This window comes from Roseomonas sp. KE2513, assembly GCF_016107305.1.
Taxonomy (GTDB): domain Bacteria; phylum Pseudomonadota; class Alphaproteobacteria; order Acetobacterales; family Acetobacteraceae; genus Roseomonas.
The window spans coordinates 1-54,498 of record NZ_RCVR01000025.1 but is presented as its reverse complement, the minus strand read 5'-3'; the positions used below and the strand labels follow the sequence as shown (position 1 = coordinate 54,498).

Below are 54,498 nucleotides of genomic sequence, written 5' to 3'. Positions count from 1 at the left end.
GCCGTGTCGATCCCCTCGGCCGAAAGCGCCGCGCCGAACTCGAGCGCGGCCGCAAGGCTCTCCGCGATGGCTCCGAGACGCGCCATCTCAGCGGATCCTGGGCAGGGCGAGCAGGTCCGCGTGGCCGAGCACGGCGCGCAGCCCGCCGCGTCGCGCCTGTGCCCTGCGCGCGGCCGACCAGACCTGCACCGCGGCTCGCCCGCGCGGAAGATGCTCCAGCGCGGCCGCAGCATGGCCGCCCGCGAGTTCCATCAGCATGCGTGTTTCCGCCGGCCCGATGCGCCAGGGAGAGGGAGCAGTTGTCACCGCGTATTCCTTCTCCCTGAAGGCCGCTGCCATCGCACCCACCGCATCGGGCCCGAGCGCCCGGCCGCCAAAGCCCTTGTCCCGCCCCTGGTCCCGCCGAAAGGCGCGGCCGACGAGGCCGTCCGCCGGATGCGGCGGCAGGAAGCGCGCGTCTCCGACAACGTTCAGCGCGCTGTAGAAGGGAAGCTGCAGCTCCTCCGCCATGCGCGTCACCCAGGAACGCGAGACGAGGTCGCAGAGCGCGGTGCAGACCACGGCATCCGCCCGCTCCAGCGGCAGCCCGTCGGGCGCGTCCGCGAGGTCCCGCACCAGCCCGTCCACGCGCCAGGCACCGGAGGGGGTGTGCACGAGCAGCGTCCGCTTGTTCGGCGCCGAGACCTCGAAACCGACCGACACAGCCCGGTCCGCGATGGTGTCAAAGGCAAACTCGATCAGCGTCACGTCCGCGTCCACCAGCGTCCAGGCCTGGGGGCGATTCAGGATGGGCGCGAGCCAGCGGAAAAGGCTGCCCGTCCCGGCGCCGAGGTCCAGCAGGCGCGGGCGAGCGGGCAGCGCCTCCGAGAGCGCGAGGGCGAGCGCGATGCTGCGCGCCCGCGCATCGTGCGGCTCGCGCAGCTCCAGCCAGTCTGCGTCGAAGCTCTCGGTCATGCGGGGATGCTCAAGCGACGGCTGCCTTTATCTCGGCGGCGAAGGCGGCCGCGCGGTCCTCCCAGCGGGGAAGCTCCTTGCCGGCGCGCCAGGCGGCATCTGCCATCGCTTCGCGCAGGCCCTTGTCGTAGATGGGCCGACGCATGGCGCGGGAAAGGCTGTTGTGGTCGCCGGGTGCGCAGACCACCGCGGCGTCACGCGGGGCAAGGTCGGCCAGCGCGCCACCTTCGGTGATCGCGAGCGGCAGGCCGTGCGACAGAGCCTCCGCCACCGCCATGCCATATCCCTCCCACCAGCTCGCGGAGGCGAAGAGGTCGGCGCGGTCGTAGAGCGCTTCCAGCGCCTCGCCCTCCACCTGCCCCACGAAGGCAACGCGCGGCCCGATGCCGAGATCATCGGCGAGGGCGCGAAGCTCGTCGAGAAGTCCGGGGTCGCGCGGTGCCCCTGCGATGGTGAGCGTCCACTCGATGTCCGTCAGCCGGCCGAGCGCGCGCAGCAGCACGTCGTGCCCCTTGCGGCGCGTGATGGTCGCGACCGAGAGGATGGCGCATCCAGTTCCCCCCGACCCGCGCGCGCGGGCGGCCGGCTCCGTGCCCGGCTCGACAATCCCGATGCGCGCGGGCTCGGCGCCGAAATCCGCAGGCAGTCGGGAAGCGGTGAGCCGGGAGGTGGTGACGAGTCGCGCGAGCTGCGGGAAAAGCGCCCGCTCCCGCTCGCGCAGAGCGTCGCGCTTCGCTTCGGGAAAGCCGGCCTCCAGTGCCGTGGGGTGGTGGATCAGGCCGAGGCAGCGCCGCATCCAGTCGCCTCCGGCGAGTGGCGCGAAGGCCGGAAGCCCGAGCCCGTCGAGCACGAGGGCCTCGTCCGATGACAATCGGGCGATCACTGCGCGCGCCGCGGCCTCCGCCTCCTCGTCGGGCAGCGGATGGCGGCCCGGCATCTCCTCCACTCGCACATCGTGGCCGAGCTCGCGCAGCCCCGCGATGATACGCCGGTCGTACCCATAGCCGCCGCTGACCGTGGAGAGCGGTGCCGGAACCGCGAGGACGAGCCTCATGCCTTCGAGGCTCCCGGCACCTCGGCCTCGTAGGCCGCCCAGGCGAGCGGGCTCTCGCGCAGCAGCACCTTCACCGCCCGCACCGCGCGCCCGCCCTCGCCGAGCTTGCCCTCCGCCAGCGCTGCGCAGAGCAGGGCGTGGATGTGGAAGCAGAGGAATTCGGTGGTGGTGTTCTGGCCCGCGAAGGCAGGCAGGGTGTCAAGATTGTTGTAGTCGAAGCTGTCCAGGATCCGGCGCAGTTCCACCCGCGCGGCGACGATGTCCACCAGGAGGTTGGCATCATCCAGCCGCGGGGCTCGGAACTCGGCTTCCACCACGAAGGTCGCGCCGTGCACGCGCTGGGCGGGGCCGAAGCCCTCGCCGCGGAAGGAATGGGCGACCATGACATGGTCGGCGACGGTCAGGCTGTACATGCTCTTCTCATTCATAGGTGACGACGGGCAGCAGCGGCGCAGCCCCTCCTTCGGCCGCGTCGCCCAGCAGCCCCGCCATCGCGCGCGGTAGCTCGCGGAAGGCGACCATCGGGCCGCAGAGCGCATCCAGCGCGGGATCGGAGAGCAGGCGGAGAGCGAGGGCCAGCCGCTCGGCGTGGGTGCGCCGACCGCGCATCGGCCCCGCCACCTGTCCGACCTGGCTGGAGCGGATGCTCACCCGCCCGGCATGGAAGGTTCCGCCGAGCGGCAGCGCGCATTCCTTGTCGCCGAACCAGGAGGCCTCGATAATCCGCGCCTCGAAGCCGGCGCAGCGGATGGCGGTGCGAAGCCCCTCAGGGTTGCCGCTCGCGTGCACGATCAGGTCCCGCCCGCCCGGCGCCTCCGCGGGCGCGACGAGGCGTAGGCCGAGCGCCTTCGCCACGGCGGCGCGCGAGGGGTCCGGATCGGCCACCACCAACTCCACCGCCGGGAAGCGCGAGATGAGCCAGGCGCAAAGCAGCCCGACCACGCCCGCGCCGACCACCAGCGCGCGCTCCCCGGCCATGGGCTGCGCATCCCAGGCCACGTTCAGCGCCGTCTCCATGTTCGCGGCCAGCACGGCGCGCCACTCCGGCACGTTGTCCGGCACGCGCGCGCAGAGGGAGAGCGGGGCGACGAAGCGGTCCTGGTGCGGGTGCAGGCAGAAGACGCGCGCGCCCAACCAATCCTCTGGCCCGTCCTCCACGACACCGACGGCGGCGTAGCCGTACTTCACAGGAAAGGGGAAGTCGCCGGACTGCAGGGGCGCACGCATCCTCGCCCACTCGCTCTCGGGAACGCCGCCATGGAAGACGAGTCGCTCCGTCCCGCGGCTGATGCCGCTGGCCATGGTCCGCACCAGCACCTCGCCGGGGCCGGGCACGCGCAGCGTCTCACCGTGGATTGCGCCTTGCCCGGGACCTGTCGTCCAGAAGGCGGTGGCGGTCAGTGCGCCGTTCATGCGCCGCCGCAGACGCGCGGGCGGACCCGGGCGAGGGGAATGTCGAGAAGGATGTCGCCGCCCTCCAGCGGAAAGGGGGTCCAGGTGAAGCGCAGCCCGTCCGCGATCCGCGTCGCTTCCGGCAGGGTGAAGGCCGCGCGGCCGGAGCCGAGAATGACCGGCGCCACGGTCACGTGGAGCCGGTCGAGCAGGCCCGCCGAGAGGAAGTGCGAGACCGTGACGCCACCGCCCTCCACGAAGACGCGCGATAGGCCGCGCGCACGGAGTGCCCGCAGCAGCGCCTCAAGGTCGAGTCCCGCTCCGCCGCGCGGCAGGCGCAGCACCTCTGCTTGGCCATGACGGTCCGCGCCGGGAGCGTCCTCTCGGCAAGCGAGCAGCGTCGGTGCGGCCCCGTCCTGGAACACGCGCCTGTCATCCGGCAGGCGGCGGGCAGGGTCCAGCACCACGCGCACGGGATTCGCTCCCTCCACCTCCCGCGTCGTCAGCCGCGGATCGTCCTGCTCGACAGTGCCGGCGCCGACGATGACGGCGTCGCAGAGCGCGCGGAGGCGGTGCGTATGCAGGATGTCGCCGCGTCCGCCGATCCACTGGCTGGAACCGCAGGCGGTCGCGATACGGCCGTCCAGCGTCTGCGCCAGCCGGCCGATGACGAGGCACCCATCGCCACCCGCCCCACCGCCGAGCACGGGATCGAAGAGGCGCGACGGCCGCGTGCCGTCCGAAGCTCCCGCCTTCCTGGCGAGGAGCGAGGGCCAGCTTTCCTCGGTCGTGCAGTCCTCGGCCATGGCGTCCATCCACCACGAGCTATGCCCCAGCAGGCCTCGCCGCGCCAGGGCGCATCACGCGCCGCGCCGCCGTGCAGGCTGTTCAGGCGCGCGCGGCGAGCGCCAGCGCGGGCGTCTGGCGCGCCATCGCGCGCTGGCCCATCCCGCCGTAGGTCGTCGGCCGGCTGGCGGGAATCGCCGCGCCGGCGATCGTCTCGATCACGCGGGACTGCAGCCCGATCGCGCGCTCGAGCAGCCGGCGGTTCTCGTCCGAGAGGTCGCGCAGTCGCGCGGCCAGGCGCTCGGCGGCGTAGCGCAGCTCGCCCTGCGCCTTGCCGCCCGTCTTCATCGCCGCGCCAAAGGCGGCCGCGAAGGCGTCGGAGGCCTGCAGCTTCGTGGTGGCGAGCGTCGCCGCGCGCGAGAGGTCAAGCCGCGCAAGCGCCTCGTTCTCCTCGCGCAGCGCCTCCGTCAGGCGCACGCCGGCGTTGAGCAGCGCCTGGATCATCGGCGCGTGGTTCGTGGGGCTCTGGTTCACGGGCGGGCTCCTTCCTGAGGTGTCGTCGGTAGCGCGGGTGCGGCGGAGATGGAGGTGAGGGCGCTGCGCTCGCCGCCTGCGGGTGCCTCGGCCGAGGCCTGGCCTGACTGGGCGGCGGCCTGCATCCGCAGCATCTCGGCATGCACCGCGCTCGCGATGCCGACCCCGCCGCGCTCGGCCCAGGCCTTGGCGTGCTGCTCGATGAGCATGGGCCGCCACTGCTCCTCCGCCGCGCGGCCGGAGAGCAGGCCCTTCGGCGCCTCGCCGTAGACGGGCTTCAGAAGGGCGCCGAGCGCCTGGGCTTCGAAGCGCCGCGCGGTGCGGGCGATGGCGGAGCCGTCGGTGGGGGAAAGGGCGTTCATCAGCGCACCTCCAGCTCGGCCTGCAATGCGCCGGCCGCCTTGATAGATTGCAGGATCGTGATCATGTCGCGCGGGCCGACGCCGAGGGAGTTGAGTCCGCGCACGAGGTCCTCGAGCGTGACCGAGCGGGGCAGGATGCCGAGGCGCCGGTCGCGCTGGTCGTCCACCTGGATGTTGGTGCGCGGCACCACCACCGTCTCGCCGTTCGAGAGCGGGCCCGGCTGGCTCACCTGCGGCGTCTCGGTCACGCGGATGGTCAGGTTGCCTTGGGCGATCGCGACGGTGGAGACGCGCACATTCGCGCCCATGACGATCGTGCCCGAGGCCTCCTCGATGATCACGCGGGCGGCCATGTCGGGCTCCACCCGCAGCTGCTCGATGTCGGTCAGCAGGCGCGTGACGTCGCGGCCGCCGGTGAGCAGCACGATCGTGCGCGGGTCGGTCGCCGTCGCGTTACCGTTGCCGATCGCGCGGTTGATGGCGGCCGCTACGCGCTGAGCCGTGGTGAGGTCGGGGTTGCGCAGCGAGAGGCGGATGCGGTCGCGCCCGGCGAGCTCGAAGGGCACCTCGCGCTCCACCACCGCGCCGCTGCTGATCCGGGCGGAGGTCGGTACGCCTCGCTGAACGGAGGCCGCGCTGCCCCGCGCCGCAATGGCGCCCGTGGCGACCGCGCCCTGTGCGACAGCATAGACCTCGCCGTCCGCGCCGAGCAGCGGCGTGACCAGCAGCGTGCCGCCCGTGAGGTTGGAGGCGTCGCCGAGGGAGGATACGGCGATGTCGAGCCGGCTGCCCGGCCGCGCGAATGGCGGCAGGTTCGCCGTCACCATCACGGCCGCCACGTTGCGCGTATCGAGCCGCGCCTCCTGGTCCCGCGTGTTGACGCCGAGCCGCTCGAGCATCCCGACCAGGGACTGGCGGGTAAAGATGGCGGTCCGCAGCCGGTCCCCGGTGCCGGGCAGGCCCACCACGAGGCCGTAGCCGACAATTTGATTGTCACGGACACCCTCGATGTCCGCGATGTCCTTGATCCGCACCTGCGCCGCCGCCGGCCCGCTGGCGAGAAGCACTCCACCGAAAAGGAGGGCGGCGAGGAGGAGAACAGCCCCCGCCACACGCCCCATCTTGGACTCCTCCTTCGCGGTTCGGAAACCGGTTGTGTGCAAGGTGACCTCCAGCCAGGCGCCGTCTTGGCGCGGTCTCTTTGACGGAACAGCAGCGCAACCGCTGTGCCGGGGAGATGGCGGGGGATGGCGGCAGGAAGTGCCGGGAGGAGGGTGCTTTTCACCACCGCGCCCGGCAGGATCGGACACCGGGCGCGAGCCGGGGCGGCGTGGGCAGGAGGATGGGATGGTGGGCACAGTGACAGGGATGGTCCCGGGACTTGGCGGCGCCCTGGCGGCGGGGCGGGCCGGCGCGGCGCGCGGCACCCGGGTGGGCGGCTTCCGCCTGCCCGAGTCGGCCCGGGAGGCCGTCGGCAGTGCGGCGGCGGAGGAGCTCGCACCCCTTGGCCTGATGGCCTTACAGGAGGTGGACGACGCCACCGCCCGCAACCGCCGTGGCGCCGCCCGGGCACAGGAGATGCTGCGCGACCTTTCAGCCCTTCAGGCGGCCATGCTCTCGGGGGAGGCAAACCCGGCCGCGCTCGAGCGGCTGGCCAGCCAGGCCGAGGAGGAGGTGCCGCCCGATCCGGTGCTGGCGGAGGCACTCGCCGGCATCGCGCTCCGCGCACGAATCGAGGCTGCGCGCCACGGGCTACGCCTCGCCCGCCAGGACGGAAGCTCCTCCTCCCTACGGTCGGAGGGTGCTGCGCAAAGCGGGTAAACTGATGTCAATGTTGTGAAAGCCAATCGGTTTCAGGCCTTTGGCTGGTCACCCCTCTTGTTCTGCGCACATCCTCGTCGCTATACGCGGCTGCCTGACTGGCCGGGTGACCGGCTGGCTCGGAGCCAGGCCATCAGGATGCAAGCCATGCTCATCACCCTGCCGCCGGATTACAGGCCCTCGGACGACGAGGACTTCATGAACCCGCGGCAGCTCGCCTATTTCCGCCAGAAGCTGCTTCTCTGGCGGCAGGAGCTGTTGAGGGAGGCGGGCGAGACCCTCTCCTCCATGGGCCAGGGCGGGATCGTCGAGGCAGACCTGACCGATCGCGCGAGCGTCGAGACCGACCGCGCCCTCGAACTTCGCACCCGCGACCGCGCCCGCAAGCTGGTCAGCAAGATCGACCAGGCGCTCGAGCGCGTGGACAATGGCACCTACGGCTACTGCGAGGAGACGGGCGAGCCGATCGGGCTCCGTCGCCTCGAGGCCCGACCGATCGCCACCCTATCGATCGAAGCCCAGGAGCGCCACGAGCGCATGGAGCGGGTGCACCGGGACGACTGAGCGCCCCTTCCGGCCTTCCCCGGTCAGGCCCTGAGAAGCCCGGTCTTCTCCCCGATGGCACCGCTGCCTGGGAAGGCCGCATCGACGGCGGAGGGCGAGAGGCCGAGATGCCCCCGCAGCAGGGCTTTGGTCACCGACCGCAGGTCCAGCGTCGGCATGAGGTCCCGGTTCTCGTAGAGGCGTCCCGCGCCAAGACCTGGCCAATCCGCCACCACCTGTCCACCCGCGACCGCGCCGCCCAGCAGGAAGGCGGCGCTGCCGGTGCCATGGTCGGTGCCGGCATTGCCGTTCACCCGCGCGGTTCGGCCGAATTCTGTCAGCACCAGCACCGCCGTCCGCGCCCAGGCCGCGCCCAGGTGCTCGCGCAGCGCGTCCAACCCGTCGTCGAGCTGTCCCAACACGCCGCGGAGGCGCCCGTTCTGCCCGGAATGCGTGTCCCAGCCCGAGATCTCCAGTGCAGCCACGCGCGGTCCGCCCGGGGCCGTCATCAGACGCCCCGCCGCAGCGGCCAGCTCGACGAAGCCGCCGCGCTGCTCGGCGGGCGGAACGACTCCGGCGGTGAAGCCGCGCGCCCGCAGCCCTTCCTCGATCGCGGGGCCGGTCAGCGGGTCGGCGTGGTTGATCTCCATCAGCTTCGCGTAGAGGTCTGGCGCCGGCCGGTCGGGGCGGGAGGGGGCGTACATGCCCACCGGCTCCGCCCCCCGCATGATCAGTGGCAGGTCGGTGCCGATGGCGAAGGCGGCGCGGTTCGCGCCCTCCTCATGCCCTGGCAGCCCCGCGAGCGCGCGGTTGAGCCAGCCCGAGGCGAGTCGCTCCTCGGCGCCGATCTCGAGCATGTCCTGGGCGATGAAATGGCTGCGCGAGCGGGTCGGCCCGCAGACGGCGTGCAGCGCGATCGCTTGGTTGGCCGTGAACATGGCGTGAAGCTTCGCCAGCCGCGGGTGCAGCCCGAAGAAGCCGCCGAGGTCGAGCAGCCCTCCCTCTTCGCCTGGCTGAGGCAGGGCGAGGGGGCCGCGGAGTTCGGCCATGGCCGGGTCGCCATAAGGCTGCACGGCGGATAGCCCGTCCAACGCCCCGCGCAGCAGGACGACCACGAAGCGCGAATCGCCCTCGGGTCCCGCCCCGAAAGCCACCCGCGAGCTGCCGAGCATCGCGCCCGCGCTCAGCCCGAGGAGGAACCCGCGCCGGCCGACGGCGGGGAGATGGCGTTTCATCGCCGCTGGAACTCCGGGCTGCCGAGCAGAAGGGTGAGCGCCTCGCGGTTGGAGCCGGCGCGCAGCACCGCCTCCCGCGTCGCGTCTGAGGCCAGGGGGCCGAGCGTCAGCTCCAGCGCCTCCTTCGCGTCGCGCCGCATGAAGCGGCCGCTGACGGCGTGCATCCGGTCTAAGCGGAGCAGCATGCCCTCGGGATGGATCCAGGCGGCAGCCACGTCGGGCCAGCCGTTCGGGGCGACGGGGAACCAGATCTGCTGGCCAAGCGCGAACTCGGCGCTTCCGGCGAGCTGCGCCATCTCGGGCCCCGCCCCCATGGCCCGTAGCGCGGCGACGACGAGGTCGTGCGGCGAGCGAAGCTTCGAGAGCGGGGTCGACCAGGCCTCGGGCAGGGCCACCAGCTCCCGGGCGACGGCGCCGAGATCGCCTCCGGTGTCGTGCAGCACCCCGGCCAGGCGGTCCACCACGGCGGGCGGGGGGGCGTCAGCAACAAAGTGCCGCGCGAGCTTGAGCGCGAGGTGGCGGTGGGTCGCCGGATGGATGGCCAGCCAGTCGAGGGAGGCGTCGATCGACGCCTCCCCCGGCGGGAAGACCTTGCCCATGATCGTCTTCTCGCCGGGCTGGTGGCTGTCGGGCCGGAAGATGGTTCCGCGTGGGTCACGGATCCGCTCGACGGTCAGACCCGTGAGGAGGCGCGCGAACTCGGTCACGTCAGCCTGGGTGTAGCCGGCGGCGGGCGAGAGGGTGTGCAGCTCTAGCAGCTCCCGTCCAAGATTCTCGTTCAGGCCCCGCCGGCTCCGCCGCCCGAGGGTGCTGTCCGGCCCGACGGAGGAGTCCTGATTCAGATAGGTGAGCATCGCCGGATGGCGGATGGCTGCCTTCAGCAGCGTGCCGAACGGGCCGAAGACATGGGGCCGGATGGCCGTGCGGAGATAATCCCCGACGAGCGGCAGCACGCCGGAGTCCCGTGCGCTGACCGAGAGGTGGTTCGCCCAGAAGCCGACCAGCCGTTCGCGGAAGGGCATGGTCGTCGTGAGGAGCCGCCCGAGATAGGACCTGATTTCGGCGTCGTAGAGGACTGCCCCCCGCGGGCGCTGGCCCGGCGGCACTTGGTTGCGCCGGTCGAGGAGGTTGATGGCTAGCGCGTCTGCCGCCGTCGGGTCCTGCTCCCAGTCTAGGGGCGGGTCCACGACCTCCGCCGGCGCCTCGATCTGGGCGAGTAGCCAAGCCCGGGGGGCTCCGGGGGGCGGGGAGTCGGGCCGCGGTCCCAGGCCGAACCGGAGGGCGGCGATGTGGCCTTCGGGCGTCATGGCGCCCGCAGCTAGCACCTGGCGGGCGGTGTGGCTCAAGGGCGATCTGGCAACGAAACGTGACACGACTGGCTGAAACCGTCCCGGACGACCCGAGAAAGCTTGCAAAATGCCGCCCGCGAGAGCATGTGTCCGCCCGCGGCAAGGGCGCGGCAGCGGAGCCCTGGCGGCATCAGGCAGACCGGGTGGGCAACGGGCGGAGCGACAATGTCGCGAAGGCCCGTGCAGCCGCATCCGGGAGGCCTGGCCCTCGGGCCACCCAGCTGCAGCCCCAGGCGGTGCAAGCGGAATCCCGCCGCGCCGCACGAGACGACCGCACGGCATCGCCGCGCACAACCCTCGCGGCCCCCCGCCGCGGTTCAACCGCGCGGCCCGGCCGCGTACCAACGCCGCGGCAAGCCCGCGACATGACGGCGCGGCCCGGCCGCGACTGACGGAGGCCCAAGTGGCGCGCACCCCCCTCGACCGAATCCGCAACATCGGCATCACCGCGCATATCGACGCCGGCAAGACGACCACGACCGAGCGGATCCTCTACTACACCGGCAAGAACCACCGCATCGGTGAGGTCCACGAGGGCAACACCACGACGGACTACATGGAGCAGGAGCGTGAGCGCGGCATCACGATCACCTCCGCCGCCGTGACCGCCGAGTGGAAGGACCACCGGATCAACGTCATCGACACCCCGGGCCACATCGACTTCAACATCGAGGTGAACCGCTCGCTGCGCGTGCTCGACGGCGCGGTGTTCATCATCGAGGGCGTGGCCGGCGTGCAGCCGCAGTCCGAGACGAACTGGCGCTTGGCGGACCGTTACAACGTTCCCCGCATCATCTTCATCAACAAGCTCGACCGCACCGGCGCCGACTTCTACCGCGCGGCCGCGACTCTGACCGAGAAGCTCGGCATCAACTGGGTCACCCTCCAGCTGCCGATCGGGATCGAGGATACCCTCAAGGGCGTCGTCGACCTCGTCGAGATGAAGGCCCTCATCTGGGAGGGCGACGAGCTTGGCGCCAAGTACCATGAGGCCCCGATCCCGGACGACCTCAAGGACAAGGCCACTGAGTTCCGCCAGACCCTGCTCGACACCGTGCTCGGCGCCGATGACGCCGCCATGGAGGAGTATTTCGAGAAGGGCGACGTCTCCATTGAGACGCTGAAGCGCGCCATCAAGAAGGGCACGATCTCCGGCGAGTTCCGCCCGGTCTTCTGCGGCTCCGCCTTCAAGAACAAGGGCGTGCAGCCCCTGCTCGACGCCGTGATCGACTACCTGCCGAGCCCGGTGGACATCGAGGGCATCAAGGTGGCCCCCGAGGAGGGCGAGGACGAGACGGCCGAGCGCCGCATCATCCCCGCCGACGTGGACGCGCCCTTCGCGGGGCTCGCCTTCAAGATCGTCAACGACAAGTACGGCAACTTGACCTTCGTGCGCGTTTACCGCGGCGTGCTGAAGTCCGGTGATACCGTGATGAACACGACGAAGGGGAACAAGGAGCGCATCGGCCGCATGTTCCAGATGCACGCCGACAAGCGCGAGGAGATCAAGGAGGTCACGGCCGGCGACATCGCCGCCTTCGTGGGCCTGAAGGACACCGGCACGGGCGACACCCTGGCCGACTCCACCGACCCCGTCGTGCTCGAGCGCATGGCCTTCCCCGTCCCCGTGATCGACATCTCCGTCGAGCCGAAGACGAAGGAGGGCGTCGAGAAGATGACGCTCGGCCTGCAGAAGCTGGCCGGCGAGGACCCCTCGCTGCGCCTGCGCACCGACCAGGAGACCGGTCAGACCATCCTGTCCGGCATGGGCGAGCTGCACCTCGAGATCATCATCGACCGCCTGAAGCGCGAGTACGGCGTAGATGCCAACATCGGCGCCCCGCAGGTCGCCTACCGCGAGACGATCACCAAGCCGCACACCGAGACCTATACCCACAAGAAGCAGTCGGGCGGTTCGGGCCAGTACGCCGAGGTGAAGATCACCTTCGAGCCTCTGGAGCGGAACACGGGTGTCGAGTTCGTGAACGCGGTGGTCGGCGGCGCGGTGCCGAAGGAGTACATCCCGGCGGTCGACAAGGGCATCAAGGTCCAGGCCGACACCGGCGTGCTCGCCGGCTTCCCGACGGTGGACTTCAAGTTCTCCCTCGTGGACGGCAAGTACCACGACGTCGACTCGTCGGCCCTGGCCTTCGAGATCGCCGCCAAGGCGTGCTTCCGCGAGGGCATGAAGAAGGCCAGCCCGGTGATCCTGGAGCCGATCATGGACGTGGAGGTCACCACCCCCGCCGACCATGTCGGCGACGTGGTCGGCGACCTGAACCGCCGCCGCGGCGTGATCCAGTCGCAGGACATGGCCTCGACCTCCGTGATCATCCGGGCTCACGTGCCGCTGAAGGAGATGTTCGGCTACATTTCGAACCTCCGCGGCATGACGAAGGGGCGCGCCTCCTTCTCCATGCAGTTCCACCACTACGATCCGGTCCCCCGGAACGTGGCGGAGGAGATCATGAAGGCTTCGGCCTGATCACCCTCCGGCCGCGCCCAGCGCGACCGGACCGGAACAGCGAAGGGGGCGGCACCGGACCCGGTGCCGCCCCCTTCGGCATTTCTGGCGCTCCCTTCAGCGCCGCAGGTGGTGCAGCCCCGTTGCGTCCAGCACCACCACCCCGTCGGCCGTACGGGTTGCCACGTAGCGCAGGCGGGCCGAGCCCCGGTCCCGCCGGGCGCGGGAGGTCTTCACCTCCATCACCTCCACGGTCACCAGCACCTCCTCTCCCGGGCGGAGGGCGGCGGGCCAGCGGACATCCATTGCAGAGCCCGCCAGGCTGATGTCGCGGAGCAAGGGGCTGGCCATCAGCAGCCCGAAGCTGGCCGAGAGCGTGTGCAGCCCGGCCGCCACCACCGTGCCGAAGATCGAGGACCGCGCTGCTACCTCGTCGAGGTGGAAAGGCTGGGGATCGTAGCGGGAGGCGAAGTCCCGGATCTCCTCCAGCGAGAGCGTCAACCGGCCGATCTCGTAGCGGTCACCCACGTGAAGGTCGTCGAGGGAGCGGAGACGGGGGGGCGCCATCTCCCCTCCTTAACCCTTCCGAGGGGCCTCTTGAAGCACGGGCGGGCAGGGGCGACATGCGTCCCATGATCCAGGATCAACGCCGCCCGCCGGTTCTCGACATGACGCCCGATGGCGGCTTCCGCGAACCGCCGCGGCCGCCCGTTGGCGCCACCTGGCTCGACCGCGCGCTGATGAAGGTCGGCGGCGTGGCCGTGCTGGCGGCCCTCGTCGCGGGCGGGCTGGTGCTCGCGGCCTCCGCGGTCGTGATCCTCGGCCTGCTGATCCCGGTGCTGCTCGTGGCCGGGGCGGTGGGCTTCGGCTCGCTCTGGTGGCGCGTGCGGCGGGCCCGGCGCAGCGGCGGCGCCGTCTTCGTCGTCTCCCGCCGTTGATCCCCGCCTCCGCGTGGCCGGGGGCTTCGTCCCGGACCCTGCGCGGCTCTACGAGGTAGGCCGCGACGGGCTTCCCTATACCGTCGAGCCCGAGGCGCCGGGCGCCGCCGTGGCGCTGGAGACGCGGGCCCGTCGCTGGTGGGTCGGCGCGATTCTCGCCAATGCCGCCGCCATGGGCGTCGCGGCTGGGGCGGCAATGCTGGGTTCCCGCCTGCTCGCGGCCTGGTTGGGGATTCTCCCGATCCTGACGGCACCGCTGTTGCTGGTCGCGCCGCTGCTGCGCCACTTCGTGCCCCGTCGCCTTCGCCGGTTCCACCGCCGGCGTCCGGAAGACTTCCCGCCGCCTCCGTCTCCTCCGCCGCCGGTGCTCCCGTCCTGACCGATTGCGCGTAGACCAACGCCGTGGAAGCCTCCCGGGACGGCCTCAGAGCCGCAGGGGAGGATCTCCATGAAACGTCGCAGCCTCGGCGAAGGGGCGCTTGCCGCTGCCCTCATCCAGGCCATCGGGCCCGACGCCCTCGCGCAGGGCGGTCCTTCCGCGGGTGGCTGGGCGACGGCCTGGGCGGCCTCCGTCCAGGGCCCCTATCCGGTCGGCAACCCCTCCGCCCAGCCGGACCAGCGCTTCCTCTTCCCGGAGCCTGCGGAGGGCGCGCGCGACCAAACGCTGCGGCTCGTCCTGCGTCCCTCTATCTGGGGCCAGCGCGCGCGACTGCGCTTCTCCAACGCCTTCGGCACGCGACCCCTGGTGCTGGACGGGGTCTATGCCGGGCTGCATCTCGGCGGCGCGGCGGTTGTGCCCGGCACCAACCGGCCGGTCATCTTCGGCGGCAGCCCTTCCGTCACCATCCCGCCGGGCGGACAGGCCTGGTCGGACCCGGTTGATCTCCCCTTCGCTGCCGAGCCCGCCTCGCCCCTGCTGATGGGGCGCAAGCTGGCCGTCTCCTTCCACGTGGCGGGTGCCAGCGGGCCGATGACCTGGCACGCCAAGGCCCTGCAGAACTCCTTCGGTACCGCACCCGGCGCGGGCGCCAAGGGCGCGGAGGAAGGGGAGGGGTCCTTCCCTTTCTCCACCGCGTCCTGGTTCTTCCTGGACGCGCTCGACATGGCTGCGCCCGCCGGCACGCCGGTCATTGTCTGCCTCGGCGATTCGATCACGGACGGCACGGCCTCCACCATGAACGGCGACGACCGCTGGCCCGACGTGCTCGCGCGACGGCTGGATGCCCAGCAGCCCAACAGGGTAGCTGTGGTGAATGCGGGCATCGGTGGCAACCAGGTGGTGGGACCGGCGGAGTACGGGCCGGACAAGCCTTTCCCTGGCGGACCCTCCGCCCTCTCGCGCCTGGACCGCGACGTGATCTCGCTCTCGGGCGTGACAACGGTCATCTGGCTGGAGGGAACGAACGACTTCAGCCGCAACGGCAACGCGAGCCTTGAGGCGGTGCGGGGCGGCATGCAGGAGGGCGTGCGGCGCCTCCGCGCGGGCATCCCCGGCGTGCGGGTGATTGGCGCCACCGTCACTTCCGCCCTCGGCAGCACGAGCGCGGCGCACGGGCACAAGGAGCAGGACGACAACCGCCGCGCCCTGAATGCCTTCATGCGCGACGGCAATCTGTTCGACGCCGTGGTGGATTTCGACCGGCCGACGCTCGACTCCGCTAGCGGCGGGCTGAAGCCGGAGATGGTCCCGGAATCCACGACCGGCGGGCCGGGCGACAAGCTGCACCCGAACCGCGCCGGCTACCTGGCGATGGGGTCCGCGATTGACCCCGCCGCCGTCCTGCCGGCGCGCCGCTAGGGACGACTCAGGCGGCTTTGGCGCCGCCGAGATCCGCCCGGCGGTCGAAGCGCGCAACGCGGGAGAGGAGGTAGTCCACCTCCGCCCGCGCCGTCTGCGTCAGGCCCGGCCCAGGCCGCCGCTGCGCCTCGCTCGCGAGGATGCCGCGCTGCTTCAGCACGTATTTCCGTACGGCCAGGCCCACGCCCTGCTGCTGCTCGTAGCGGATCAGCGGCAGGTGAGCGTCAAACAGGTCGTGCGCGGCGTCGCGCTCGCCGGCGGCCTGCATCCGCACCACGTCCACCAGCATGTCCGGGAAGGCGTAGCCGGTCATGGCGCCGTCCGCCCCGCGCTCGCACTCGAAGTCGAGGAAGAGGCCGCCATTGCCGCAGAGGATGGAGATCGGCTTCATCGAGCCGTCCTTCTGGAAGCCGCGCAGCGCGCTGATCTTCTCGAGACCGGGCCAGTCCTCGTGCTTGAGCATCACGCAGGAGGGATTGCCCTGCACGATCCGGCGGATCACGCCCGGCGTCATGATGACGCTGAAGGAGAGGGGGTAGTCCTGGATGACGAAGGGCACGTCCGTCCCGACCGCCTCCGCCGCCTGGGCATAGTAGCTGACGATCTGATCGTCGGTCCGCAGCGTGTTCGGCGGCGCGATCATCACGCCGGCCGCGCCCGCGTCCATGACGGCGGCCGCCAGTGACTTCATGGCCGCGAAACCGGGGGCGGAGACGCCGACGATGATCGGGATACCCGCCCGCTTGATCATGCGGGAGGCGATGGAGACGCTCTCCGCCATATCCAGCTTCGGCGCCTCGCCCATCTGGCCGAGCACGGTGATCCCGGTCGCCCCGCTCTCGACGAAGAAGTCGGTAAGGCGGTCGTTGGAGGCTTCGTCCACCCGCCCGTCATCGTGGAAGGCGGTGGGGGCGATAACGTAGACGCCCTTGGCGGTGGTCAGGTCAGTCATGGAGTTCACCCCTTCTTCCAGGCCTCGTAGCGGGCCTTGTTCTCGGCATTCGGCGGGTAGAGGCCGGGGAGCGCCGCGCCTTTCTCCACCTCGCCCATAATCCAGGTTTCCTGGCGCTCCTGCTCCACCGCGGCCTCGGTCACGGCCTCTAGCAGCGCCTGAGGGATCAGCACGGCGCCGTCCTGGTCCACCACCACCACGTCATCGGGGAACACGGCCACGCCACCGCAGCCGATCGGCTGCTGCCAGGCGACGAAGGTGAGGCCGGCGACCGAGGGCGGGGCCGCAGCGCCGCTGCACCAGACGGGAAGGCCGGTGCCGAGCACCCCTGCCACGTCCCGCACCACGCCGTCCGTGATCAGGGCGGCCACCCCCTTCTTCGCCATGCGGGCGCAGAGGATGTCACCGAAGATGCCTGCGTCCTGCACCCCCATGGCGTCCACGACGGTGATGCAGCCCTCGGTCATCGCCTCGATGGCGGCGCGGGTGGAGATGGGCGAAGCCCAGCTCTCGGGCGTCGCCAGATCCTCGCGCGCAGGGACGAAGCGGAGCGTGAAGGCGCGCCCGACCAGCCGCGGCTGGCCCTCGCGGATGGGCCGGGTCCCGCGCATCCAGACATTGCGCAGCCCCTTCTTAAGCAGGACCGTCGTCAGGGTCGCTGTGGAGACGCCTTCGAGCGCCTTCTTGATCTGGGGATCGAGGTCCAAGGGGTCTTCTCCGGAAGCGGGCCGCAGTCGGCCGGCTTCGCGCGCCCCGGCGGGCGCGTCAAGCGCGTGGCGAAAGGTTGCAGGGCGTCTGCCGGCCTTCTCCTGGGCGCTGCGGCGCACCATGTCCCGCCGGCATGACCCGTCCCTTGCTCATCGGCGGCCTCGGGGCCGCAGCCTTCCTGCTGGGGCTCACCGCGCAACCCCCAGGGGCGGCGGCCCAGGAGCGGCGGGTTTTCCAGGTAATGCCCGGCCCTCGAATCGTCACCCAGGAGATGCCCTCCCTGACCGATGCCGCGGCCATTCGCCGCTGGCTCTGCCCCAATGGCGGCACGCCCATGCGGGGCCGGCCCGGTCGCTGCGACGGCCGCGGCGTCGCGCGGGTTGGAGGAGCGGCGCCGGGCGGCACCGATCCGGACGTGGCCGGCTGGTACGCCGACCTTCCGCCGCCCTCGCGCCGCCAGGTGGCCTGCCCGGCCGGGACCGTTGCCGCAGAGGCGCGCCTCAACCCCGGCACGGTTCGCTGCATTCCCGGCTGAGCCGGGCACGCAGTCAGGCCACCGCGCGGCGCCGAAGAAGCTCGCGCGCGGCCCACCAGGCCCAGGCTGCCACGAAAGTCGCAAGGCCCGCCGCCAGCACCCAGACAGCCGGCCGGATCTCGAACTCGGTGTCGAAATTGGCCAGGAAGATCATGTCCGCCGGCAGCTTCGTCGCCAGCGCGTACCAGAGGTATTCAAGCCCGGCCGCCCCCGCGGCGGCGAGAAACGACACCGGCAAGAGCGGCCAGAGACTCATCCGCCAGCGCGCCGGCACCGCCCGCCAGAACATCACGTAAAGGAAGAAGCCGGTCATCAGCACCGGCTCCGACACGTTGATCTTGGACTGCATGTAGAAGTGCAGCAGGCCGAGCGCCGTCAGCGGATAGACGAGCTTGTGGAGCGGCTTCCACTCCCGCCCGAGGCGCCGCAGCCAGCCATCCGTCGAAGTCCAGCCGAGCACCACGAAGCCGATCAGCGCCGTGAAGCCGGTCGAGAGGTAGGGCCGCTTCACGATCTCCAGCAGCACGTGCCAGAGCCGCAGGTGCTCGTTCCCCACATAGAGTAGGAGATGGAGCACGGCGTAGCCGAGGGCCGCGATCCCGAGCATCCGGCGCACCTGCAGGATCTTCGTCTCGTCGAGGATCCAGCGCAGCGGCGTCACCGCCAACCCGATCAGCAGGAAGCGCACGCACCAGTCGCCGGTATCGTGCGTCGCCCGCGTCAGCGGCTCCGGCCCGAGATTGCGCGTCCCCCAATCCCAGGCGAGCACCAGCAGCGGCATGAAGCAGCCGAGCAGCACGGCCGCCTTGAACCAGGAGAAGCGACCGCCGCGGTCGAGCCAGGGCCAGGGGCCGGGCTTCTGCGCCGGCGGCCCCTCTCGCCGCGCGCGCCGCGGCCGGGCGGGGGAGGAGAGGGCCGCGTCGCTCACATCGGCGGGACCACGCCGTCCTTCGCGACCGTGACGCGGGCGGCGTTGAGGGTGCCGTCGGCGGCCGGCGTCGCCGAGAGGAAGACCTGCGCGCCGGGCTTGAGGTCGTCGAAGGTGGCGGGGATGAGCGTCACCACGGGCACCTCGGGTGGCACCATCACCCGGATCTGCTGGCCGCGGGCGTTCAGCGTCAGGCTGCGCCCGTCATTGCCCTGCACGGCCGAATCGACGGTGGCGTTGGTCATCGAGGAGGTGGGCGTCAGGTCCCAGGCAAAGTGTCCCTCGCCCGTGCCGCGCATGGCCTCGGGGAAGACAAGCACCTCCAGCGCGCGCCAGACACCGTCCGGCCCGGGTTCCGCCGCCGTGCCGATGAAGCTGCCGGGCGTGATGTCGGAGAGGGACATCTTCCGCAGCGCGGAGACTCCGACATTCTCCGCGAGCTTCACCGTCACCTTCGTTCCCTCGCGGGTGGTGATCGCCATGTCGCGGCCGGAGACGCTGTCGATCGTTCCGCGAAGGCGCCGCGGCGCCGCCTGTGCGCGGGCGGGCAGCCCCGGCAGGGCGCCGGCCAGGGCAAGGGCGGTGGCGGTCAGCAGCAGGTTACGCCGTGTCATCAGCTTCTCCGTTCGGGCCGCGCCGCGCCCCGGCGTCGCGAGTCGTCGTGATCGCTCGGTCAGCATCACATGGTTCCAGCCCCTCTCCGGCCGGCGGCGGGACCATGGCGATCCAGATCGGGTCGAGAGACAGAACGTCCAGTGCGACGCTACGTTGGCCCCGTCACTTCACCGCGTCACTCCACCCGGATGTTTGCGGCGGCCGCGACCTCGCGCCAGCGGGCAAGGTCCGCGCGCAGGAAGGCGTCGCCCTCGGCTGCGCTGCGCGGAGTCGGCGTCGCCCCCTCGCTTTCGAGATAGCCGGCGAGCCGCCCGCCCGAGAGTGCCTCGTTCGCCGCCGCGTTCAGCCGGTCCCGGATCTCCGGTGGCGTCCCTCGGCGGGCGAGAAGGCCCCACCAAATTCCAGCCTCGTAGTCCGGCAACCCGCTCTCCCGCGGCGTCGGCGCCTGCGGGCCGCCGGGCGGGCGGTTCTCGGCGGTCCAGCCGATCGCCTTCACGCGCCCCGAATCGATGATCCCGCGCGCCGAGGGGAGTGTGGTGAAGAGAAGCTGGATCGTCCCCGCGGCGAGGTCGGTCGTCGCCGGCCCCATGCCGCGATAAGGAACATGCTGCAGCGACAGCCCGCCCGCCTTCTGCGCGAAGAGCTCTGCCGAGAGCTGGTTGATGCTGCCCGGACCGGCCGAGCCGTAATCCACCCGACCTGGATGGGCGCGGAGATAGGTGACCAGTTCGGCGAGCGTATTCGGCGGGAAGCCCGGCGCGGCAAGCACGACCAGCGGCGCCACGGCGAGCATCGCCACCGCTTCGAAATCCACCGCCGCGTCATAGGGCGTGCGCTGCACCGCCGAGCTGGTCGAGAAGGTGGAGGAGGTGACCATCAGCGTCAGCCCGTCCGCCGGCACGCGTACCAGCTCCGCCGAGCCGATGGTGCTGCCGGCGCCAGGCCGGTTCTCGACCACGAAGGGCTGTCCGAAGCGCGCCTGAAGATGCTCCGCCAAGGGCCGCGCCACCGCGTCATTGCTGCCGCCGGGCGGGAAGGGGACGATGACGCGCACCGGCCGCGAGGGCCAGGCGGCCTGGGCACGGGCGAGGCCCGGCATAGCCAGCGCCGCCGCGACCACGGCCCTCCTGCTGATGCCCATTGCTGCCGCTCCTGCCCCGTTCGACGCGCACCATGCCGCCATCCACCGGGCCCGCGCCAGTGGCCCTCGCGCCTCCTTGTTCCCGGCCGCCACTTCCCGGCGAAAGGGGTGCGTGCGAAAGCCCGGCCATGCGCATCCATGTCCAGAACCCGCCGAACGACCCGCATTTCGAGATTACCGAGGCGCAGTGGAACGCCGCCCTCGCCCGCCACCCGGACATGGGTCCGATGGCCGTCTCCTTCGCGCGCGACGACGAGGGCTTCGCCCGCGCGATCGGGGAGGCGGAGGTGCTGCTCACCTGGACCCGCCAGCTCCGCGCCCGCTTCCCGAAGGGCGCACTCCCCGGCCTTGCGCCGCGGCTGAAGGTGATCGCCACCACCTCCGCCGGCCTCGACCCCGCCGCGCCCTTCGACTGGCTGCCGGACGAGGTCGCGCTGCTGAACAATCGCGGCGCCCACGGCGACAAGGCCGGGGAGTTCGGGATCATGGCGATCCTCATGCTCCACACCCGCATGCCCGCCTTTTTCGAGCAGCAGCGCCGGGAGGAGTGGAAGCCGATCTTCACCTCGACGTTGGAGGGGCGGCGCGTGCTGATCATCGGGCTTGGTGCGCTCGGCGGCGGGATCGCGCGGCGGGCGCGGGCCTTCGGCATGCGCGTCATCGGCGTCCGCAACGGCGCCAACCCGCACCCGGACTGCGACGAGACCCACCCGGCGGAGGCGCTGGACAGCCTGCTGCCCGGCGCGGACTTCCTCGTCCTCGCCTGCCCGCTGACCGAGCGGACGCGCAACATCCTCTCCCGCGAGCGCATCGCGCTCCTGCCGCCCGGCGCGCGGCTGGTAAACATGGCCCGCGGCCCCATCTGGGATCAGGAGGCGGTGCTGGACGCCCTTGATGCTGGACACCTTGAAGGCTGCGTAACCGACGTGACGGTGCCCGAGCCGCCGCCGCCGGGGCACCGCATCTGGAAGACGCCGGGAATGGTCGTGACGCCGCATATCTCCGCGGACGACCTCGTCCGCTACAACGACCGCACCCTCGATATCCTGATGGAGAACCTTCGGGCTCTACGGGAAGGCCGACCCCTCCCGAACCGCGTGGACCCGGCCCGGGGATACTGAGGACTGCTTCGGGGACGCCAGGGCCCGCCCAGCGGCCCGTTCGAGCCGAGACGGATCCGCCAAACTGCGCCCCGACCCCCGCGTTCCCGTCCCATGCAGGTTCATTCAATAGAATGTGGATCCATGCGCCCCTACGGGGGCGGCCTCTGGGACGCGACCACGCCAGGGCTCGGCCCAGCCCATCTGGCCTGCCGCTGCCTCCTGCTCGAGAGCGAGGCGGGGCTCGTGCTGGTGGACACCGGCTTCGGCCTGGATGACGCCGCGCAACCGGTGCCGCGCCTCAGCCGCGGGTTCTACCTGGCCGACCGGCCGCACCTGGAGGCGGACGAAACGGCGGTGAGCCGCCTACGCCGCATGGGGTTGGACCCGCGCGAGGTCCGCCACATCGTCATGACCCACCTCGACTTCGACCACGCCGGCGGCCTGACTGATTTTCCGGATGCCACCGTTCATGTCTCGGCCCGCGAGATCGAGGCCGCGCGCCGCCGCGACACCCCGCGGGAGCGCGGACGCTACCGCCCGATGCAGTTGGCCCATCCGATGCGGGGGTATGACAGGACGGGCGACCCCTGGTTCGGCCTGCCCGCGCTGCGCGGGCTGGAGGGCCTGCCGCCGTCCATCTTCCTCGTGGAACTGCCGGGCCACACAGCCGGCCATTGCGGCGTGGCGATCGACACCGGCAATGGCTGGGTGCTGCACGCCGGAGACACGATCTTCATGCACTCCGAGTTGGAGCAGCCCCCGAGGATGCCGCCCCTCGCCTCGGCCTACGCGAACTTCATGCAGGTGGACCGCACCGCCCGGCTGGAGAGCCGACGCCGGCTGATGGCCCTCGCCCGCGACCACGCGGAGGAGGTGACGATCATCTGCACCCATGATCCCCACCTGCCGGAACAGGCCGGCAGGCGGGTGATCGGCTAGATCAGTCCCCCTGGAGGGCGGCGACGCCCGGAAGGGTCTTGCCTTCCAGCCACTCGAGGAAGGCGCCGCCGGCGGAGGAAACATAGGTCATCCGTTCGGCCACGCCCGCGTGGCGCAGCGCGGAGACGGTGTCGCCGCCGCCGCCAATGGACTTCAGACCGGCGGACTGGGTGAGGCCCGCCACGCTCTCCGCCACGGCGACCGTCGCGGCGTCGAAGGGCGAGGTCTCGAAGGCGCCGAGAGGGCCGTTCCACACGAGGGTGGAGGCCTTCCGCAGCCGGTCCTCGATCGCGTCCACCGTCTCCGGCCCTACATCGAGCGCCATCATGTCCGCCGGCACGGAGTCGACGGGCACCGTACGGGTGGTGGGGTTCGCCTTGAACTCCGCGGCCACCACGAGGTCGCGCGGGAGCAGGATTTCGCAATTGGCGGCCTTCGCCTCGTCGAGGATGCGCAGCGCCGTCCCGTGCATCTCGGCTTCCTGCAGGGACTTGCCCATGGAATGGCCCTGGGCCGCGAGGAAGGTATTGGCCATGGCGCCGCCGATCACCAGCACGTCCACCTTGCGCGAGAGGTTCCCCAGCAGGTCGAGCTTCGTGGAGACCTTCGCGCCGCCGACGATGGCGACCACGGGCCGGGAGGGATTGCCGAGCGCGGCCTCGAGGGCCTTCAGCTCCGCTTCCATCAGCCGCCCGGCATAGGCGGGCAACAAGCGCGCCACGCCTTCGGTCGTGGAATGGGCGCGATGGGCGGCGGAGAAGGCGTCGTTCACATAGACATCGCCGAGCTCCGCGAACTCGGCCGAGAGCGCCGGGTCGTTCTTCTCCTCGCCGGCGTGGTAGCGCGTGTTCTCCAGCAGCAGCACGTCGCCGTCCGCCATCTTCGCCACGGCGGCCTGGGCCTCCGGGCCGACGCAGTCATCGGCGAAGGCGACGGGCCGGCCGAGCACGGAGGAGAGCGCCTCCACCAGCGGACGGAGCGACATCTCCGGCACCCGCTTGCCCTTAGGGCGGTCGAAGTGGGAGAGCACGATCACCTTCGCGCCCTTCTCCGACAGCTCCTTGATCGTGGGCGAAAGCCGCTCGATCCGCGTGCGGTCGGTGATGGCGCCGTCCCGCACCGGCACGTTCAGGTCGGCGCGCAGCAGCACGCGCTTTCCCTTGGCGTCCAACTGGTCGAGCGTGCGGAACGAGGCCATCAGCGTTTCCTTCAGGGGTGCACAAAAAGGGAAGGGGGCGTCGCCGCCCCCTTCCGGGTCTCAGAGCGAGCCGAGAAGGGCGGCGGTGTCGCTCATGCGGTTCGAGAAGCCCCACTCGTTGTCGTACCAGGACATCACGCGCACGAGCCCGCCATCGACCACCTGCGTCTGCGTCGCGTCGAAGGTGGAGGAATGGGCGTCGTGGTTGAAGTCGATGGAGACGAGCGGCGCGGTGTTGTAGCCCAGAATCCCCTTCAGCGGACCGCTCTCGGAGGCCGCCTTCATCACCGCGTTGATCGCGTCCTTCGTCAGCCCCTCGGTCTTGGCCGGCACGAAGTCCAGGCTGACGAGGGAAACGTTCGGCGTCGGGATGCGGATGGCGGTGCCGTCCAGCTTGCCCTTCAGCTCCGGCATCACGAGGCCGACGGCCTTGGCCGCACCGGTCGAGGTCGGGATGGCCGAGACGGCGGCGGCGCGGGCGCGGTGCAGGTCCTTGTGCAGCGTGTCCACCGTGTTCTGGTCACCCGTATAGGCGTGAATGGTGACCATATAGCCGCGCAGGATGCCGAAGTTGTCGTGCAGCACCTTGGCAATCGGCGCCAGGCAGTTGGTGGTGCAGGAGGCGTTGGAGACGATCTTGTGGTGCGGCTTCAGAACCTGGTGGTTCACGCCATAGACGATGGTCGCCTGCGCGCTCTCGTCGGCCAGCTCCTCGCCCCAGGTCACGGGGGCGGAGACGAGCACCTTGCGAACACCGGCCTGGAGCAGCTTCGCGGCGTCGGGGGACTTGGTGAAGATGCCCGTGCACTCGGCGCCGACATCCACGCCCTGCCAGGGCAGCTTCGTCGGGTCGCGCTCGGCCGTCACCTTGATCGGCTTGTGGGTGCGGCCGGCGGCGGTGATCACCAGGCTGTCGCCCTCGACCCGAACCTCGCCGGGGAAGCGGCCGTGCACGCTGTCGTAGCGGAAGAGGTGCGCGTTCGCCTCGATGGAGCCGAGGTCGTTGATGTGCGTGAACTCGACGTCGTCCCGCCCGCTCTCCATCGCCGCGCGCAGAACCAGGCGGCCGATGCGCCCGAAGCCGTTGATCGCAACCTTGACCGCCATGCTTTCTCTTCCTTCTCTCTTACCCAATTGAGCCAGCCGTCCCGCGCGTCGCCGCAACGGGGGGCCAACCGAAGCGCGGTCTTCCCGGACGGGTGGCGTGGCCGCCAGTCCCTTCCGGAAAGCGCCGCCTCATGCGCCCGGCAGGCGCCGCCTGACCGCGGCCACCACGGCCTCGGCCGTAATGCCGAAATGCTTGAAGAGGTCATCCGCCGGCGCGCTGGCGCCGAAGCCCGCCATGCCCACGAAGATGCCGTCCGAACCGAGCCAGCGGGACCAGCCAAACTCCAGCGCCGCCTCGATGCCGACGCGCAGCCCCGAGCCGAGCACCGCCTCCTGCCAGGAGGGGTCCTGCAGCTCGAACAGCTTCCAGCAAGGGAGGGACACCACCGCGGTAGGGATGCCCTCCGCCTCCAGCGTCTCGCGTGCCGCCATGGCCAGCATCACCTCGGAGCCGGTGGCGATCAGCGTTGCCATCCGTTCGCCGCTTGCCTCCGCCAGGACGTAGCCGCCGCGCGCACTGCGGTTCTCGCCGACATCGGTGCGCAGCGTCGGCAGGTTCTGGCGGGAAAGGGCGAGCACGCTCGGCCCGTCGGCGCGCTTCAGCGCCAACTCCCAGGCCTCCGCCGTCTCGATCACGTCCGCCGGGCGGAACACGTAGAGGTTCGGGATCGCCCGCAGCGCTGCCAGGTGCTCCACCGGCTGGTGCGTCGGCCCATCCTCGCCGAGGCCGATGCTGTCATGCGTCAGCACATGCACCACCCGCTGGCGCATCAGCGCCGCGAGACGGATGGAGGGACGCATGTAGTCGCTGAAGACGAGGAAGGTGCCGGAATAGGGGATAACCCCCCCGTGCAGCGCCATCCCGTTCATCGCGGCGGCCATGCCGTGCTCGCGGATGCCCCAGTGGACGTAGCGCCCGCCAAAGTTCTCGGGGCTCAGGGCGGGAATGCCCTTCACGTTAGTATTGTTCGAGCCCGTCAGGTCGGCCGAGCCGCCGATCATCTCGGGCAGGGCCGGCACCAACGCCTCGAGCGCGCGCTGGGAGGAGATGCGCGTCGCGATCTTCGGCTTCTCCGCCGCCGCCTTCGCTTTCCACTCGCCCAGCGGCGCGTCCCAGCGCTCCGGCAGGCGCCCGGCCATGGCGCGCTCGAACTCGGCGCGGCTGGGGTGCTTCGCCAGCCGCTTGAGCCAGGAGCGGCGGGTTCCCCCGCTCCGGCGGCCGGCAGCCTCCCAGGATTCACGAATCTCCGCCGGCACCTCGAAGGGCGCGCTCTCCCAGCCGAGTGCCGCCTTGGCGGCCGCCCCTTCCTCGGGCCCCAGCGGCGCGCCGTGGCTGCCCGCCGTGCCCGCCTTCTTCGGCGCGGAGAAGCCGATGATCGTGCGGCAGGCGATCAGCGTCGGCTTGCGGGACTTCGTCGCCGCGGCCATCGCCGAGGCCAGGGCATCGTGGTCGTGCCCGTCGACGCGGCGCACCGCCCAGCCATAGGCGCGGAACCGCGCCAGCGTGTCCTCCGACACAGAGATCGACGTGTCGCCGTCGATGGAGATGTGGTTGTCGTCCCACAGCACCGTCAGCTTGCCGAGCTGGAAATGCCCGGCCAGCGAGGCCGCCTCGTGGGAGATGCCCTCCTGCAGGTCGCCGTCGCCCGCGATCACCCAGGTGCGGTGGTCCACGAGGCTCTTGCCGAAGCGCGCCGCGAGGTGGCGCTCGGCCATTGCCATGCCGACGGCGGTGGCGATGCCCTGGCCAAGCGGCCCGGTGGTCGTCTCGATCGCCGGGTGCTCACCGAATTCCGGGTGCCCGGCGGCGGGGGAGTGGAGCTGGCGGAAGCGCCGCAGCTCCTCCGTGCCCATCCCGGCGTGGCCGGTCAGGTGCAGCCAGGCATAGAGGAGCATCGATCCGTGGCCGGCGCTGAGCACAAAGCGGTCGCGGTCGGGCCAGCGGGGATCGGCGGCGTCGTATTTCAGGAACCGGCTGAACAGGACCGTCGCCGCGTCCGCCATGCCCATGGGCATGCCGGGATGGCCGGACTTCGCGGCCTCGACGCCGTCGATCGCGAGCGCACGGATCGCGTCCGCCATGCGCCGGGCCGGCGTCACCGGCCGGGCGAGGATCGCGTCCTGCGCGACAAGCGCCGGGCTTCGCTCTGGGGTTGCGGGCTGACGATCTGGTTCGGAGGTGGCCAAGAAGGGTGTCTCCCGCAGCACAGGCGGCGCGGCCCTGAGCCGGTTCCGCACATCCCCGGTGCGCCGCGGCCGCTATAGAGGCCCGCCGGCCGGATGCCAACCCTGCCGGTCGTCCCACGCAACGAGACATACTGCTGGAATTGCTGGGTCGTCGTTGCGCTTTCCGCCGGATACCGCCAACGTTACGCCGGCCGCCTCCGGGCGGGCGACGGGGCCGCAAGGGGCGTCACCGGAGGGGATGGAAGCCGAGCCTTGACGCGCTCCGACGAGGCCACACTGCGCGTTTACCGGCGCCTTGCTCTGCTGGCTGCCGCCATCGTCCTCTCGGCCGCCGCGGCGGCACTGGCGGCCGCGCTGCTGTTGCCCGCGGAATCGGCCTTACCGGCCCTCGCGGCCCTGCCGTCGGCCCTCGCGGCCTTCCTTCTCGCGCTGGGCCTCCTGGCCTGGCCCGCACTACGCCGCGCGGTCCTGCTGCGCGAGGCGATCGAGCGCGCGCCGGTCCGCTACGCCCTCCTCCGCCCGGACGGCGCCCTGCTGGACCGCGGCGCGGCCCATGACCTGCCGGACGCCGGGGTAGCCCCGGGCGAAGGCGCGGATCGCGACTACGATCTTTCCCTGTCCGATGGTCGCACCCTGCGGGTGAGCGAGCGGCGCCTTGCCGGCGGCGAGGTCGCGCGCCTGGCCTTCGATGTCACCACCGCCCGCGCCGCCGAGCGCCGCGCCCGCGTCATCGAGGAGAACGTGCCCGCTGCCATCTGGCGCCTCGATGCGGAGGGCCGCACGCTCTCGGCCAATGCGCGGCTGCTGGAGCTTTTCGGGGGAACGGCGCCCGGCACCCTCGGCGATGCCGGGCTCCACCCCTGCGGCGCTGCCGGTGGCGGGCCCTTCGGCTTCGCCGCCGGCCAGGAAGTGGAGGCGCTGCTGCCGCCCACGGGAACCCTGCCCGAGCGCCGCATCATCGTCGTCTCCTCCCCCTGGATGGATGACGAGGGCGGCGCGCGGGGGGCGGTCCTCATGCTGCAGGACATCACCCGGCGCCACCTCGCCGAGGCGCGAGCGGTGCACCTCTCGCTCCACGACCCGCTCACCGGGCTGCCCAACCGCACGCGCTTCCGCCAGGCGCTGACCGAAATGGCCGGCGAGAGCTCCGACGGCGCGCTGATCCTCGCCGAACTCTGCGAGTTCGGCGCGGTGAACGAGTCGCTCGGACTCCTCGCCGGCGACGCGATGCTGCGCGAGGCCGGGGAGCGGCTGCGGTCGGTGATCCGTCCCTCGGACATCGCCTTTCGCCTTGGCGGAGGCGAGTTCGCGGTCATCGCGCGCTGCCTGCGCGACGGCGTTGCCGCCCATGCCATCGCGGAGCGGATCGGCAGCGCCTTCGCCCGCCCGCTCGATCTCGGCGGCGGGGCGGCGCCGCTGCGGACGAGTATCGGCTTGGCGCGGATGCCGGAGGACGCGGCGGACGCAGGCTCGCTGCACCGCGCGGCGGCCCTTGCGCTCGCCGGGTCGCGGCGCGCGGGCGGGCCGGCGATCTGCACCTACGACGCCGCACTCGGCGAGAGCTTCGCGCGGCGGCGCGCGCTGCGGGAGGGCCTGCGGGCCGCGACCGCCAAGGGCGCCTTCCAGCTTGCCTGGCAGCCCCAGGTGGATGGGCGGACCGGCGCCCTCCGCGGCGCCGAGGCGCTGCTCCGCTGGCCGGGAAGTCCTAGCGGCCCCGTCGGTCCCGGGGAGTTCCTCCCCGTGGCCGAGGCAATGGGCCTGATGCCCGCGATCGATGCCTGGGTGTTAGAGGAGGCGCTGCGCCAGAAAGCGGCCTGGATGGCCGCCGGCTCAGGACCTGCGGTGGTGGGCGTCAACATCTCCCCCTCCACCCTGCGCGACCCCGGCTTCCCGGCCCGCGTATCCGCTAGCCTCGCGCGATACGGCGTCGACGCCCGCTGGCTGGAGGTGGAGATCCCGGAGGTGGTCGCCGCGAGCGACATCGACAGCATCGCTCCCGTTCTCCACCAACTCATCGCCTATGGCGTGCGCCTCTCGCTCGATGATTTCGGCGGCGGCAGCTCGGCGCTGGCCCATCTCCTCCGCCTGCCGGTGGACCAGGTGAAGCTCGACCGCTCGATCGTGGCCGGCCTGCCCGCGGGCGCGCGGGAGCGGGCGACGCTGCGCGCGGTCGCGGCGCTCGCGAAGGGCATGGAGATCCCCCTTCTCGCCGAGGGAGTGGAAACGGAGGCGCAGCGGGAAGCCCTTCTCTCGGAGGGCTGCTTCGTCATGCAGGGCTGGCTCTTCGGCCGCGCGGTGCTAGCCGGCGAACTGCCGGCCTATCCGGCCGCGCCTTAGAGCGGTCGGTTCGCGCGGGCGATCACCGCCTCCAGCAGCACCTGGCAGCCGTCCGCCGCCTCCTCTGGGAGAATGCTCTCCGCCTCGTTGTGGGAGAGGCCGTCCTTGCAAGGGGTGAAGATCATCGCAGCGGGGATGCGGCGCGCGACATAGATCGCGTCGTGCCCAGCGCCCGAGATGATCTCGCGCGCGGGAAGCCCTAGCCGCGCCGCCGCCGCCCGCACGAGGCCGACGCAATCGGGGTCGAAGGGTTGGGCGGGAATGCGGAACAGCTCGCGCAGCTCGAGGGCGAGACCTAGCTCCTCCGCGATGGCCGCCGCGCGCGCGGGGAAGTCGGTCGCTAGAGCCTCGATCTCCTCGCCCAAGGGATGGCGGAACTCAACGGAGAAGCGGACCTCGCCGGGGATGACGTTGCAGGAATTTGGGAAGACCTGCATCCGCCCGACCGTGCCGCGCCCTTCCTCGCCCCGCGTCCGCATGAGGCTGTCCACGAGCGAGATGATGCGGGCCGCGCCCAGCAGCGCGTCCCGGCGCGCGGAGGGCGGGGTGGTGCCGGCATGGGAGTCCTGGCCGGTGATCACCGCCTCGTACCAGACCTGCGCCTGCCCGCCGGTGACGATGCCGATCCGCATGCCCTCCCGCTCCAGGATCGGGCCCTGCTCGATATGCAGCTCGAAGTAGGAGTCGGCGGGGAAGGGGGCCGCGGGCTCCTCGCCCCGGTAGCCGATCCCCTCCAGCGCCTCGATCACCGAGACCCCCTCGGTGTCGCGCAGCGCGTAGGTCGCGGCTTGGTCATAGACACCGGCCCAGACGCCGCTGCCCATGAGGGAGTGGCCGAAGCGGCTGCCCTCCTCGTCCGTCCAGTTCACGAGCTCCAGCGGCGCCTCGGTCTCGATGTTGAGGTCCTGCAGCGTCCGCATGACCTCGAGCCCCGCGATGACGCCGAGGACGCCGTCGAACTTCCCGCCCGTGGGCTGGCTGTCGAGATGGCTGCCGAAGAGCACGGGCGGGCGCGATGGGTCGCGGCCGGGGCGGCGGGCGAACATGTTGCCCATGCTGTCCACCCGCACCGTCAGCCCCGCCTCCTCGCACCAGCCGGCGAAGCGCTTCCGTCCCTCCCGGTCCACCTCCGTGAGCGTGAGGCGCTTCACGCCACCCTTGGGCGTCGCGCCGACCTCCGCCATCGCCATAAGGCTGTTCCAGAGCCGCGCCGGGTCGATGCGCCAATTGCTTCCAGGGCTGGTGCCGGTGGCGGGCATAGGGTGGGACCTTTCGCGGTTCGGGCCGCCGTGATGCGGCGCTCGCGCCGATGGGGCAAGGGGAGGGACCTCAGCCCGTCAGCTCGGCCCGGACCGCCGCCAGGATCTCTTCCGAGAGCGGGTCCTCGCCCACTGCCCGGGCGATCGAGACGGCGCCGACCATGGCCGCGAGCGCCAGCAGCGCGCGCTCACGCCGCCGGCGCCGCACCGCGGCCGGCAGCAGCCGCTCCAGCACCCCGGCCAGGCCGCGAATTCCCGTGGCATAGGCATGCCGGACACTGCCGCCCGGCACGTCGCGCGCCGCCTCGGCCAGGAAGGTCGGCCCGGCGCAGCCGTTTCCCGGCGAGTCGCGATGGGCGGCGGCAAGGTAGCTGCCGAGCAGCCGGACAAAGCCCTCGCCCGCCGGATCGGCCGCGAAGGATTCCCACCGGGCGCAGGCGCGGCCAAAGGCCTGCCCGCAGGCCTCGGCCGCCAGTGCCTCCTTCGATTCGAAATGGCCGTAGAAGCCGCCATGGGTGAGGCCGGCCGCCGCCATCACTTCCGCCACGCTCACGGCCTCCACGCCCCGCTCGCGGAAGAGCCGCGCGGCGACCTCGAGCACGGCCTGCCGCCTCTCGGCCACCTCCGCCCGCGTGGATCGCGCCATGGCTCGTCTCCTTCCGGTCCGCAAAATCTCTCTTGCTGTTTATCATGACGGGCGTCATGGTCATAGATGACAATCATCATGGAAAGCGTGACCATGCCCGCCCTTTTCACAAGCCAGGCCGCGTGATGCTCGCCCAGGCCCTCAATGCCCGGCTCGCCCGGCGCGGCATCCACTACGGCTGGGTGATGGTCGCGCTCACCTTCCTTGTCTCCCTCTCCTCCGCGGGGGCGATGGGCATCCTCGGCGCGCTGCTGCTGCCTCTCCAACGCGAGACGGGGTGGGAGACGGCCACCATCTCCGGCGCGCTCGCGCTGCGCCTTCTCCTCTTCGGCCTGATGGCGCCCTTCGCCGCGGCCATCCTTGCCCGCTACGGACTGGCGCGCACCATCGCCGCGGCCCTGGCGCTCGTCGTCCTCGGGTGCCTTCTCTCGATGGGCATGACGCAGGCCTGGCAGCTCTGGCTCTTCTGGGGCGTGATGACCGGGCTGGGCACGGGTATGACGGCCCTCGTCCTCGGCGCCACCGTCGCCAACCGCTGGTTCGTGCAGCGGCGGGGTCTGGTGCTGGGGATGCTGACGGCGGCCAACGCCACCGGCCAGCTCGCCTTCCTCCCGCTCGCGGCCTGGCTGGCGACGAACCAGGGCTGGCGCGTCGCCATGGCCCCGGGGCTGACCGTCTGCGCGGTCGCGGCCGTCCTCGCGCTGCTGCTCATGCGCGACCGGCCCTCCGACCTCGGCCTCACGGCCTATGGCGAGGCGCCGGGCACCGCGCCTGCCCCAGCCGCGGCCGGAAACCCGATCCGCAACGCTCTCGGCGCCCTCGGCGGCGCCTCGCGCGAGCCGATTTTCTGGATCCTCTTCGCCAGCTTCGCGATCTGCGGCATTTCGACGGCCGGGATCATCCAGACCCACTTCATCCCGCTCTGCGCGGATTTCGGCATGGCGGAGGTGGAGGCCGCCTCGGTGCTCGCGATGATGGGCGCCTTCGACTTCGTGGGCACGATCGCCTCCGGCTGGCTCTCGGACCGCTACGACAACCGAAAGCTCCTCTTCTGGTACTACGGGCTGCGCGGCCTCTCGCTGCTCTTCCTGCCGATGAGCACCTTCTCGCTCTACGGGCTCTCGATCTTCGCGGTCTTCTACGGCCTCGACTGGATCGCGACGGTGCCGCCGACCGTGAAGCTGGCCGGTCAGGCCTTCGGGCGGGAGCGGGCGCCGATGGTCTTCGGCTGGATCTTCACCGGCCACCAGCTCGGCGCCGCCGCCGCGGCGCTCGGCGCCGGTCTCAGCCGGGACGCCTTCGCCACCTATCTGCCGGCCTTTTACATCGCGGGCGCCGCCTGCCTCGTCGCGGCCCTGCTGGTGCTCGGCGCGCGGCCCAGGCCGGCGGTGAAGCCCGCCGCGGCCTGAATCGCGGAGGGGCCGCGGGGCGATGCCTTGCGGTCCCGCCCGGCGGGCGCGACCCTGGGCGCCCTGGCGGCGGCGCGCCGCCCCTTCCGGAACCCAGCCATGGCGCAAGCGCACCCCTACGCTCCCCCGATCCTCCGCAACAGCGACCTCGACGGGCCGGAGGTGCGCGCCGCGCGGGTGGACCTCGCGGCCTGCTTCCGCATGGCCGCCCGGCTCGGCCTGCAGGAGGGGATCTGCAACCACCTCTCGGTACTGGTGCCCGGCCGCTCCGACCTTATGCTGGTGAACCCCTATGGCTGGTCCTTCGCGGAGATCACCGCTTCCCGCCTGCTGGTCTGCGACTTCGAGGGCAATGTCCTGGCCGGGCAGGGCGTGCCGGAATCGACGGCCTTCCACATCCACGCCCGCCTGCACCTGCGCCACCCGCGCGCCGTCGCCGCCTTCCACACCCACATGCCCAACGCGACCGCGCTCTCCATGCTGGAGGGGCCGCCCCTCGTCTGGGCCGGGCAGACGGCGCTTAAGTTCTACGGCCGCACGGCGGTGGACGAGGACTATAACGGCCTCGCGCTCGACAATGCCGAGGGGGACCGCATCGCGGCCGTCATGGAGGGCGCGGACATCGCCTTCCTCAAGAACCACGGCGTCATGGTCGTCGGCCCCTCCATCGCCGAGGCCTGGGACGACCTCTACTACCTCGAGCGCGCCGCGGAGGCGCAGCGCCTGGCCCTCTCCACCGGCCGCGCCCTCAAACCCGTGCCGCGCGAGGTGGCCGAGCGGACCTATGCCCAGATGCGCGAGGGTGGCGACGAGAGCGCGCGGCTCCACCTGGAGAGCATCAAGCGCATCCTCCGCCGCGAGGAACCCGACTACCTGGACTGACGTGGCGGCACGGGGGCCGTGCGCGCGGCGCCGATCCGGCCTATGCCCCCGCCATGTCCGACCTGCCCCTGATCCGCCTCCTTCCCGGCCGCGACCGCCGCGCCAAGGGCGGCCACCCCTGGATCTTCTCGAACGAGGTGGCGATGACGCCCGCCACCCGCGCCATCCCGCCCGGCAGCACTGTCCGGGTGGAGGCCGACGACGGCGCCCGTCTCGGCGTGCACCATTTCAACCCGCATTCCCTGATCGCCGCCCGCCGCCTCTCGCCCGACCCGGCGGCAATGGTGGACGATGCCTTCTGGACCGAGCGCCTCGCCGGGGCCCTCGCCCTGCGCGAGCGCCTTTTCACCACGCCGCACTATCGGCTCGTCCATGCCGAAGCGGACGGCATGCCCGGCCTCATCCTCGACCGCTACGGCGACCTTGTGGCGCTCCAGGCGAATACCGCAGGGATGGAGGAGGCCACGCCCGCCATCCTGCGCGCCCTGGACGCGCTGATCGCCCCCCGCGCCGTGGTGGCGCGGAACGAAGCCGGGGTCCGCGCCCTTGAAGGCCTACCCGAGGTCACGCAGCTGCTTCGCGGCACCGATGCGACGGGCACGGTGGAGGAAGGCAGCGTCACCTTCTCGGTCGATCCGCTCGGCGGGCAGAAGACCGGATGGTTCTTCGACCAACGGGAGAACCGCGCCCGCGTCGCGCGCCTCGCGCGCGGGGAGGCCGTGCTCGACGCCTTCTGCCACACGGGCGGCTTCGGCTTGCAGGCCGCGGCCGCCGGCGCCGCGCGCGTGACCCTGCTCGACCGCTCCGAGCACGCCCTGGCCACCGCCATGGAGACCGCCCGCCGCAACGGCCTCGCCGAGCGCGTGGAGGCCGTGCGCGGGGAGGCGATGGACACGCTGGAGCGGATGGGTCGCGAAGGCGCCCGATTCGGCGTGGTGGTGGTCGATCCCCCGGCCTTCGCGAAAAGCCGCAAGGACATCCCGGCGGCCATCCGCGCTTATAACCGGCTGGCGCGCCTCGCCGCCGCGCTGGTGGCACCGGGCGGCTTCCTCTTCATCGCTTCCTGCAGCCACCACGTGCCCAGCGGGGAGTTTGCCGACACCGTCCTCGCGGGGCTGCACCGTGCGCGGCGGGACTCACGTATCCTGGCGCTGACGGGGGCGGGGCCGGACCACCCCCTGCATCCGATGCTGCCTGAAAGTGCCTATCTTAAGGCACTGACTTTGCAGCTTTCCTAGCGGAAGACTGACGGCTTCTGGGCTGCTCGTGCCGGGGCTTGAATAGTCAGGGCAGCTGCCCAAATGCGCGGTATGTTAGCTTACTACGATAGCCTGCCGTGGCGCTGAAGGCCGAGTTCGTCCTCGCGCTCCGCCGCGTCACCCAGAAGTGGCGCACGCGGTGGGACGCGGCGTTGCGCGACAGCGGGCAGACGCTCGGCCGGGCTCGCGCACTGATGCTGCTTTCGGAAGCCGGCGGCGGTGCCATGCAGCGCGACCTTGCGGCCGGGCTCTCCGTCGAGCACCCGACCCTCGTTCGCCTGCTCGATGGGCTGGAGCGGCAGGGCCTCATTCGCCGCGAGCCCGCGCAGGGGCGGGCGAACCGCATCCGCCTGACCGAAGAAGCCTGCCCCGTGGTCGAGGCGGTGAACCGCGTCTCGGAGGCCCTGCGCGAGCGCGTGCTGGCCGGCATCCCCGAGGGCGACCTCGAGACCGCTCTGCGCGTGCTCAGCCAGATTTCCGCGAACCTGGAGGGCCTCGGCCCCGTTGAGCCGTTGCAGGACGCCGCGTCCGAGGAGGCAGGATCGTGAGCGATACCGAGCAGCCCCGTCCGGAGGCGCCCGCCGCACCTCCCGCGCCGCCCCCCGGACCGGACAGGATCGTCCCCGGGCACCTGCTGGTCTACGCCCTCGCCTCGCTCACCTTCGGGCTGACGCAGGGTTTGGGAAACAACCTCGTGGCGGCGAACCTCCAGGCGGTCCAGGCGACCTTCGGCGCCACCACGAACGAAGCAGTCTGGCTCACGGCGGCCTACAGCTCCACCAGCATCACGGCCTCCATCCTGCTCTGGAAGCTGCGGACGCAGTTTGGCCTGCGGCTGGTGGCGAAGGTAAGCCTCATCTTCATGGTGGTGCTCTCCCTCGCCCATGTGGTGGTCACGGAGCTCGGGGCCGCGGTCATCCTGCGCGCGGTCGCCGGCTTCGCGGGGGCGATGCTGAACACGCTTGCCTTCCTCTATGTGCTGGAGGCGATGCCGGCGAAGCACAAGCTGACCACGGGAATCGCGCTCGGGCTGGCGGGCTCACAGATCGCAGTGCCGCTGGCGCGGCTGGTCTCGCCGAGCCTTCTGGACATCGGTCTCTGGCCGCAGCTGAACCTACTGGAACTGGCGCTCTCCCTCCTGTCGCTGGCCTGGGTCTACATGCTGCCGATCACGCCGCCGCCGCGCGCAAAGGTCTTCGACCGGGTGGACGCAATCAGCCTGCCGCTCCTGATCGTCGGCATGGGGCTGATCGCGGTCGTGCTCAGCCTCGGCCGTTACTACTGGTGGACCGAGGCTCCCTGGCTCGGCGTCTGCCTCGCCCTCGGGATCGGCCTGCTGACCGCCCTGGTTCTGGTGGAGCTGAACCGGGAGCGGCCGCTGGTGAACCTCCGCTGGCTGTCCTCCAGGGACATGATCCTCTTCGGCGGATCGATGTTCTTCGCCCGCTTCGTCCTTTCGGAGCAGACGACGGGCACCATCGGCTTCTTCCAGAACCTCGGCCTGCTGAACGAGCACATGGCGGGGATGCTCTGGGTGGTCTTCGCCGCCACCCTCGCCGGCTTCATCCTGGTCGCACCGATCAACAAGCCCGAGAACCGCGCCGCGATCCACATGGTCGCCCTCTCACTGATCGCCATCGGCGCCTTCATGGAGAGCCGGGCCACAAACCTGACGCGCCCGCAGGACGTCCTCCTCGCCCAGGCGCTGGTCGCCTTCGGCGGCGCGATCTTCCTGCCGCCCGCGGTCGGCTGGAGCTTCGCCCACACGCTCCGCTGGGGCATCCAGCACCTGACCAGCTTCTTCGCGGTCTTCCTTGCCTCGCAGACCCTCGGCGGGCTGCTCGGCTCGGCGGCGCTCGGGACGCTCGTCACGGTGCGGGAGAAGTTCCACTCCAACCAGCTCGTGGAATCGCTGACGTTGGCCGACCCGCTCGTGGCTCAGCGCATCCAGCAATATGGCGGGACCTATTCCCGTGTGCTCGGCGACCCCGCGCTCCGCAGCGCGGAGGGATCGGCCCTGCTCGCCCAGGTCGCCACGCGGGAATCCTATGTCCTCGCCTACAACGACCTCTTCCTCGTGGTGGCCATCGTCTCGGCGCTCCTGCTCGTCGGCCTTATCATCAATCAGCTCGTCGCCCGGCACAGCCGTGAGCAGACGGCATGAAGATCAATCGGTAATCCCCTGATGTTCCCGAAATTCAGCCCTGCCCGCGCGACGATCCCTGCCTTGGTGGTGGGCCTGCTTGCGGTGCTGCTCATCCTCTACACCTGGCGGTTGCCGCCCTTCACCTCCTCGGTCCAGACGACGGACGACGCCTATGTGCGCGGCCTCGTCACGGTGGTGAGCCCACAGGTCGCAGGCTACATCGTCGATATCCCGGTGCGCGACTACGCGGAGGTGCGCGAGGGCACGCTCCTCGCCCGGATCGACGACCGCATCTTTCAGCAGCGCCTCGCCCAGGCCCGCGCGCAGCTCTCCACGGCCCAGGCGGCGCTCGCCAATCTCGACGTGCAGCGGCGGACGAAGGAGGCCAGCATCGAGGTCTCCCGCGCCGGGATCGAGAACGCCCAGGCCGTGCTCACCAAGGCGCAGGCCGATGAGCGCCGGCTCGCCCCGCTGATCGAGGCGAACATCCAGTCCCGCGCCCAGGGCGACCAAGTGCGAGCGGCCCTCCGGCAGGCCGAGGCCGGACTTGCCCAGTCTCAGGCCTCCGAAACCGTCGCCCAGCAGTCCCTCGCCGAAACCCTTGCGACGCGCCCCAGCCTTGAGGCGGCCGTGCAGAATGCCGAGGCCGCCGTTCATCTCGCGGAGATCGACCTGCAGAACACCCGCATCCTCGCGCCGGGCAATGGGCGCCTGGGCGAGGTGGGCGCCCGCGTCGGGCAGTACGTGACCGCCGGCACGCAGATCACCTCCCTTGTGCCCGAGCTGCGCTGGGTAGTGGCCAACTACAAGGAAACCCAGCTCGCGGGCATGCAGGTGGGCCAGCCCGTCACCTTTCGGGTGGACGCTCTCCAGGGCGCGCAGCTCACCGGACGGGTGGAGCGGTTTTCCCCGGCCACGGGCTCCGAATTCAGTGTCATCCGAGCCGACAACGCCACGGGCAACTTCACCAAGGTCGCCCAGCGCCTGCCCGTGCGGATCGCCATCGACGCCGGCCAGCCCCTGGCGGACCGCTTGGCACCGGGCATGTCCGTGGTGGTGCGCATCGATACGGCGAGCGCCCCGGCTCCCGCTGGGCCGGCCATGGCTCAGGATTGAGCGTGAGGCCGGCTCTGACTGTTCCTGGAGAGGGCTCTGCCCTCGCCGAACCTTCGCTGCCAAGTGCCTGCGGCCCTTGGATGCCTGCTTGGTTGGCGCGGCTACGGTGATCGAGGGCCGGTTCTTCTTCTGACCTACTTCCTGCATTTAGCGGCGCATCACCCGTCAAGCTCTTCAACCTGAAGAACAAGGATGATGGTGAGGGGTCTAAGAGGAGGAAGAATTCTTTCTTCCTCCCCCAGCGTCACCAGCGCCGAAGGATTAAAGGAAGCGGGCCCGAAGATCGACGCTGTCCCGCTGACCGAGGGCGTCGCGGTTCTCCTCCAGCCAACTCTCGGCAGCGGCACGGCCGTTCTCGCGCAGGCTGGTCAGGAAGTCCCAGTCACCGTTGTACTTGCTGCTCATTCCGAGCTTCCTCATCCGTTCCTCATCTTCAATAAGGTGGACGAAGAGGCGCTGATACCGAGGCGGCTTGAGCACGCCCTGTTCGACGAGGCGCTGCACGAACTCGATCGCCCTCATCTCGTACATCAGCGAGGCGTTGAAGCTGATCTCGTTCACCCGCGTGTTGATGTCCTGAACCGTCTGGGGGATGTCCGGGCGGTTCAGCGGGTTAATGCCGACGAGCACGATGTCCGGCGGCCCGCCGCTGTCGTAGAGCGGCCAGAGGGCCGGATTCCCCAGGAACCCGCCATCCCAGAAGGCCTCGCCGTCGATCTCGACGGCGCGGAACAGGGCGGGAAGGCAGGCGGAGGCCAGCAGGGCGTCCTGGGTGACCTCGTGCCGGGCGAAGACGCGGGGCTTGCCGGTGCGCACATTCGTGGCCGTGACGAAAAGGCGAGGTGCTTCGGGGTGGGCGCAGAGGACGCTCATGTCCAGCACCGCCTCGAGAACCTTCCTCAAGGGGTTCATGCTCAACGAAAAAGGATCGAGCTGATAGGGCGAGAAGGCGCGGGTGACGGCGTCGAAGGCCTGCCAGGCGAAGCCGTTGCTCAGATCCGGCCCCCAGAGGATCCGCTCGAAAGGGTTGTTCCGGAGCGGGCTGAAGGCCGCCCGCGCGCCGATCTCGCCCCAGAGCTTGTCCAGCAGGGCCCGGGCCCCGGCGCGGCCGCCATCAGCCATCCCCTGCACGAAGGCGGCGCCGTTGATCGCGCCGGCCGAGGTGCCGGAGATGGCGGCAACCTCGATGCTCTCCTCCTCCAGCAGGCGCAGCAGCACGCCCCAGGTGAAGGCGCCGTGGGTACCGCCGCCCTGCAGGGCGAGGTTGATCCGCCGAGGCGCCTGGGGGCGCGCGACGGCCGGGGAGGCCGGCGTGCCCTCGATCGGCGGCAGTCCCTCCTCGCCGGCCCCCGCCGTGGTCAAGAGGCGGTCCAGGCGCCGTCGATGGAGAGGGCGGCGCCATTCACCGCGCCGCTGTTCGGGCCACAGAGATAGACCGCCATGCCGGCGACCTCTTCCACCTCGACCCAGCGCTTGCTCGGCTGCTTCTCCAGCAGGAAATCGGTCAGGGCGACCTCCTCCGAGACGTTGTGCTGCTTGGCGAGCGGCGGGATCTGGGCCTCGGCCAGGGGCGTGCGGACGAAGCCGGGGCAGATGGCGTTGCAGGTCACGCCCGTGCGCGCGATCTCGATCCCGACCGTCTTGGTCAGCCCGACCACCCCGTGCTTCGCCGTGACATAGGCTGCCTTGAAGGGCGAGGCGACGAGCCCGTGGGCAGAGGCGATGTTGATGATCCGCCCCCAGTTCCGCGCCTTCATGCCGGGCAGCAGCGCCTTGATCGCGTGGAAGTTGGAGGAGAGATTGATCGCGAGGATCGCATCCCATTTCGCCTCCGGGAACTCCTCCACCGGGCTGGTGAACTGGATCCCCGCGTTGTTCACGAGGATATCGACCCTCCCGAGGGCGGCGGTGGCATCCGCGCACATCCCGCGGACGGCGGCCGCGTCCGAGATGTCGGCGGCCGAATAGGGCGTCTCGCCTCCCTGAATGGCCGCGACCTCATCGCGCGCGGCCTTGATTGCCTCGGGCGTGCCGAAGCCGTGCAGCATCACCCGGGCCCCTTCCCGCGCGAAGGCGAGGGCGATGGAGAGGCCGATCCCGCTGGTGGAGCCGGTGACGAGAGCCGTGCGGCCCTCCAGGAGCTTGGTCATAACCCAGGAATTCCGGTTCGTTGCGGCGCGAAGGTAAAGGCCTAAGGCAGCCGCTTCGCAATCCCTGCCAGCCAGCGCACCGCGGGGCGGGCGAGGTCGGGTGCCCGGTGTTCCAGCGCGGCGCGGGCGATGGCGGCGGAGAGGGTGGGGTGGGGCAGGGCGGCCGCCGCCAGGTCCGAGACCGGCCGGCCGAGGGCGAGGGCGAGCATCCCCGCCATCTCCAGCCCGCCCGGCGCGAGCAGCCCGGCACCGGAGAGATGGCCGCGCCGGTTCACGCGAAGGGTCACAAGCCCCTCCGCGCCTTCGGCAGAGGCGCGGGCCGTGTCCGCGAGAGGCCAGCGGAGGGTCTCGTCGCCCTCTGACGGAGCGCCGATCTCCACCAGGGCGGGATCGGTGCGGATGGCCCGGACCGGCGCCGGCGGGTGGCTGGCTCCCGGCACGCGGAAGAGCATGCTGCGGGCGAGGATGCCCAAGTCACCCGCGCCCGGACGGCCGATGGCGCCCCCGGCGGCCCAGACCCGACGGTTGCCGGCCACTCGCAAGCCGCCATCCACCGCCGGCACGGCGCCGTCGATCCCGGCCGCTGCCAGGTCGAGCCCCACGAGATGCGGGCTGCGCCCGAGGGCGACGAGGAGGTGCGAGCCCTCGAGCGCCGATCCATCCGAGAGCCGCAGCAGCACGCCTTCCGCGGTTCGCTCCACGGAGGCGGGTTCCGCCCCGTCGATCACCACCACGCCGTCCCGTTCCAGTGCCCTGGTGAGGCCCCGGGCAAGGTCGGGATCGGCCGCTGGGGCGATACGGGACGCGACGACGAAGGCGCGCGCGCCGAGGCGGCCGAAGGCCTGGGCCAGTTCCAGCCCGGGGCCCTCGCCGCCAAGCACGATCAGGTCGGAGGGAAGCGCCTTCAGCTCATGGGCCGTGTCGGCGGTGAGGTAGGGCACCGTCTCCAGCCCCTCCAGCGCCGGGACGACGGGGGAGGAACCGGTGGCGATGAGGGCGCGGCGGAAACGCCAGGCGCGGCCGGCGGCCGCCACCGTGTCGGGCGAATCGAAGCGGGCAGCGGCGCGGACGACCTCCACCCCCATGGCCTCGAAGCGCGCCTGGGTGGATTCCGGGGCGGCGTCGGCGGCTGCCTCGGCCATGCTTGCGCGGACGGTGGCCCATTCCGGCACCAGCGCGCCGGCCGCGGTGCGAGCCGCCACCGCGCGCAGCGCCGCCTGGGCCACCGCGGGCTCCGCCGCCTCGCCGCCCATCGGGCCGCGTTCGAAAAGGGTCACGCGAAGGCCGAGGGCGCTGGCGAGGCCCGCGATGCCTCTCCCGGTCGGCCCCGCGCCGATCACGGCGATGTCCGTCTCTGCCATGCTGTTCCCATCCGGTGCGGCCGCAGGGATAACGCGGTTCTGTTGGAAGGATAGGGGGCAGAGCGCAAGGCCGGTCCCATGCTTTGGTTGACGCGGGAGCGGCCCTCTACCTATACACCGCCACCCGCGCCGGGCACCCCGCCGCGGCCGCCCGCGTCCGTGCCCGCTCAGCGGGGCCGGTGGCCGGGGGGCCGGAAGATCGGAATGCCAGGCGGAAGCGGTCCGGTCCCGCCGGCCCGACGCGACACCACCAAGCCGCCGCGCCCCGATCCAGGCCGGCCAGCACCCAGACGGAGCGACCTGCCGTGAAGCGTACCTATCAGCCCTCGAAGCTCGTCCGGAAGCGGCGCCACGGCTTCCGCTCCCGCATGGAGACGGTGGGCGGCCGCAAGGTCATCGCCAACCGCCGCTCCAAGGGCCGCGCGAAGCTCTCGGCCTGAGCGCCCCAAGGGTCCGGTAACCAGGGCTCCAAGGATGGGGTGCCGGCTATGGCGCCCCAGCGCGGTAAACCCATGAAGCTGCCCCGGATGAAGAAGCGGCGCGATTTCCTCCGCGCCGCCCAGCGCGGCAAGCGCGCCGCCCGGCCGGGAATGGTGATCCAGGCCCTGCCCGGGACGGGCGGTCCCCTGCGCCTCGGCTTCACCGTGACGAAGAAGGTGGGCAACGCCGTGGTGCGCAACCGCACCAAGCGCCGCCTGCGCGAGGCGGCGCGCCTCGTCCTCGGCGCCGAGCCACCGGCGGGTTGGGACGTTGTGCTGATCGGCCGCGATGAGACCCGTGGCCGCCCCTTCACCCAGTTGCAGGGCGACCTGCGCGGGGCGCTCCGGCAGGTGGGCGTGATGCCCGGGAACGCCGGCTCGGCGCCGGCCGGCACCGCCTCATGACCGCACGATCAATCGATCCCGTCGCCGAGGCCTTGAAGCTCGGCATACGGGCCTACCAGTTCACGCTGCGCCCCTTCATCGGCGCCAACTGCCGCTTCCATCCCCATTGCAGCGCCTACGGCATCGAGGCCCTGTCCGAGCACGGCGCGCTGCGCGGCAGCGCCCTCACGGCCCGGCGGATCCTCCGCTGCAATCCCTGGAACGCCGGCGGCTACGACCCCGTGCCCCCTCCGAAGAAGACCTGAACGCCGGATCCGATGGACAACAAGCGACTTCTCGCGGCGATCGCGATCTCGATCGGCATCCTGCTGATGTTCGACCTCTGGCAGCGTCCCGCGCGGGAGGCCCAGCGTCAGGCCGCGCAGAACGTCCAGCAGTCCCAGACGAGCAGCACGCCGCTGCCCCAGGCCAACACCGCCCTGAATCCGGCCGGCGTTGCCAGCACCGGCGGCAATGACGGCGCGCCCACCACGCCGGCCCCGCGCCTGCGTATCGAGAGCGCCCGCGTGGAGGGCAGCGTGAACCTCCGCGGCGCGCGCCTCGACGACCTCGTGCTGCGCGACTACCGCGAGACGATCCAGCCCAACAGCCCGAACGTGCGCGTCCTCGCCCCCCGCGAGGACCCGGCGGCCTATTTCGCCCAGTGGGGCTGGACCGCCGCCGACGGCCGCACCGCCGTGCCCGGTCCGAACACCGATTGGACCGCCGAGGGCACGCTGACCCCGACCACGCCGGTCACGCTGCGCTGGGACAACGGGCAGGGCCAGCGCTTCGAGATCGCGCTCTCCCTCGACCAGAACTTCATGGTGACAGCCGAGCAGCGCGTGGTGAACACGGGCGCCGAGCCCGTGCAGGTGCTGCCCTGGGCCCGGGTGCGCCGCGAGCACACGCCCGTCGTCGCCGGCTACTACATCCTGCACGAGGGCTTCGTGGGCGTGCTCGACGGCCGCCTGCGCGAGACGAAGTATGCCGACGCTAAGACCGAGGCGGCGCGCCGCAACGGCGCCCCCGCGCTGGAGCAGGAGGGAGCCGGCGGCTGGGCAGGCTTCACGGACAAGTACTGGCTCGCAGCCCTCGCGCCCGTGGACCAGGCCGGTCGCGACCGCGCCGCCTTCCGCCACACGAGCGAGGGTGGGCAGGATCGCTGGCAGGTCGATTTCAGCCCCGTCGCGCCCGTCTCGGCCGCGCCCGGGGCGACGGCCGGCTTCGCCACCCGCCTCTTCGCGGGGGCGAAGGAGGTGCACCTGCTGGACTCCTACACTTCGGGCCTCGGCATCACCGATTTCGACAAGGCGATCGACTTCGGCTGGTTCTATTACATCACCAAGCCGTTCTTCTACGGGCTGGATTGGCTGTTCAAACTGACCGGCAACTTCGGCGTGGCGATCCTCATCTTCACGATCGCCCTGAAGATCCTGTTCTTCCCGCTGGCCAACAAGTCCTACAAGTCCATGGCCCGGATGAAGACGCTCGGGCCAAAGATGCAGGAGCTGAAGGAGCGCAACAAGGACGACCCTGCGAAGATGCAGCAGGAGATGATGGCGCTATACAAGGCCGAGAAGATCAACCCGGCTGCGGGCTGCCTGCCGATCCTGCTGCAGATCCCGGTCTTCTTCTCGCTCTATAAGGTGCTCTTCGTGACCATCGAAATGCGGCACGCGCCCTTCTTCGGCTGGATCCACGACCTCTCGGCGCCTGACCCGACCAACCTGTTCAACCTGTTCGGGTTGATCCCCTGGGACCCGCCGCTGTTCCTGCACATGCCGGCCTGGGCGATCATCATGGGCATTACGATGTGGATTCAGTTCAAGCTGAACCCGACGCCGCCCGACCCCATCCAGGCGAAGCTCTTCGGCTTCATGCCAATCATCTTCACCTTCATGCTGGCGAGCTTCCCGGCCGGCCTCGTGATCTACTGGTCCTGGAACAACCTCCTCTCCGTGGCGCAGCAGTACTACATCGGCCGCGAGGACCGGATCGCGCGGGCCAACGAGAAGGCCCTGGCCCGGACGTGAGCCCCGACGTGAGCGATGCACCGACCCGGGATCGGAGCCCGGAGGAGGAGGCGCTGATGGAGGCCGGGCGGCTGCTCTTCGCCCGCCCCGTCCGCTTCTTCTTCGCGGCCCAGCAGCTGGAAGGCCTGCCCCCGACGGACGCGCCGGAGGTGGCCTTCTGCGGGCGCTCGAACGTCGGCAAGTCCTCGCTGATCAATGCGCTGGCGGGGCATCACGGCCTCGCCCGCGTCTCGCACACGCCCGGCCGCACCCGGCAACTCAACTTCTTCATGGCCGGCGAGCCCGCGCCGGGCGACGCGCCGGGGAAGGGACCCTCCCGCCTCACGCTCGTGGACATGCCCGGCTACGGCTTCGCGGCCGCCAGCAAGCAGGTGAAGGCGGACTGGCAGGGACTGATGTTCAACTACCTTCGTGGGCGGCCGACCCTGCGTCGGGTGTTCCTGCTGATGGATGCGCGGATCGAGACGAAGGACGGCGACCGCGCCGCCATGGATCTGCTGGGCGAGGCCGCGGTTCCCTTCCAGATCGTACTGACGAAGGCGGACGACGCGAAGCCTGCCTCTCGCCTCGCCAAGCGACAGGCCGAGATGGCCGAGATCGTGAGGAAGCGCGTCGCGGCGCATCCGGTGGTGCTGACCACCTCCTCCGCCAAGGGCGCGGGCATCCCCGAACTGCGTGCCGCTTTGGCCGAGATCGCGATGGCCGGCTGACCGCGCGGCCCGGCACGGGTTGACCGGGCCGTGGCCTGCCGCTTACCACCCCCGCCGCGGTTCGCGCCGCGCCGACACGCCTTTCTGGAACAGCCATGAACACCGACGCGCAAGACCAGATGGCCATCCTCGCCGGCGCGCTGCCCTATCTGAAGCGCTATGACGACCAGGTCGTGGTGGTGAAGTACGGCGGCCACGCCATGGGCGAGGAGGAGAGCGCGCTGCGCTTCGGCCGCGACATCGCGCTGCTGGAGCAGGTTGGCGTCAGCCCCGTGGTGGTGCATGGCGGCGGGCCGCAGATCAACGCCATGCTCAAGCGGCTGAACGTGCAGTCCACCTTCATCAACGGGCTGCGCGTGACCGATGCCCAGATGGTGGACGTGGTCGAGATGGTCCTCGCCGGCAGCGTCAACAAGCAGGTGGCCGAGGCGATCACGCGGGCGGGCGTGATCGCGGTAGGCATTTCGGGCAAGGACGGCAACCTGATCCGCGCCCGCAAGGCGCAGCGGACCGTGCGCGACCCCGGCAGCAACGTGGAGCGCGTGCTCGACCTCGGCTTCGTCGGCGAGCCCGAGCACGTGGACACGAAGGTCCTCTCCTTGCTGATGGGCGCGGACATCGTGCCGGTGGTGGCTCCCGTGGGTGTGGGCGAGGACGGGCAGACCTACAACATCAACGCTGACACGGCGGCCGGCGCCATCGCGGGGGCGCTGCGCGCCGCTCGGCTGCTGATGCTGACGGACGTGCCGGGCGTGCGCGGCCCGGACGGGGTGCATATCCCGGAGATGACGGTCGCCGAGGTTCGAGAGGGCATCCGCGCCGGCTGGATCTCGGCCGGCATGATCCCGAAGGTGGAGACCTGCATCTACGCGATCGAGCAAGGCGTGCAGGGCGCGGTCATCCTCGACGGCCGGGTGCCGCACGCGGTGCTGGCGGAGCTCTTCACCGCCGAGGGGCCGGGAACCCTCATCAAGCCCTGATCCCTGGCCGGCGGGTCAGCCAGCGCTCAGGAGATTGCCGACCAGCGCCTGCATGGCCGCGGGCTGCATCGCCCAGATGCCGCCAGGCAGGATGAGGAGTTCGTTCGGCTGGCTGCGCGTCAGTCGCATCTGGGCGAAGACGGCGGTGCTGGGCGAGAGTCCGGCCTTCCAGCAGAGCGCGACGAGCACCGGCGCCTCCCGCCGTTCTAGTGCCCGGATCACGGCGCCCGCGGGCAGGCCGCATAGGGCCCCGAGGATGCGCCCGCACTCGTTCAGCGCGCCGCTCCGAGCCGCGGCGACGAAGCTTCCCTCGTCCAGCCCGCCCGGCCCCGAGGGGGCGGCATGATCTTCCTCATCGATCGGGCTGGGCGCGCGCGCTCTGAAATAAGGCCTTGCGAGCAGCACGCGCAGCGCCTCCTCCGCGAGGAGACCCTGGAGACTCATCAGGACGGCCGGGCTGAGCGCCGGGCGGCGGACCAGGGCGGCCTGCCAGGCTTTCTGGTCCGCGCAGCGTTCGGCGATTGCGAGCAGCGTCGCCTCCCGCAGGCGGGCCGTGGCGTTCGCCAGCAGGGCGGCGACGGCCGGCCCGTCGGCGCGCGCCGCGATCGCGTCCGACGGGGCTTCGGAAAGGTTAGGGCGGCGGGCGACGGCGGCCAGCGTCTCCGGCGCCGGCGGATCGGCGATGAGGGCGAGAAGGTCCGTTTCCTCGAGCAGCGGGGAGCCGCGGATTACCGGCTCGGCCACCGTCATGGCGATGTCGTGGGCGAGGCGCAGCACCAGCGCGCGCGGCACGTCCGGCTGCTCCGCTACCAACTCGGCGACCGCGGCGCGGACCGGCACGGCGTCGTCGCGCACGAGGAGGAGGAGAGTTTCCCAGTGCACCCGCCGGTTCCGGTCGCTCGCTTCGGGGTCGAGCATGGGGGAGAGGGCGGCGAGCTTGCGAGCCAGCACCCGGCGCACGCCCGGCTCGATGTCGCGCGCCAGCACCTGGTCGGCCAGGGCAGGCGTGGCGGCGTTCGCCGCAATGGCCGCGCGTACGTTGGTCGCAGGGTCGTTTGCGAGAAAGAACAGGATCTCGGGCGGGGTATCGACCCGCTCCGCCAATCGCGCCCGGCCCATGTCATCGAGGCGACGGGGCGCGAACGCCATTATGGCATCCATCAACGCCTCCAGTTTTCGGGCGCGTCCCGCCCGAAGAAGGTAACCTGCCCACACGGAAGATGGTGCCCCTTGAATGAAGAAGGGGTGAATCGGGCCGCGTTGACAGCGCCGCCTCGCCGGGCGAAGGGGGCCGCGCCCCGCATGCAGGACGAACCCATGGAACTTTCCACCCTCCAGCCCCGCATCGAGGCGCTCTGGGAGCGCCGCGCGGACCTCTCTCCCGCGACCGCTGGCGAGGACCGCGACGCTGTGGAGGCCGCGCTCGAGGCGCTCGACTCCGGCAAGGCGCGGGTGGCGGAGCCGGACGGGCAGGGCGGCTGGCGGGTCAACCAGTGGCTCAAGCAGGCGGTGCTGCTCTCCTTCCGCCTGGAGGACAGCGTGGTCACCGACACCGCGGCGGGCGCCTACGACAAGGTGCCGCTGAAGTTCGCGGACTGGGGCGACAACCACTTCCGCCAGGCGGGCTTCCGCGCGGTGCCTGGCGCAGTCGTCCGCCGCTCGGCCTTCATCGCGCCCGGCGTCGTGCTGATGCCTAGCTTCGTGAACCTCGGCGCCTATGTGGACCGCAACACCATGGTCGATACCTGGGCGACGGTCGGCTCCTGCGCGCAGATCGGCAAGAACTGCCACCTCTCGGGTGGCGTCGGCATCGGCGGCGTGCTGGAGCCGCTACAGGCAAATCCCGTGGTGATCGAGGACGACTGCTTCATCGGCGCCCGCTCCGAGGTGGCCGAGGGCGTGATCGTTGAGCGCGGTGCGGTGCTCTCCATGGGCGTGTTCCTGGGCGCTTCCACAAAGATCATCGACCGCGCGACGGGCGAGGTCTTCACCGGCCGCGTGCCCGCCTACTCCGTGGTGGTACCGGGTAGCCTGCCCGGCCGCCCGCTGCCGGACGGCACGCCAGGCCCCTCGCTCTACTGCGCGGTCATCGTCAAGCGCGTGGACGCCCGCACGCGGGAGAAGACCTCGATCAACGAGCTGCTGCGCGACTGATGGCGACGGACCCGCTTCCCCTCGCGCAGGCCCTCATCCGCTGCGCTTCCGTTACCCCCGCGGATGACGGGGCCTTGGCGGTGTTGGAGGGGACGCTCGCGCCGCTCGGCTTCGAGCTCACGCGGCTGCGCTTCGGAGAGGTGGAGAACCTCTTTGCCATCCGGCGCTCCGGCGGGAACGGGCCGCATCTGTGTTTCGCCGGGCATACCGACGTGGTGCCGCCGGGTGAGGGATGGCGCCACGGGCCCTTCGAGGGCGCAGTGGAGGACGGCGTTCTCTACGGACGGGGCGCGGTGGACATGAAGGGGGGCGTCGCCGCCTTCCTCGCCGCCGCGGCCGACGCCGTCGCCGACGGCACGGCGAACCGCGGCACCCTCTCCTTCCTCATCACCGGGGACGAGGAGGGGGTCGCGACGGACGGCACCACCCGCGTCCTCGACTGGATGGAGGAGAAGCGGATCATTCCCGACATGTGCCTGGTCGGCGAGCCGACGAGCCGCGCGCGGCTGGGGGATACGATCAAGGTCGGGCGGCGCGGCAGCGTCTCCGCCGAGATCACGGTGCATGGTATCCAGGGCCACGTCGCCTACCCCGACCGGGCGGACAACCCGATCCACCGCCTCGTCCGTGTGCTGCACCGCCTGACGGAGGCGCCGCTCGACGCCGGCACGGAGTGGTTCCAGCCGAGCACGCTGCAGGTGACGACCGTCGATGTCGGCAATCCCACCGGGAACATCGTGCCGGCGCGCGCGGTGGCCCGGATGAACATCCGCTTCAACGACACCCACACGGCCGCGAGCCTGGAGGCCTTGATCCGCGGCATCCTGGCCGAGGAGGCGCCGCGGCACGAGGCATCCTTCTCCTCCTCCGGCGACGCCTTCCTGACGAAGCCCGGCCCCTTCGTCGAGGCACTGCAGCGCGCAGTGCGGGAAGAAACCGGGGAGGAGGGCGTGCTGGATACGGGCGGCGGCACTTCCGACGCCCGCTTCATCACGCGCCTCTGCCCCGTGGCGGAGTTGGGCGCCGTCGGCACCACCATGCACAAGCTGGACGAGTGCACCCCGGTGGAGGAGCTGCGCCGCCTCTCCTCCCTTTACGGTGCCGTCATCCGGGAGTGCCTGGGCTGAGCGCCCCCGGGGTCAGCACGGAGGAGCAGGTCGCCGCCGGCATCCGGGCGGCCGGGCTGCTCGCCATGGGGCGGGAGGAGGGGCTGCGCTACGCCCTACTCTCGATGGAGGGTACTGCGCGCTCCTTCTGGGCGGGCGCCATCTGCCTGCTGCCCTTCCTGCTCATCCGATCGCTGGGCAACGATGCCCTTCTCGGCGCTGGCCTGCCGGTGGAGCTGATCGGCTACGTGCTGGGCTGGGTGGCCTTTCCGCTCGCCTCCCTCCTACTGGTGGACGCCTCCGGCCGCGGGCCGCTCTGGCCGCTCTTCGTCGCGGCCTGGAACTGGGCGAACCTCGCGCAATACGCGGTGCTGGTGCTGAGCACGCTGCTCGGCTCGGTGCTGCCGCCGGCCTTGGCCGGCCTGCTGACCCTCGCTTCCTTCGCCTACGCGCTCTGGATGGAGTGGTTCGTGGCCCAGCGGGCGCTCCGGATCAGCGGCGCTCGCGCGGCGCTCTTCGTGCTGCTCGACATCGGCATCGGGCTGCTCATCGCCACCATCGTCGGCCGTATCGGCGGCTGAGGGGTCAGCGCCGGGCGGCCAGGCCCCGGCCGGCGAGCACCGCGCCCTCCCCGAACCGGGCCCGCAGCGCCTCCATCGCGGCCCAGCGGGCGGCGCGGCGCGGCGCCTCGGGGTCGGCCAGGTCGCCCCGGTCCGCGGAGGCAGCTTCCACCAGCGGGGCGGCGCCGATGCCGATCAGGCGGAAGGACGTGCCGTCCACCTCGCGCGCCAGTAGGGAGCGGGCGGTGGCGTAGAGCGTCTCCGGCACCGCACTTGGCCCCGGCAGGCGCAGGTTGCGCGTGCGCTGGGCGAAGCGGGCCGTCTTGAGCTTCAGCACAACGCCCCCGGCCGCAAAGCCCTTCTCGGCCAGCCGCCGGGCGAGCTTCTCGCAGAGGCGCCAGAGAAACGGCTCCAGTTCCGCGAGCGCCGAGAGGTCGCGCTCGAAGGTCGTCTCCGCGGAGATGGATTTCGTCTCCCGCTCCGGGTTCACGGGGCGGCTGTCCGCCCCCCGCGCGCGGGCGACAAGGCTGGCGCCGTCCTCGCCAAAGCGGTGCATGGCCTCGCGCGGGTCCAGCGTCTGGAGCTGCCCGAGGGTCGCGTAGCCGAGCGCCGCCAGCTTCGCCGCGAAGGCGGGGCCGACGCCGGGCAGGATCGTCACCGGCTCGGGCGCCAGCAGCGAGGCGGCCTCGGCCGCTCCGATGCAGGCGAGGCCCCGGGGCTTATCCCGCTCCACCGCGATCTTCGCCAGCAGCCGGTTGGGGGCGAGGCCGATCGAGACCGTTACACCCACCTCCCGCTCCACCCGCCGGGCGAAGCGGGCCAGCGCCACTGCCGGCGGGGCCCCGTGCAGGGCCTCGGTGCCGGAGAGGTCGAGCACAGCCTCGTCGATCGACATCGGCTGCACGAGCGGCGTCAGCTCCTCCATCAGCGCCCGCACCTGGCGGGAGGCGGCGACGTATTTCGCGAAGTCCGGCGTTATCACCACCGCGTCCGGGCAGGCTTGCAGTGCCTGAAACATCGGCATGGCGGACTTCACCCCGCGCGTGCGGGCGACGTAGCAGGCGGCCGAGACCACGCCCCTCTGCCCGCCGCCGACGATCACCGGCCGGCTGGCGAGTTCCGGCCGGTCGCGCTTCTCTACGCTCGCGAAGAACGCGTCGCAGTCGATATGGGCAACGGAAAGGCCGAAGAGCTCCGGGTGGCGCGCGATCCGCGCCGAGCCGCAGGCCGCACAGCGGCGCTGGTGGTCCTCAGGGCGCGCGAAGCAGTCCCGGCAGAGGGAGGGCATGGCGGGATCATAGCACGGGTGCCGAGTCGCTTCATGCGACCGGTGCGGGCGACCTTGGAGGGGGGCGGCGGAGGAAGAATTCTCCTTTTCTCTCCCGGAGTAACCAGCGCTGACCAGAGCTTCGCCGGCGCTAGCCCTTGTCCCAGAGACGAGCGGCGCCGAACACGCCGGAGCTGTCGCCGTGTTTCGCCCGAACGAGGTTCACTGCCTTTGAGTCCCCGAAGATCCAGGGCGCCATGAGGTCCGGCACGTCGCGGTAAAGGTGGCCGTAGTTCGACACCCCGCCGCCGAGCACGATGACGTCGGGATCCATGATGTTCACGACGAGAGCCAGGGCGCGCGCGAGGCGATCCGCGTGGCGAGCGAGGCCGGCCTGGGCCGCGGGCTCACCCGCCAGGGCGCGGGCTTCGACCTTGCCCGCGTCGCGGTGGCCAGGTCCGTCCGTGTCCTCGGCGATGGCAGGGCCACAGAGGAAGGTTTCCAGGCAGCCACTGCGACCACACCAGCAGGCGCGGCCGGGAAACTCGTCCGGGCGCATCCAGGGGAGGGGAGTGTGGCCCCACTCGCCGGCCACGCGGTTCAGGCCGTCGAGCGGGCGGCCGTCCACCACCCAGCCGCCGCCGCATCCGGTGCCGAGGATGGCTGCGAAGACTACGGGGTAGCCCGCGCCGGCGCCGTCGGCGGCCTCGCTCATGGCGAGGCAGTTGGCGTCATTCATCACGCGCACCTCGCGGCCAAGGAGGGCGCCGAGGTCCTTGTCGAGTGGGTGGCCGTTGAGCGCCTGGGTGTTGCCGTTGCGGACGAGGCCGGTGCGCGGGTTAATGCTGCCGGGAATGCCGACGCCGACCGTGCCGGTCTTTCCCAGCTCGGCCTCGGCTTCCCTGACCAGGCGGGCGATGGTCTCGATGATTGCCTCATATCCCTGCCCAGTGGGCACGCGGCGCCGCAACAGCACCTCGCCCCCGGGATCGAGCGCGACGATCTCCGTCTTGGTTCCGCCAAGGTCCACGCCGAGCTTTATCGCCATGCCCGATGAATGCCGGGGCCGCGCCGCGCCGTCCAGCGGGGGCGCGTTCACGGCCGCGTCGCGCGCGACCCTGGACTTGTGAGGTCCGCGGTGGTGGATTGGCCGGCCCCATGGCAATGCCTCCCAACAGCCCGGCACCGGGCCCGAAGCGCCTCTCCAGCCCGGCCGCAAAGGCGGGCGGGGGGGAGAACCTGCTGGACGTGCAGGGGCTGACCTGTCCGCTGCCGGTGCTCAAGGCGAACAAGGCGCTGCGGGCCTTGCCGGCCGGCGCCAGGCTGACGGTGCTGGCGACGGATGCCGCGAGTGTCGCCGACTTCCAGGCCTTCTGCCGCGAGACCGGCCACGCCCTGGTTTCCTTCAGCGAGAGCGACGGGGTCTATAGCTACACGCTCCGCAAGCGGGATGCGGAACCGGCTGGGAAGGGGGAAGGCTGATGCTGCTTCTCACGCATCCGGCCTGCCTCAAGCACGACAATGGACCGGGCCATCCCGAATGCCCCGACCGGCTGCGGGCCGTGCTACAGGCGTTGGAGGCGCAGGAGTTCTCCACGCTCGTCCGTGCCTCGGCGCCCGAGGCGACGCGGGAACAGCTCCTGCGCGTGCATCCGGCGGAACATGTGGACCGCATCCTCCTCACCCGCCCGGCCCAAGGGCAGCGGATCCATCTCGACGCCGACACCTCCGTGAACGCCTATTCGGCCGAGGCCGCGCTGCGCGCCGCCGGTGCCGGGGTCGAGGCAGTCGACAGCGTAATTCGCGGCGAGTTCCCGCGTGCCTTCTGCGCGGTCCGCCCCCCAGGGCACCACGCGGAGCCCAATACGCCCATGGGCTTCTGCCTCTTCGCCAACGCCGCCATCGCGGCGCGGCACGCGCAGGCAGTGCACGGGGTGGCGCGGGTTGCGGTGCTCGACTTCGACGTCCACCACGGCAACGGCACCCAGGCGGCCTTCTGGAACGAGCCCTCGCTGATGCTCGCCTCCTCGCACCAGATGCCACTCTATCCCGGCACCGGCGCGGCTTCGGAGACGGGGGTGGGGAACATCCTCAACGCCCCGCTCGACCCCGGAACGGACGGCGTCGGGTTCCGGCGGATCTGGGAGCGCGAGATCCTGCCGGCGGTGGAGGCTTTCGCGCCTGGCCTGATCATCATCTCCGCCGGCTTCGACGCCCACCGTGCCGACCCGCTCGCCAATCTCCGCTTGGTGGAGGGAGATTTCGCCTGGCTGACCGGGGCGATCTGCGATCTCGCGGGGCGCGTCTGCGGCGGGCGGGTGGTCTCCATGCTGGAAGGGGGCTACGACCTCCCCGCGCTCGGACGGTCCACGGCGGCCCATGTCCGCGCCCTCATGCATGCCTGACCACCGGAATTCCCGATGACCCAATCCACCCCCCCCGAGGTCGAGAGCCTCTCCTTCGAGGAGGCGATGAACGAGCTTGAAGCGATCGTCCGACGCCTGGAAGGCGGGCAGGCGAAGCTGGAGGAGGCGATGGACTCCTATGCGCGCGGCACCGCCCTTCGCGCCCATTGCGACCGCAAGCTGGCCGAGGCCGAGGCCCGCGTGCAGGCCCTGGTGCCCGGTGCGGCTGGCCCGACCCTGAGGGACGTGGAATGAGCGCGATGGCGGGCACCGATACGACAGAGGACGCCGGGCTCAAGGCGGCGCTCACCGCCGCCGCTTCCGAGGTGGACGAGGCGCTGGACGCCCTCCTTCCGGCCGAGGAAGGGGACGAGCGCGCCCTGTTCGCGGCTATGCGCTACGCCTGCATGGGCGGCGGCAAGAAGATGCGGGCTTTCCTGGTGCTGGAATCCGCGCGCCAGTTCGGGGTGGCACCGCAATCCGCGCTGCGGGTCGCGGCGGCGGTGGAGATGCTGCACGCCTATTCCCTCGTCCACGACGACCTGCCGGCGATGGACAACGACGACCTCCGCCGCGGCAAGCCGACCGTCCACCGCGCCTGGGACGAGGCGACGGCGATCCTGGTGGGCGACGCGCTGCAGTCCCAGGCCTTCGTGGTGCTGGCCGCCCCCGAGACGCATTCCGACCCGGCCGTACGGGCCGAGCTGTGCCTTCACCTAGCCCTCGCGGCCGGGCCGCGCGGCATGGTCGGCGGGCAGATGCTGGACATGATGGCGGAGAAGGCGACCACCCCGTTGGACGAGGCGGCGGTGGGCCGGTTGCAGCTTCTCAAGACCGGGCGGCTGATCGAGTTCTCGGCCGAGGCGGGAGCCATTCTCGGGAAGGCCGGGGCTCATCAGCGCCAGTGCCTCGCGGCCTATGGGCGCGAGGTCGGGGCCGCCTTCCAGATCGCCGACGACCTGCTGGACCTCACCGCGACGCCTGAGGAGGCCGGCAAGGCCACGGGCAAGGACGCGGGGGCGGGTAAGGCCACGCTCCTCTCACTGCTCGGGCCGGAGCGCGCCCGCGCACAGGCGGAGCGGTTGGTGGACCAGGCCGTGACGCATCTCGACAATTTCGACGACCGTGCAGACCTGTTGCGCGCCCTCGCGTCGCACGTGGTTCGGCGCAAGAACTAGAACGCCTAGGAAAGTTTCGATGTCTATGTCA

At 71.3% G+C, this 54,498-nt stretch carries 57 protein-coding genes (1 of these 57 only partly in view); 29 read left to right on the top strand and 28 right to left on the bottom strand.

Annotation, left to right across the window (positions count from 1 at the left end; all coding sequences use genetic code 11):
* From D9599_RS21340 to D9599_RS21300, 9 genes are all read right to left on the bottom strand, one after another.
* Positions 1-86, bottom strand: the beginning of a protein-coding gene (locus D9599_RS21340; RefSeq protein ID WP_198383310.1) for a four-carbon acid sugar kinase family protein. It extends 997 nt beyond the left edge of the window; the window shows 86 of its 1,083 coding nt (coding positions 1-86); the start codon lies at positions 84-86; the stop codon falls past the left edge of the window.
* Position 87: 1 nt separating this feature from the next.
* Positions 88-954: a class I SAM-dependent methyltransferase gene (locus D9599_RS21335; RefSeq protein ID WP_198383309.1), complete on the bottom strand. Its 867-nt coding sequence runs from the start codon at positions 952-954 to the stop codon at positions 88-90.
* 10 nt (positions 955-964) lie between these two features.
* Positions 965-2,008, bottom strand: a complete 1,044-nt coding sequence (locus D9599_RS21330; protein WP_198383308.1) for a glycosyltransferase family 4 protein — start codon at positions 2,006-2,008, stop codon at positions 965-967.
* Positions 2,005-2,421 (bottom strand): 6-carboxytetrahydropterin synthase, encoded by a 417-nt coding sequence (locus tag D9599_RS21325; RefSeq protein WP_198383307.1) that lies wholly within the window; start codon positions 2,419-2,421, stop codon positions 2,005-2,007. The genes D9599_RS21330 and D9599_RS21325 overlap by 4 nt, the downstream gene beginning before the upstream one ends.
* Positions 2,422-2,428: 7 nt before the next feature.
* Positions 2,429-3,421 carry a zinc-binding alcohol dehydrogenase gene (locus D9599_RS21320; RefSeq protein WP_232480752.1) on the bottom strand — a complete coding sequence of 331 codons (993 nt, stop codon included), beginning with the start codon at positions 3,419-3,421 and terminating at the stop codon, positions 2,429-2,431.
* The gene (locus D9599_RS21315; RefSeq protein WP_198383306.1) at positions 3,418-4,206 is read right to left on the bottom strand and encodes a RibD family protein; all 789 of its coding nucleotides are present in this window, start codon (positions 4,204-4,206) and stop codon (positions 3,418-3,420) included. Before D9599_RS21315 ends, D9599_RS21320 begins: the two co-directional genes overlap by 4 nt.
* A gap of 82 nt (positions 4,207-4,288) precedes the next feature.
* Positions 4,289-4,720 (bottom strand): hypothetical protein, encoded by a 432-nt coding sequence (locus D9599_RS21310; protein ID WP_198383305.1) that lies wholly within the window; start codon positions 4,718-4,720, stop codon positions 4,289-4,291.
* A complete protein-coding gene (locus D9599_RS21305) occupies positions 4,717-5,082 on the bottom strand; it encodes a rod-binding protein (protein ID WP_198383304.1) in 366 nt (121 codons plus the stop codon). The genes D9599_RS21310 and D9599_RS21305 overlap by 4 nt, the downstream gene beginning before the upstream one ends.
* Positions 5,082-6,203 carry a flagellar basal body P-ring protein FlgI gene (locus D9599_RS21300; protein ID WP_198383303.1) on the bottom strand — a complete coding sequence of 374 codons (1,122 nt, stop codon included), beginning with the start codon at positions 6,201-6,203 and terminating at the stop codon, positions 5,082-5,084. Before D9599_RS21300 ends, D9599_RS21305 begins: the two co-directional genes overlap by 1 nt.
* A 226-nt stretch (positions 6,204-6,429) precedes the next feature.
* On the opposite strand from D9599_RS21300, the gene D9599_RS21295 reads away from it, so the two are divergent.
* Positions 6,430-6,903 (top strand): flagellar assembly protein FliX, encoded by a 474-nt coding sequence (locus D9599_RS21295; RefSeq protein ID WP_198383302.1) that lies wholly within the window; start codon positions 6,430-6,432, stop codon positions 6,901-6,903.
* 147 nt (positions 6,904-7,050) lie between these two features.
* Complete coding sequence (gene dksA / locus D9599_RS21290) at positions 7,051-7,467, top strand: RNA polymerase-binding protein DksA (RefSeq protein WP_198383301.1); 417 nt, start codon at positions 7,051-7,053, stop codon at positions 7,465-7,467.
* A 23-nt stretch (positions 7,468-7,490) separates the two neighbouring features.
* Here dksA and D9599_RS21285 read toward each other — a convergent pair whose 3' ends face one another.
* Together D9599_RS21285 and D9599_RS21280 are read right to left on the bottom strand one after the other, a co-directional pair.
* Positions 7,491-8,681 (bottom strand): DUF1501 domain-containing protein, encoded by a 1,191-nt coding sequence (locus tag D9599_RS21285; RefSeq protein WP_198383300.1) that lies wholly within the window; start codon positions 8,679-8,681, stop codon positions 7,491-7,493.
* Positions 8,678-10,027 (bottom strand): DUF1800 family protein, encoded by a 1,350-nt coding sequence (locus D9599_RS21280; protein ID WP_232480751.1) that lies wholly within the window; start codon positions 10,025-10,027, stop codon positions 8,678-8,680. The genes D9599_RS21285 and D9599_RS21280 overlap by 4 nt, the downstream gene beginning before the upstream one ends.
* A 406-nt stretch (positions 10,028-10,433) precedes the next feature.
* On the opposite strand from D9599_RS21280, the gene fusA reads away from it, so the two are divergent.
* Positions 10,434-12,515, top strand: a complete 2,082-nt coding sequence (gene fusA / locus D9599_RS21275; protein ID WP_198383299.1) for an elongation factor G — start codon at positions 10,434-10,436, stop codon at positions 12,513-12,515.
* Positions 12,516-12,611: 96 nt separating this feature from the next.
* Here fusA and D9599_RS21270 read toward each other — a convergent pair whose 3' ends face one another.
* Positions 12,612-13,061, bottom strand: a complete 450-nt coding sequence (locus tag D9599_RS21270) for a MaoC/PaaZ C-terminal domain-containing protein (RefSeq protein ID WP_198383298.1) — start codon at positions 13,059-13,061, stop codon at positions 12,612-12,614.
* 56 nt (positions 13,062-13,117) lie between these two features.
* Between D9599_RS21270 and D9599_RS21265 the strand changes: the two genes are divergently transcribed.
* From D9599_RS21265 to D9599_RS21255, 3 genes are all read left to right on the top strand, one after another.
* The gene (locus D9599_RS21265; RefSeq protein WP_232480750.1) at positions 13,118-13,432 is read left to right on the top strand and encodes a hypothetical protein; all 315 of its coding nucleotides are present in this window, start codon (positions 13,118-13,120) and stop codon (positions 13,430-13,432) included.
* A 13-nt stretch (positions 13,433-13,445) separates the two neighbouring features.
* A complete protein-coding gene (locus D9599_RS21260; RefSeq protein WP_198383297.1) occupies positions 13,446-13,811 on the top strand; it encodes a hypothetical protein in 366 nt (121 codons plus the stop codon).
* A 69-nt stretch (positions 13,812-13,880) separates the two neighbouring features.
* Positions 13,881-15,230, top strand: a complete 1,350-nt coding sequence (locus D9599_RS21255; RefSeq protein WP_198383296.1) for a GDSL-type esterase/lipase family protein — start codon at positions 13,881-13,883, stop codon at positions 15,228-15,230.
* A gap of 7 nt (positions 15,231-15,237) precedes the next feature.
* Here D9599_RS21255 and D9599_RS21250 read toward each other — a convergent pair whose 3' ends face one another.
* The gene (locus tag D9599_RS21250) at positions 15,238-16,182 is read right to left on the bottom strand and encodes a dihydrodipicolinate synthase family protein (RefSeq protein ID WP_198383295.1); all 945 of its coding nucleotides are present in this window, start codon (positions 16,180-16,182) and stop codon (positions 15,238-15,240) included.
* A gap of 5 nt (positions 16,183-16,187) precedes the next feature.
* Complete coding sequence (locus tag D9599_RS21245; RefSeq protein WP_043829921.1) at positions 16,188-16,889, bottom strand: ribonuclease activity regulator RraA; 702 nt, start codon at positions 16,887-16,889, stop codon at positions 16,188-16,190.
* Between the two features lie 134 nt (positions 16,890-17,023).
* Here D9599_RS21245 and D9599_RS21240 point away from each other — a divergent pair, with 134 nt between their 5' ends.
* A complete protein-coding gene (locus tag D9599_RS21240; RefSeq protein ID WP_198383293.1) occupies positions 17,024-17,425 on the top strand; it encodes a hypothetical protein in 402 nt (133 codons plus the stop codon).
* 13 nt (positions 17,426-17,438) lie between these two features.
* Here the strand turns inward: D9599_RS21240 and D9599_RS31495 are convergent, their stop codons facing one another.
* From D9599_RS31495 to D9599_RS21225, 3 genes are all read right to left on the bottom strand, one after another.
* Positions 17,439-18,353: a sulfite oxidase heme-binding subunit YedZ gene (locus D9599_RS31495; protein ID WP_198383292.1), complete on the bottom strand. Its 915-nt coding sequence runs from the start codon at positions 18,351-18,353 to the stop codon at positions 17,439-17,441.
* Positions 18,350-19,033 carry a hypothetical protein gene (locus tag D9599_RS21230; protein ID WP_198383291.1) on the bottom strand — a complete coding sequence of 228 codons (684 nt, stop codon included), beginning with the start codon at positions 19,031-19,033 and terminating at the stop codon, positions 18,350-18,352. Before D9599_RS21230 ends, D9599_RS31495 begins: the two co-directional genes overlap by 4 nt.
* A gap of 110 nt (positions 19,034-19,143) precedes the next feature.
* Positions 19,144-20,109 (bottom strand): tripartite tricarboxylate transporter substrate binding protein, encoded by a 966-nt coding sequence (locus tag D9599_RS21225; protein ID WP_198383290.1) that lies wholly within the window; start codon positions 20,107-20,109, stop codon positions 19,144-19,146.
* A 128-nt stretch (positions 20,110-20,237) separates the two neighbouring features.
* On the opposite strand from D9599_RS21225, the gene D9599_RS21220 reads away from it, so the two are divergent.
* Together D9599_RS21220 and D9599_RS21215 are read left to right on the top strand one after the other, a co-directional pair.
* Positions 20,238-21,230: a D-2-hydroxyacid dehydrogenase gene (locus tag D9599_RS21220; RefSeq protein ID WP_198383289.1), complete on the top strand. Its 993-nt coding sequence runs from the start codon at positions 20,238-20,240 to the stop codon at positions 21,228-21,230.
* 123 nt (positions 21,231-21,353) lie between these two features.
* Entirely contained in the window at positions 21,354-22,151 is a 798-nt protein-coding gene (locus D9599_RS21215; RefSeq protein ID WP_198383288.1) for an MBL fold metallo-hydrolase, read from the top strand.
* Position 22,152: 1 nt separating this feature from the next.
* Here the strand turns inward: D9599_RS21215 and D9599_RS21210 are convergent, their stop codons facing one another.
* From D9599_RS21210 to tkt, 3 genes are all read right to left on the bottom strand, one after another.
* Positions 22,153-23,349 (bottom strand): phosphoglycerate kinase, encoded by a 1,197-nt coding sequence (locus tag D9599_RS21210; RefSeq protein WP_198383287.1) that lies wholly within the window; start codon positions 23,347-23,349, stop codon positions 22,153-22,155.
* Between the two features lie 60 nt (positions 23,350-23,409).
* Positions 23,410-24,456, bottom strand: coding sequence for a type I glyceraldehyde-3-phosphate dehydrogenase (gene gap / locus D9599_RS21205; protein WP_198383286.1), 1,047 nt, complete (start codon positions 24,454-24,456; stop codon positions 23,410-23,412).
* Positions 24,457-24,585: 129 nt separating this feature from the next.
* Positions 24,586-26,538, bottom strand: a complete 1,953-nt coding sequence (tkt, locus tag D9599_RS21200) for a transketolase (RefSeq protein ID WP_198383341.1) — start codon at positions 26,536-26,538, stop codon at positions 24,586-24,588.
* A gap of 357 nt (positions 26,539-26,895) precedes the next feature.
* On the opposite strand from tkt, the gene D9599_RS21195 reads away from it, so the two are divergent.
* Entirely contained in the window at positions 26,896-28,980 is a 2,085-nt protein-coding gene (locus D9599_RS21195; protein WP_198383285.1) for a bifunctional diguanylate cyclase/phosphodiesterase, read from the top strand.
* Here the strand turns inward: D9599_RS21195 and D9599_RS21190 are convergent.
* Positions 28,977-30,239 carry a Zn-dependent hydrolase gene (locus D9599_RS21190; RefSeq protein WP_198383284.1) on the bottom strand — a complete coding sequence of 421 codons (1,263 nt, stop codon included), beginning with the start codon at positions 30,237-30,239 and terminating at the stop codon, positions 28,977-28,979. The two genes, D9599_RS21195 and D9599_RS21190, sit on opposite strands and share 4 nt — an antisense overlap.
* Positions 30,240-30,309: 70 nt before the next feature.
* The gene (locus D9599_RS21185) at positions 30,310-30,885 is read right to left on the bottom strand and encodes a TetR family transcriptional regulator (protein WP_198383283.1); all 576 of its coding nucleotides are present in this window, start codon (positions 30,883-30,885) and stop codon (positions 30,310-30,312) included.
* Positions 30,886-31,010: 125 nt separating this feature from the next.
* Here D9599_RS21185 and D9599_RS21180 point away from each other — a divergent pair, with 125 nt between their 5' ends.
* The 6 genes from D9599_RS21180 (at position 31,011) to D9599_RS21155 (ending at position 37,697) form a co-directional block, all read left to right on the top strand.
* On the top strand, positions 31,011-32,294 hold the full coding sequence (locus D9599_RS21180) for an MFS transporter (RefSeq protein WP_198383282.1): 1,284 nt from the start codon (positions 31,011-31,013) through the stop codon (positions 32,292-32,294).
* Positions 32,295-32,393: 99 nt separating this feature from the next.
* Positions 32,394-33,176 (top strand): aldolase, encoded by a 783-nt coding sequence (locus D9599_RS21175; protein ID WP_198383281.1) that lies wholly within the window; start codon positions 32,394-32,396, stop codon positions 33,174-33,176.
* Positions 33,177-33,229: 53 nt separating this feature from the next.
* Positions 33,230-34,414 carry a class I SAM-dependent rRNA methyltransferase gene (locus tag D9599_RS21170; RefSeq protein WP_198383280.1) on the top strand — a complete coding sequence of 395 codons (1,185 nt, stop codon included), beginning with the start codon at positions 33,230-33,232 and terminating at the stop codon, positions 34,412-34,414.
* Between the two features lie 98 nt (positions 34,415-34,512).
* Positions 34,513-34,983 carry a MarR family transcriptional regulator gene (locus D9599_RS21165; RefSeq protein WP_309228676.1) on the top strand — a complete coding sequence of 157 codons (471 nt, stop codon included), beginning with the start codon at positions 34,513-34,515 and terminating at the stop codon, positions 34,981-34,983.
* Positions 34,980-36,599, top strand: a complete 1,620-nt coding sequence (locus D9599_RS21160) for an MFS transporter (protein WP_198383279.1) — start codon at positions 34,980-34,982, stop codon at positions 36,597-36,599. Before D9599_RS21165 ends, D9599_RS21160 begins: the two co-directional genes overlap by 4 nt.
* Positions 36,600-36,620: 21 nt before the next feature.
* On the top strand, positions 36,621-37,697 hold the full coding sequence (locus D9599_RS21155; protein WP_198383278.1) for an HlyD family secretion protein: 1,077 nt from the start codon (positions 36,621-36,623) through the stop codon (positions 37,695-37,697).
* A 261-nt stretch (positions 37,698-37,958) separates the two neighbouring features.
* Here the strand turns inward: D9599_RS21155 and D9599_RS21150 are convergent, their stop codons facing one another.
* From D9599_RS21150 to D9599_RS21140, 3 genes are read right to left on the bottom strand one after another with little or no spacing between them, the layout of a single operon-like run.
* Positions 37,959-39,059 carry a patatin-like phospholipase family protein gene (locus D9599_RS21150; protein WP_232480749.1) on the bottom strand — a complete coding sequence of 367 codons (1,101 nt, stop codon included), beginning with the start codon at positions 39,057-39,059 and terminating at the stop codon, positions 37,959-37,961.
* Positions 39,056-39,847 (bottom strand): 3-hydroxybutyrate dehydrogenase, encoded by a 792-nt coding sequence (locus D9599_RS21145; RefSeq protein ID WP_198383277.1) that lies wholly within the window; start codon positions 39,845-39,847, stop codon positions 39,056-39,058. The genes D9599_RS21150 and D9599_RS21145 overlap by 4 nt, the downstream gene beginning before the upstream one ends.
* A 41-nt stretch (positions 39,848-39,888) precedes the next feature.
* Entirely contained in the window at positions 39,889-41,208 is a 1,320-nt protein-coding gene (locus D9599_RS21140; protein WP_198383276.1) for an FAD-dependent oxidoreductase, read from the bottom strand.
* Positions 41,209-41,513: 305 nt separating this feature from the next.
* Here D9599_RS21140 and rpmH point away from each other — a divergent pair, with 305 nt between their 5' ends.
* The 6 genes from rpmH to argB all read left to right on the top strand — a co-directional run bounded on the left by rpmH (position 41,514) and on the right by argB (position 45,797).
* Positions 41,514-41,648, top strand: coding sequence for a 50S ribosomal protein L34 (rpmH, locus tag D9599_RS21135; protein ID WP_043829560.1), 135 nt, complete (start codon positions 41,514-41,516; stop codon positions 41,646-41,648).
* 72 nt (positions 41,649-41,720) lie between these two features.
* The gene (gene rnpA / locus D9599_RS21130) at positions 41,721-42,092 is read left to right on the top strand and encodes a ribonuclease P protein component (RefSeq protein WP_232480748.1); all 372 of its coding nucleotides are present in this window, start codon (positions 41,721-41,723) and stop codon (positions 42,090-42,092) included.
* Positions 42,089-42,337: a membrane protein insertion efficiency factor YidD gene (yidD, locus tag D9599_RS21125; RefSeq protein ID WP_232480747.1), complete on the top strand. Its 249-nt coding sequence runs from the start codon at positions 42,089-42,091 to the stop codon at positions 42,335-42,337. Before rnpA ends, yidD begins: the two co-directional genes overlap by 4 nt.
* A 12-nt stretch (positions 42,338-42,349) precedes the next feature.
* Complete coding sequence (gene yidC / locus D9599_RS21120; protein ID WP_198383275.1) at positions 42,350-44,107, top strand: membrane protein insertase YidC; 1,758 nt, start codon at positions 42,350-42,352, stop codon at positions 44,105-44,107.
* Between the two features lie 8 nt (positions 44,108-44,115).
* Complete coding sequence (gene yihA / locus D9599_RS21115) at positions 44,116-44,817, top strand: ribosome biogenesis GTP-binding protein YihA/YsxC (RefSeq protein ID WP_375373062.1); 702 nt, start codon at positions 44,116-44,118, stop codon at positions 44,815-44,817.
* A gap of 95 nt (positions 44,818-44,912) precedes the next feature.
* Positions 44,913-45,797, top strand: coding sequence for an acetylglutamate kinase (gene argB, locus D9599_RS21110; RefSeq protein ID WP_043829564.1), 885 nt, complete (start codon positions 44,913-44,915; stop codon positions 45,795-45,797).
* 15 nt (positions 45,798-45,812) lie between these two features.
* On the opposite strand, the gene D9599_RS21105 is transcribed toward argB, so the two are convergent.
* A complete protein-coding gene (locus tag D9599_RS21105) occupies positions 45,813-46,946 on the bottom strand; it encodes a DUF2336 domain-containing protein (protein WP_198383274.1) in 1,134 nt (377 codons plus the stop codon).
* A 168-nt stretch (positions 46,947-47,114) separates the two neighbouring features.
* Here D9599_RS21105 and dapD point away from each other — a divergent pair, with 168 nt between their 5' ends.
* The 3 genes from dapD to D9599_RS21090 are packed head-to-tail and all read left to right on the top strand — an operon-like array spanning position 47,115 to position 49,638.
* Positions 47,115-47,951: a 2,3,4,5-tetrahydropyridine-2,6-dicarboxylate N-succinyltransferase gene (gene dapD, locus D9599_RS21100; RefSeq protein WP_198383273.1), complete on the top strand. Its 837-nt coding sequence runs from the start codon at positions 47,115-47,117 to the stop codon at positions 47,949-47,951.
* A complete protein-coding gene (dapE, locus tag D9599_RS21095; protein ID WP_198383272.1) occupies positions 47,951-49,078 on the top strand; it encodes a succinyl-diaminopimelate desuccinylase in 1,128 nt (375 codons plus the stop codon). The genes dapD and dapE overlap by 1 nt, the downstream gene beginning before the upstream one ends.
* A complete protein-coding gene (locus D9599_RS21090) occupies positions 49,066-49,638 on the top strand; it encodes a hypothetical protein (RefSeq protein WP_198383271.1) in 573 nt (190 codons plus the stop codon). Before dapE ends, D9599_RS21090 begins: the two co-directional genes overlap by 13 nt.
* Before the next feature lie 4 nt (positions 49,639-49,642).
* On the opposite strand, the gene D9599_RS21085 is transcribed toward D9599_RS21090, so the two are convergent.
* Both D9599_RS21085 and D9599_RS21080 read right to left on the bottom strand, forming a co-directional pair.
* Complete coding sequence (locus D9599_RS21085; RefSeq protein WP_198383270.1) at positions 49,643-50,905, bottom strand: DNA polymerase IV; 1,263 nt, start codon at positions 50,903-50,905, stop codon at positions 49,643-49,645.
* Positions 50,906-51,035: 130 nt separating this feature from the next.
* Positions 51,036-51,932 carry an ROK family protein gene (locus tag D9599_RS21080; RefSeq protein ID WP_198383269.1) on the bottom strand — a complete coding sequence of 299 codons (897 nt, stop codon included), beginning with the start codon at positions 51,930-51,932 and terminating at the stop codon, positions 51,036-51,038.
* 191 nt (positions 51,933-52,123) lie between these two features.
* On the opposite strand from D9599_RS21080, the gene D9599_RS21075 reads away from it, so the two are divergent.
* The 4 genes from D9599_RS21075 to D9599_RS21060 are packed head-to-tail and all read left to right on the top strand — an operon-like array spanning position 52,124 to position 54,467.
* Entirely contained in the window at positions 52,124-52,366 is a 243-nt protein-coding gene (locus D9599_RS21075; protein WP_232480756.1) for a sulfurtransferase TusA family protein, read from the top strand.
* Positions 52,366-53,289, top strand: coding sequence for a histone deacetylase family protein (locus tag D9599_RS21070; protein WP_198383268.1), 924 nt, complete (start codon positions 52,366-52,368; stop codon positions 53,287-53,289). The genes D9599_RS21075 and D9599_RS21070 overlap by 1 nt, the downstream gene beginning before the upstream one ends.
* Positions 53,290-53,304: 15 nt before the next feature.
* Positions 53,305-53,544: an exodeoxyribonuclease VII small subunit gene (locus D9599_RS21065; RefSeq protein WP_043829580.1), complete on the top strand. Its 240-nt coding sequence runs from the start codon at positions 53,305-53,307 to the stop codon at positions 53,542-53,544.
* Entirely contained in the window at positions 53,541-54,467 is a 927-nt protein-coding gene (locus D9599_RS21060) for a polyprenyl synthetase family protein (protein ID WP_232480746.1), read from the top strand. The genes D9599_RS21065 and D9599_RS21060 overlap by 4 nt, the downstream gene beginning before the upstream one ends.
* Positions 54,468-54,498: the final 31 nt, after the last annotated feature.

Excerpts from the sequence above, each read along its gene's own strand:
- D9599_RS21210 (WP_198383287.1), bottom strand. The coding sequence starts at position 23,349 with ATGGCCTCGTTCCGCACGCTCGACCAGTTGGACGCCAAGGGAAAGCGC.
- D9599_RS21145 (WP_198383277.1), bottom strand. The coding sequence starts at position 39,847 with ATGACCAAGCTCCTGGAGGGCCGCACGGCTCTCGTCACCGGCTCCACC.
- D9599_RS21140 (WP_198383276.1), bottom strand. The coding sequence starts at position 41,208 with ATGGCAGAGACGGACATCGCCGTGATCGGCGCGGGGCCGACCGGGAGA.
- D9599_RS21215 (WP_198383288.1), top strand. The coding sequence starts at position 21,354 with ATGCGCCCCTACGGGGGCGGCCTCTGGGACGCGACCACGCCAGGGCTC.
- D9599_RS21180 (WP_198383282.1), top strand. The coding sequence starts at position 31,011 with ATGCTCGCCCAGGCCCTCAATGCCCGGCTCGCCCGGCGCGGCATCCAC.
- D9599_RS21300 (WP_198383303.1), bottom strand. The coding sequence starts at position 6,203 with ATGGGGCGTGTGGCGGGGGCTGTTCTCCTCCTCGCCGCCCTCCTTTTC.
- yidC (WP_198383275.1), top strand. The coding sequence starts at position 42,350 with ATGGACAACAAGCGACTTCTCGCGGCGATCGCGATCTCGATCGGCATC.
- D9599_RS21170 (WP_198383280.1), top strand. The coding sequence starts at position 33,230 with ATGTCCGACCTGCCCCTGATCCGCCTCCTTCCCGGCCGCGACCGCCGC.
- D9599_RS21265 (WP_232480750.1), top strand. The coding sequence starts at position 13,118 with ATGCGTCCCATGATCCAGGATCAACGCCGCCCGCCGGTTCTCGACATG.
- D9599_RS21185 (WP_198383283.1), bottom strand. The coding sequence starts at position 30,885 with ATGGCGCGATCCACGCGGGCGGAGGTGGCCGAGAGGCGGCAGGCCGTG.
- yidD (WP_232480747.1), top strand. The coding sequence starts at position 42,089 with ATGACCGCACGATCAATCGATCCCGTCGCCGAGGCCTTGAAGCTCGGC.
- dksA (WP_198383301.1), top strand. The coding sequence starts at position 7,051 with ATGCTCATCACCCTGCCGCCGGATTACAGGCCCTCGGACGACGAGGAC.
- gap (WP_198383286.1), bottom strand. The coding sequence starts at position 24,456 with ATGGCGGTCAAGGTTGCGATCAACGGCTTCGGGCGCATCGGCCGCCTG.
- D9599_RS21070 (WP_198383268.1), top strand. The coding sequence starts at position 52,366 with ATGCTGCTTCTCACGCATCCGGCCTGCCTCAAGCACGACAATGGACCG.
- rnpA (WP_232480748.1), top strand. The coding sequence starts at position 41,721 with ATGAAGCTGCCCCGGATGAAGAAGCGGCGCGATTTCCTCCGCGCCGCC.
- D9599_RS21175 (WP_198383281.1), top strand. The coding sequence starts at position 32,394 with ATGGCGCAAGCGCACCCCTACGCTCCCCCGATCCTCCGCAACAGCGAC.
- argB (WP_043829564.1), top strand. The coding sequence starts at position 44,913 with ATGAACACCGACGCGCAAGACCAGATGGCCATCCTCGCCGGCGCGCTG.
- tkt (WP_198383341.1), bottom strand. The coding sequence starts at position 26,538 with ATGGCGGACGCGATCCGTGCGCTCGCGATCGACGGCGTCGAGGCCGCG.
- D9599_RS21255 (WP_198383296.1), top strand. The coding sequence starts at position 13,881 with ATGAAACGTCGCAGCCTCGGCGAAGGGGCGCTTGCCGCTGCCCTCATC.
- dapD (WP_198383273.1), top strand. The coding sequence starts at position 47,115 with ATGGAACTTTCCACCCTCCAGCCCCGCATCGAGGCGCTCTGGGAGCGC.
- D9599_RS21250 (WP_198383295.1), bottom strand. The coding sequence starts at position 16,182 with ATGACTGACCTGACCACCGCCAAGGGCGTCTACGTTATCGCCCCCACC.
- D9599_RS21080 (WP_198383269.1), bottom strand. The coding sequence starts at position 51,932 with ATGGCGATAAAGCTCGGCGTGGACCTTGGCGGAACCAAGACGGAGATC.
- D9599_RS21330 (WP_198383308.1), bottom strand. The coding sequence starts at position 2,008 with ATGAGGCTCGTCCTCGCGGTTCCGGCACCGCTCTCCACGGTCAGCGGC.
- D9599_RS21225 (WP_198383290.1), bottom strand. The coding sequence starts at position 20,109 with ATGGGCATCAGCAGGAGGGCCGTGGTCGCGGCGGCGCTGGCTATGCCG.
- D9599_RS21190 (WP_198383284.1), bottom strand. The coding sequence starts at position 30,239 with ATGCCCGCCACCGGCACCAGCCCTGGAAGCAATTGGCGCATCGACCCG.
- D9599_RS21305 (WP_198383304.1), bottom strand. The coding sequence starts at position 5,082 with ATGAACGCCCTTTCCCCCACCGACGGCTCCGCCATCGCCCGCACCGCG.
- D9599_RS21105 (WP_198383274.1), bottom strand. The coding sequence starts at position 46,946 with ATGGCGTTCGCGCCCCGTCGCCTCGATGACATGGGCCGGGCGCGATTG.
- D9599_RS21270 (WP_198383298.1), bottom strand. The coding sequence starts at position 13,061 with ATGGCGCCCCCCCGTCTCCGCTCCCTCGACGACCTTCACGTGGGTGAC.
- D9599_RS21065 (WP_043829580.1), top strand. The coding sequence starts at position 53,305 with ATGACCCAATCCACCCCCCCCGAGGTCGAGAGCCTCTCCTTCGAGGAG.
- D9599_RS21315 (WP_198383306.1), bottom strand. The coding sequence starts at position 4,206 with ATGGCCGAGGACTGCACGACCGAGGAAAGCTGGCCCTCGCTCCTCGCC.
- D9599_RS21230 (WP_198383291.1), bottom strand. The coding sequence starts at position 19,033 with ATGCTGACCGAGCGATCACGACGACTCGCGACGCCGGGGCGCGGCGCG.
- D9599_RS21295 (WP_198383302.1), top strand. The coding sequence starts at position 6,430 with ATGGTGGGCACAGTGACAGGGATGGTCCCGGGACTTGGCGGCGCCCTG.
- dapE (WP_198383272.1), top strand. The coding sequence starts at position 47,951 with ATGGCGACGGACCCGCTTCCCCTCGCGCAGGCCCTCATCCGCTGCGCT.
- D9599_RS21335 (WP_198383309.1), bottom strand. The coding sequence starts at position 954 with ATGACCGAGAGCTTCGACGCAGACTGGCTGGAGCTGCGCGAGCCGCAC.
- D9599_RS21325 (WP_198383307.1), bottom strand. The coding sequence starts at position 2,421 with ATGTACAGCCTGACCGTCGCCGACCATGTCATGGTCGCCCATTCCTTC.
- D9599_RS21285 (WP_198383300.1), bottom strand. The coding sequence starts at position 8,681 with ATGAAACGCCATCTCCCCGCCGTCGGCCGGCGCGGGTTCCTCCTCGGG.
- D9599_RS21155 (WP_198383278.1), top strand. The coding sequence starts at position 36,621 with ATGTTCCCGAAATTCAGCCCTGCCCGCGCGACGATCCCTGCCTTGGTG.
- D9599_RS21240 (WP_198383293.1), top strand. The coding sequence starts at position 17,024 with ATGACCCGTCCCTTGCTCATCGGCGGCCTCGGGGCCGCAGCCTTCCTG.
- D9599_RS21220 (WP_198383289.1), top strand. The coding sequence starts at position 20,238 with ATGCGCATCCATGTCCAGAACCCGCCGAACGACCCGCATTTCGAGATT.
- D9599_RS21085 (WP_198383270.1), bottom strand. The coding sequence starts at position 50,905 with ATGCCCTCCCTCTGCCGGGACTGCTTCGCGCGCCCTGAGGACCACCAG.
- D9599_RS21320 (WP_232480752.1), bottom strand. The coding sequence starts at position 3,421 with ATGAACGGCGCACTGACCGCCACCGCCTTCTGGACGACAGGTCCCGGG.
- D9599_RS21060 (WP_232480746.1), top strand. The coding sequence starts at position 53,541 with ATGAGCGCGATGGCGGGCACCGATACGACAGAGGACGCCGGGCTCAAG.